General features: G+C 67.9%; 58 protein-coding genes and 1 tRNA gene (1 of these 59 cut by a window edge). 25 read left to right on the top strand and 34 right to left on the bottom strand.

The features are described from left to right. The 6 genes from ACW174_RS16945 to ACW174_RS16920 all read right to left on the bottom strand — a co-directional run. Window positions 1-2,276, bottom strand: the 5' portion of a protein-coding gene (locus tag ACW174_RS16945; protein ID WP_492015528.1) for a fimbria/pilus outer membrane usher protein. It extends 67 nt beyond the left edge of the window; 2,276 of the gene's 2,343 nt are visible here — the first part of the coding sequence; the start codon lies at window positions 2,274-2,276; its stop codon lies beyond the left edge, outside the window. Next, window positions 2,273-3,004, bottom strand: coding sequence for a fimbrial biogenesis chaperone (locus tag ACW174_RS16940; protein ID WP_492015527.1), 732 nt, complete (start codon window positions 3,002-3,004; stop codon window positions 2,273-2,275). The genes ACW174_RS16945 and ACW174_RS16940 overlap by 4 nt, the downstream gene beginning before the upstream one ends. Before the next feature lie 363 nt (window positions 3,005-3,367). Then, window positions 3,368-3,985 (bottom strand): DUF1190 domain-containing protein, encoded by a 618-nt coding sequence (locus ACW174_RS16935; protein ID WP_492015526.1) that lies wholly within the window; start codon window positions 3,983-3,985, stop codon window positions 3,368-3,370. Between the two features lie 8 nt (window positions 3,986-3,993). Then, window positions 3,994-4,404, bottom strand: a complete 411-nt coding sequence (locus ACW174_RS16930) for a DUF350 domain-containing protein (RefSeq protein ID WP_492015525.1) — start codon at window positions 4,402-4,404, stop codon at window positions 3,994-3,996. Window positions 4,405-4,428: 24 nt separating this feature from the next. Then, the gene (locus tag ACW174_RS16925) at window positions 4,429-5,076 is read right to left on the bottom strand and encodes a YjfK family protein (protein ID WP_492015524.1); all 648 of its coding nucleotides are present in this window, start codon (window positions 5,074-5,076) and stop codon (window positions 4,429-4,431) included. A gap of 8 nt (window positions 5,077-5,084) precedes the next feature. Beyond that, window positions 5,085-6,128 carry a potassium channel family protein gene (locus ACW174_RS16920; RefSeq protein ID WP_492015523.1) on the bottom strand — a complete coding sequence of 348 codons (1,044 nt, stop codon included), beginning with the start codon at window positions 6,126-6,128 and terminating at the stop codon, window positions 5,085-5,087. Window positions 6,129-6,459: 331 nt separating this feature from the next. Here ACW174_RS16920 and ACW174_RS16915 point away from each other — a divergent pair, with 331 nt between their 5' ends. The 3 genes from ACW174_RS16915 to ACW174_RS16905 are packed head-to-tail and all read left to right on the top strand — an operon-like array spanning window position 6,460 to window position 8,838. Continuing rightward, on the top strand, window positions 6,460-6,906 hold the full coding sequence (locus ACW174_RS16915) for a YjfI family protein (RefSeq protein ID WP_492015522.1): 447 nt from the start codon (window positions 6,460-6,462) through the stop codon (window positions 6,904-6,906). Between the two features lie 17 nt (window positions 6,907-6,923). Then, entirely contained in the window at window positions 6,924-7,667 is a 744-nt protein-coding gene (locus ACW174_RS16910; protein WP_492015521.1) for a PspA/IM30 family protein, read from the top strand. 7 nt (window positions 7,668-7,674) lie between these two features. Further along, entirely contained in the window at window positions 7,675-8,838 is a 1,164-nt protein-coding gene (locus ACW174_RS16905; protein WP_492015520.1) for a glutathionylspermidine synthase family protein, read from the top strand. Between the two features lie 50 nt (window positions 8,839-8,888). Here ACW174_RS16905 and ACW174_RS16900 read toward each other — a convergent pair whose 3' ends face one another. Together ACW174_RS16900 and ACW174_RS16895 are read right to left on the bottom strand one after the other, a co-directional pair. After that, entirely contained in the window at window positions 8,889-10,094 is a 1,206-nt protein-coding gene (locus ACW174_RS16900) for a DUF2252 family protein (RefSeq protein WP_492015519.1), read from the bottom strand. Then, a complete protein-coding gene (locus ACW174_RS16895; RefSeq protein WP_492015518.1) occupies window positions 10,091-13,417 on the bottom strand; it encodes a DEAD/DEAH box helicase in 3,327 nt (1,108 codons plus the stop codon). Before ACW174_RS16895 ends, ACW174_RS16900 begins: the two co-directional genes overlap by 4 nt. Window positions 13,418-13,782: 365 nt before the next feature. Between ACW174_RS16895 and ACW174_RS16890 the strand changes: the two genes are divergently transcribed. Next, window positions 13,783-14,322 (top strand): hypothetical protein, encoded by a 540-nt coding sequence (locus ACW174_RS16890; protein WP_492015517.1) that lies wholly within the window; start codon window positions 13,783-13,785, stop codon window positions 14,320-14,322. Window positions 14,323-14,328: 6 nt separating this feature from the next. Here ACW174_RS16890 and ACW174_RS16885 read toward each other — a convergent pair whose 3' ends face one another. The 4 genes from ACW174_RS16885 to queA are packed head-to-tail and all read right to left on the bottom strand — an operon-like array spanning window position 14,329 to window position 17,335. Further along, window positions 14,329-14,625, bottom strand: a complete 297-nt coding sequence (locus ACW174_RS16885) for a hypothetical protein (RefSeq protein WP_492015516.1) — start codon at window positions 14,623-14,625, stop codon at window positions 14,329-14,331. Between the two features lie 18 nt (window positions 14,626-14,643). Beyond that, window positions 14,644-15,759 carry a tRNA guanosine(34) transglycosylase Tgt gene (gene tgt / locus ACW174_RS16880; protein WP_492017309.1) on the bottom strand — a complete coding sequence of 372 codons (1,116 nt, stop codon included), beginning with the start codon at window positions 15,757-15,759 and terminating at the stop codon, window positions 14,644-14,646. Beyond that, a complete protein-coding gene (locus tag ACW174_RS16875; RefSeq protein WP_492015515.1) occupies window positions 15,756-16,229 on the bottom strand; it encodes a hypothetical protein in 474 nt (157 codons plus the stop codon). Before ACW174_RS16875 ends, tgt begins: the two co-directional genes overlap by 4 nt. Then, a complete protein-coding gene (gene queA / locus ACW174_RS16870) occupies window positions 16,226-17,335 on the bottom strand; it encodes a tRNA preQ1(34) S-adenosylmethionine ribosyltransferase-isomerase QueA (protein ID WP_492015514.1) in 1,110 nt (369 codons plus the stop codon). The genes ACW174_RS16875 and queA overlap by 4 nt, the downstream gene beginning before the upstream one ends. Before the next feature lie 103 nt (window positions 17,336-17,438). Between queA and ACW174_RS16865 the strand changes: the two genes are divergently transcribed. From ACW174_RS16865 to ACW174_RS16845, 5 genes are all read left to right on the top strand, one after another. Further along, a complete protein-coding gene (locus ACW174_RS16865) occupies window positions 17,439-17,855 on the top strand; it encodes a hypothetical protein (protein ID WP_492015513.1) in 417 nt (138 codons plus the stop codon). A 47-nt stretch (window positions 17,856-17,902) separates the two neighbouring features. Next, window positions 17,903-18,373: a hypothetical protein gene (locus ACW174_RS16860; RefSeq protein WP_492015512.1), complete on the top strand. Its 471-nt coding sequence runs from the start codon at window positions 17,903-17,905 to the stop codon at window positions 18,371-18,373. Window positions 18,374-18,423: 50 nt separating this feature from the next. Continuing rightward, a complete protein-coding gene (locus ACW174_RS16855; protein ID WP_492017308.1) occupies window positions 18,424-20,106 on the top strand; it encodes a lysine--tRNA ligase in 1,683 nt (560 codons plus the stop codon). Window positions 20,107-20,174: 68 nt separating this feature from the next. Next, window positions 20,175-20,549 carry a hypothetical protein gene (locus tag ACW174_RS16850; RefSeq protein WP_492015511.1) on the top strand — a complete coding sequence of 125 codons (375 nt, stop codon included), beginning with the start codon at window positions 20,175-20,177 and terminating at the stop codon, window positions 20,547-20,549. Between the two features lie 84 nt (window positions 20,550-20,633). Next, complete coding sequence (locus ACW174_RS16845; RefSeq protein ID WP_492015510.1) at window positions 20,634-21,110, top strand: SH3 domain-containing protein; 477 nt, start codon at window positions 20,634-20,636, stop codon at window positions 21,108-21,110. A 160-nt stretch (window positions 21,111-21,270) separates the two neighbouring features. Here the strand turns inward: ACW174_RS16845 and ACW174_RS16840 are convergent, their stop codons facing one another. From ACW174_RS16840 to ACW174_RS16815, 6 genes are all read right to left on the bottom strand, one after another. Further along, window positions 21,271-21,906 (bottom strand): S24 family peptidase, encoded by a 636-nt coding sequence (locus tag ACW174_RS16840; RefSeq protein ID WP_492015509.1) that lies wholly within the window; start codon window positions 21,904-21,906, stop codon window positions 21,271-21,273. A 35-nt stretch (window positions 21,907-21,941) separates the two neighbouring features. Further along, a complete protein-coding gene (locus ACW174_RS16835; RefSeq protein WP_492015508.1) occupies window positions 21,942-22,736 on the bottom strand; it encodes a phosphodiester glycosidase family protein in 795 nt (264 codons plus the stop codon). Window positions 22,737-22,770: 34 nt separating this feature from the next. Then, window positions 22,771-23,199 carry a hypothetical protein gene (locus ACW174_RS16830; RefSeq protein WP_492015507.1) on the bottom strand — a complete coding sequence of 143 codons (429 nt, stop codon included), beginning with the start codon at window positions 23,197-23,199 and terminating at the stop codon, window positions 22,771-22,773. A gap of 88 nt (window positions 23,200-23,287) precedes the next feature. Continuing rightward, entirely contained in the window at window positions 23,288-23,629 is a 342-nt protein-coding gene (locus ACW174_RS16825; protein ID WP_492015506.1) for a hypothetical protein, read from the bottom strand. Between the two features lie 338 nt (window positions 23,630-23,967). Next, a complete protein-coding gene (locus ACW174_RS16820; RefSeq protein WP_492015505.1) occupies window positions 23,968-24,366 on the bottom strand; it encodes a PaaI family thioesterase in 399 nt (132 codons plus the stop codon). Further along, window positions 24,363-24,839 carry a PaaI family thioesterase gene (locus ACW174_RS16815; protein WP_492015504.1) on the bottom strand — a complete coding sequence of 159 codons (477 nt, stop codon included), beginning with the start codon at window positions 24,837-24,839 and terminating at the stop codon, window positions 24,363-24,365. The genes ACW174_RS16820 and ACW174_RS16815 overlap by 4 nt, the downstream gene beginning before the upstream one ends. An 82-nt stretch (window positions 24,840-24,921) precedes the next feature. On the opposite strand from ACW174_RS16815, the gene ACW174_RS16810 reads away from it, so the two are divergent. Next, on the top strand, window positions 24,922-25,965 hold the full coding sequence (locus tag ACW174_RS16810; RefSeq protein ID WP_492015503.1) for a ligase-associated DNA damage response exonuclease: 1,044 nt from the start codon (window positions 24,922-24,924) through the stop codon (window positions 25,963-25,965). On the opposite strand, the gene ACW174_RS16805 is transcribed toward ACW174_RS16810, so the two are convergent. After that, a complete protein-coding gene (locus ACW174_RS16805; RefSeq protein WP_492015502.1) occupies window positions 25,954-27,558 on the bottom strand; it encodes a response regulator in 1,605 nt (534 codons plus the stop codon). The genes ACW174_RS16810 and ACW174_RS16805 overlap by 12 nt on opposite strands. A 203-nt stretch (window positions 27,559-27,761) precedes the next feature. Here ACW174_RS16805 and queC point away from each other — a divergent pair, with 203 nt between their 5' ends. The 3 genes from queC to ACW174_RS16790 are packed head-to-tail and all read left to right on the top strand — an operon-like array spanning window position 27,762 to window position 29,472. Further along, a complete protein-coding gene (queC, locus tag ACW174_RS16800; RefSeq protein WP_492017307.1) occupies window positions 27,762-28,472 on the top strand; it encodes a 7-cyano-7-deazaguanine synthase QueC in 711 nt (236 codons plus the stop codon). Next, a complete protein-coding gene (queE, locus tag ACW174_RS16795; RefSeq protein WP_492015501.1) occupies window positions 28,469-29,104 on the top strand; it encodes a 7-carboxy-7-deazaguanine synthase in 636 nt (211 codons plus the stop codon). The genes queC and queE overlap by 4 nt, the downstream gene beginning before the upstream one ends. Further along, window positions 29,104-29,472 carry a 6-pyruvoyl trahydropterin synthase family protein gene (locus tag ACW174_RS16790; protein WP_492015500.1) on the top strand — a complete coding sequence of 123 codons (369 nt, stop codon included), beginning with the start codon at window positions 29,104-29,106 and terminating at the stop codon, window positions 29,470-29,472. The genes queE and ACW174_RS16790 overlap by 1 nt, the downstream gene beginning before the upstream one ends. Before the next feature lie 3 nt (window positions 29,473-29,475). On the opposite strand, the gene ACW174_RS16785 is transcribed toward ACW174_RS16790, so the two are convergent. The 3 genes from ACW174_RS16785 to ACW174_RS16775 all read right to left on the bottom strand — a co-directional run bounded on the left by ACW174_RS16785 (window position 29,476) and on the right by ACW174_RS16775 (window position 33,297). After that, a complete protein-coding gene (locus ACW174_RS16785; RefSeq protein ID WP_492015499.1) occupies window positions 29,476-29,733 on the bottom strand; it encodes a hypothetical protein in 258 nt (85 codons plus the stop codon). Between the two features lie 85 nt (window positions 29,734-29,818). Further along, window positions 29,819-29,895, bottom strand: a tRNA-Val gene (locus tag ACW174_RS16780). A 102-nt stretch (window positions 29,896-29,997) separates the two neighbouring features. Continuing rightward, a complete protein-coding gene (locus tag ACW174_RS16775) occupies window positions 29,998-33,297 on the bottom strand; it encodes an autotransporter outer membrane beta-barrel domain-containing protein (RefSeq protein ID WP_492015498.1) in 3,300 nt (1,099 codons plus the stop codon). A 198-nt stretch (window positions 33,298-33,495) separates the two neighbouring features. Here ACW174_RS16775 and ACW174_RS16770 point away from each other — a divergent pair, with 198 nt between their 5' ends. The 4 genes from ACW174_RS16770 (at window position 33,496) to ACW174_RS16755 (ending at window position 36,537) form a co-directional block, all read left to right on the top strand. Continuing rightward, entirely contained in the window at window positions 33,496-34,389 is an 894-nt protein-coding gene (locus ACW174_RS16770) for an SPFH domain-containing protein (protein WP_492015497.1), read from the top strand. 32 nt (window positions 34,390-34,421) lie between these two features. Further along, window positions 34,422-34,577: a type II toxin-antitoxin system antitoxin gene (locus ACW174_RS16765; RefSeq protein WP_492015496.1), complete on the top strand. Its 156-nt coding sequence runs from the start codon at window positions 34,422-34,424 to the stop codon at window positions 34,575-34,577. A gap of 134 nt (window positions 34,578-34,711) precedes the next feature. Continuing rightward, entirely contained in the window at window positions 34,712-35,962 is a 1,251-nt protein-coding gene (locus ACW174_RS16760) for a glycosyltransferase (protein ID WP_492017306.1), read from the top strand. A gap of 53 nt (window positions 35,963-36,015) precedes the next feature. Continuing rightward, window positions 36,016-36,537, top strand: a complete 522-nt coding sequence (locus tag ACW174_RS16755) for a SixA phosphatase family protein (RefSeq protein ID WP_492015495.1) — start codon at window positions 36,016-36,018, stop codon at window positions 36,535-36,537. A gap of 60 nt (window positions 36,538-36,597) precedes the next feature. Here ACW174_RS16755 and parE read toward each other — a convergent pair whose 3' ends face one another. Continuing rightward, on the bottom strand, window positions 36,598-38,727 hold the full coding sequence (gene parE, locus ACW174_RS16750; protein ID WP_492015494.1) for a DNA topoisomerase IV subunit B: 2,130 nt from the start codon (window positions 38,725-38,727) through the stop codon (window positions 36,598-36,600). Beyond that, a complete protein-coding gene (locus tag ACW174_RS16745) occupies window positions 38,690-40,024 on the bottom strand; it encodes an O-antigen ligase family protein (RefSeq protein WP_492015493.1) in 1,335 nt (444 codons plus the stop codon). Before ACW174_RS16745 ends, parE begins: the two co-directional genes overlap by 38 nt. A 78-nt stretch (window positions 40,025-40,102) precedes the next feature. On the opposite strand from ACW174_RS16745, the gene ACW174_RS16740 reads away from it, so the two are divergent. After that, the gene (locus ACW174_RS16740; protein WP_492015492.1) at window positions 40,103-41,248 is read left to right on the top strand and encodes a low temperature requirement protein A; all 1,146 of its coding nucleotides are present in this window, start codon (window positions 40,103-40,105) and stop codon (window positions 41,246-41,248) included. A 27-nt stretch (window positions 41,249-41,275) separates the two neighbouring features. Then, entirely contained in the window at window positions 41,276-41,830 is a 555-nt protein-coding gene (locus tag ACW174_RS16735; RefSeq protein WP_492015491.1) for a DUF2059 domain-containing protein, read from the top strand. On the opposite strand, the gene ACW174_RS16730 is transcribed toward ACW174_RS16735, so the two are convergent. From ACW174_RS16730 to ACW174_RS16720, 3 genes are all read right to left on the bottom strand, one after another. Beyond that, on the bottom strand, window positions 41,827-43,137 hold the full coding sequence (locus tag ACW174_RS16730) for a glycoside hydrolase 5 family protein (RefSeq protein WP_492015490.1): 1,311 nt from the start codon (window positions 43,135-43,137) through the stop codon (window positions 41,827-41,829). The genes ACW174_RS16735 and ACW174_RS16730 overlap by 4 nt on opposite strands. 106 nt (window positions 43,138-43,243) lie before the next feature. Next, window positions 43,244-43,933, bottom strand: a complete 690-nt coding sequence (locus tag ACW174_RS16725) for a hypothetical protein (RefSeq protein ID WP_492015489.1) — start codon at window positions 43,931-43,933, stop codon at window positions 43,244-43,246. After that, entirely contained in the window at window positions 43,933-46,266 is a 2,334-nt protein-coding gene (locus tag ACW174_RS16720) for an ATP-dependent helicase (protein ID WP_492015488.1), read from the bottom strand. Before ACW174_RS16720 ends, ACW174_RS16725 begins: the two co-directional genes overlap by 1 nt. 126 nt (window positions 46,267-46,392) lie before the next feature. On the opposite strand from ACW174_RS16720, the gene ACW174_RS16715 reads away from it, so the two are divergent. Beyond that, window positions 46,393-46,578 carry a hypothetical protein gene (locus tag ACW174_RS16715; protein ID WP_492015487.1) on the top strand — a complete coding sequence of 62 codons (186 nt, stop codon included), beginning with the start codon at window positions 46,393-46,395 and terminating at the stop codon, window positions 46,576-46,578. Continuing rightward, complete coding sequence (locus ACW174_RS16710) at window positions 46,579-46,890, top strand: hypothetical protein (protein ID WP_492015486.1); 312 nt, start codon at window positions 46,579-46,581, stop codon at window positions 46,888-46,890. On the opposite strand, the gene ACW174_RS16705 is transcribed toward ACW174_RS16710, so the two are convergent. The 3 genes from ACW174_RS16705 to ACW174_RS16695 are packed head-to-tail and all read right to left on the bottom strand — an operon-like array spanning window position 46,891 to window position 48,352. Further along, window positions 46,891-47,613: an SIMPL domain-containing protein gene (locus tag ACW174_RS16705; RefSeq protein ID WP_492015485.1), complete on the bottom strand. Its 723-nt coding sequence runs from the start codon at window positions 47,611-47,613 to the stop codon at window positions 46,891-46,893. It abuts the gene before it with no gap. A 49-nt stretch (window positions 47,614-47,662) separates the two neighbouring features. After that, window positions 47,663-47,899, bottom strand: coding sequence for a ribbon-helix-helix domain-containing protein (locus ACW174_RS16700; RefSeq protein WP_492015484.1), 237 nt, complete (start codon window positions 47,897-47,899; stop codon window positions 47,663-47,665). Between the two features lie 18 nt (window positions 47,900-47,917). Continuing rightward, on the bottom strand, window positions 47,918-48,352 hold the full coding sequence (locus ACW174_RS16695; RefSeq protein WP_492015483.1) for a YbaY family lipoprotein: 435 nt from the start codon (window positions 48,350-48,352) through the stop codon (window positions 47,918-47,920). A 123-nt stretch (window positions 48,353-48,475) separates the two neighbouring features. Between ACW174_RS16695 and ACW174_RS16690 the strand changes: the two genes are divergently transcribed. Both ACW174_RS16690 and ACW174_RS16685 read left to right on the top strand, forming a co-directional pair. Further along, window positions 48,476-49,237 carry a Coq4 family protein gene (locus tag ACW174_RS16690; RefSeq protein ID WP_492015482.1) on the top strand — a complete coding sequence of 254 codons (762 nt, stop codon included), beginning with the start codon at window positions 48,476-48,478 and terminating at the stop codon, window positions 49,235-49,237. An 88-nt stretch (window positions 49,238-49,325) separates the two neighbouring features. Further along, complete coding sequence (locus ACW174_RS16685) at window positions 49,326-50,255, top strand: DMT family transporter (protein WP_492015481.1); 930 nt, start codon at window positions 49,326-49,328, stop codon at window positions 50,253-50,255. Here ACW174_RS16685 and ACW174_RS16680 read toward each other — a convergent pair. Further along, entirely contained in the window at window positions 50,252-50,428 is a 177-nt protein-coding gene (locus tag ACW174_RS16680) for a hypothetical protein (RefSeq protein WP_492015480.1), read from the bottom strand. The two genes, ACW174_RS16685 and ACW174_RS16680, sit on opposite strands and share 4 nt — an antisense overlap. Before the next feature lies 1 nt (window position 50,429). Further along, the gene (locus tag ACW174_RS16675) at window positions 50,430-50,606 is read right to left on the bottom strand and encodes a DUF4169 family protein (protein ID WP_492015479.1); all 177 of its coding nucleotides are present in this window, start codon (window positions 50,604-50,606) and stop codon (window positions 50,430-50,432) included. A 76-nt stretch (window positions 50,607-50,682) separates the two neighbouring features. On the opposite strand from ACW174_RS16675, the gene ACW174_RS16670 reads away from it, so the two are divergent. Beyond that, the gene (locus tag ACW174_RS16670; protein ID WP_492015478.1) at window positions 50,683-50,919 is read left to right on the top strand and encodes a DUF2171 domain-containing protein; all 237 of its coding nucleotides are present in this window, start codon (window positions 50,683-50,685) and stop codon (window positions 50,917-50,919) included. 75 nt (window positions 50,920-50,994) lie between these two features. Next, the gene (locus tag ACW174_RS16665; RefSeq protein ID WP_492015477.1) at window positions 50,995-51,384 is read left to right on the top strand and encodes a YccF domain-containing protein; all 390 of its coding nucleotides are present in this window, start codon (window positions 50,995-50,997) and stop codon (window positions 51,382-51,384) included. Here the strand turns inward: ACW174_RS16665 and ACW174_RS16660 are convergent. Continuing rightward, a complete protein-coding gene (locus ACW174_RS16660) occupies window positions 51,381-51,908 on the bottom strand; it encodes a hypothetical protein (protein WP_492015476.1) in 528 nt (175 codons plus the stop codon). The genes ACW174_RS16665 and ACW174_RS16660 overlap by 4 nt on opposite strands. A gap of 10 nt (window positions 51,909-51,918) precedes the next feature. Further along, window positions 51,919-53,310: a class II fumarate hydratase gene (fumC, locus tag ACW174_RS16655; RefSeq protein WP_492015475.1), complete on the bottom strand. Its 1,392-nt coding sequence runs from the start codon at window positions 53,308-53,310 to the stop codon at window positions 51,919-51,921. Window positions 53,311-53,367 lie beyond the last annotated feature (57 nt).

The following is a 53,367-nucleotide window of genomic DNA, read 5'->3' as shown; positions in this document are numbered from 1 at the left end:
ACACAGAGCGCGCCGTCCGGTCGCGTCACCTCCAGGCGATTGGCCGCCCGAAGGCCGGTGACATAGGCCTGACCGTCATAACCGACCGGCCGGTCCGGGGCGCCCTCTAGCCGGGCGATCGAGCCGATCGGAAGAGGGCTTCCCCGATCGTCAACGAGCGTAAGGACGGCCGCGCTCACCATCGCGACCTCGAAGTCGACGATCACTCCCGAGCGGTCGGGCGGGCGGATCAAGCGGAATGTCTGGCTGACCTCGACATCGGGCGGCAGTCCCGCGGAGTCGATGGCCAGTCTGTTGTTCTGGTAGGACAGAAGCGAAGGCACCAGCAGCAATCCCTGCGCGTTTGTGGTCCCCATGGGACGATTCTCGTAGAGCACGGGGACGTCGGCGATCCGACCGGTCCGCACCACGGCGAAACTGTCGTGAATCTGATCGCTGGCGAAAAACCCGCCGCCCATCCAGATCAGCGAACCGCGGGCGCCGGCGCGGGCGGCCAGACCCGCCGAAGACTGGTCGACGCCCGCCGTGACCTGACCCCAGCGTCCGAGAGAGACGCCGGTCGCGCTCAGACGCGTCGCGTCGCCTGCGCTGGCGAGGATCTGATAGCCGAACTCGCCCGGCTCGAAGGCGGGACGGGACGCGGAGACAAAGGCGCTGGAACGCCCGTTGTCGATGGAGACGCCGGCTGACGCGTAGGTCGAAGCGCCGAAGGTCATGCTGAGGCTGAGCCCCAATCCGTAGGTGTCGGCGCGGCGCAAATCCTTGAAACCGGACGCCCGCAGGGTGACCCGACCCGCGATCGGAACGCTGTAGCCCACCGTGACGAGTTCCGTCCGGACGCTCCGTCGCGCGTCGACCCCGACGCCGACAAGCGACGGTCCGTAAACCGCGGGACGCGCGTGCTGGGAGACATAGGCCACCCCCAGGCTTCCGTAGGATCCAAGCTGTCGACCGAAGCTGGCGTTCAACGTCGAATGCGGCGCGGGCGCGCCGCTGACGGCCGCCAGGTCTCGATATCCGTCGGAGGCGACTGAGCCCGAAAGGTTGAAGTTAAAGCCTCTGGATCGGCGCTGGAACCCGAGCGATGCGGATCCGCCGCCCGTGGCCTCGCCGGCCATGGCGTCCAGGCCCCCAAAGCCTGTACTGGCCGAGACGGAGGCGTTGACCACGCCCAGCGTCCTGACCCGCCAGGCGGCGCCGATGCCCGCCAGGGCCAGGCCCTCGGTCGCTTCCCCGTGCGCCTCGACCGTCAACTGATCGAACAGGCCGTAACGAACGGCGCCGTTGGCGGCCCAGCCGGAGTAGCGGTCGGTCGCCAGGCCGTAGTCGCGCCGGATCGATCCCAATTCGGCGGAGTAGCTGGCGAGCCCCGGCGTCAACAAGGTGGCGCTGGCATAGAACGGGAGGGTGATCAGCGTCTGACGACCGACGGCGTCCTCGACGGCGACCGCGACTTCGCCGGCCCCCGTCACAACGGGCAGGGTGCGGACCACGAAGGGGCCGGACTGAACCTGCTGGCTGAACTGGCGGACGCCGTCGACCAGGATGTTGACCGTCGACGGCACCGCGGCCGAGGAGCTGATCGTCGGCAGGGGATAGGTGATCAGGTCGGGCCGCAGATTGAAATCGCTGCTGATCTGAACCCCGCCAAGCCGCACGGCCCGGCTCCAGCCCAGGGCGCCGCTTACGACGTCGCCCGCCCGCCAGCGTCGCATCTTCCCGGGCTCCGAAAAGGTGTAGGTGGTGTCGAGCCGAACGAAGCCTCTTTGTCCGGCGTTGGGCGTGAAGTTGGCGAGGCCGGTGCTCTGGAGCACGCCATAGGCGCCGAAAACGCGGCCATCGATCAGGGCGCCGCCGTCGACACGTCCGTCCGTCAGGGTGGCGAGAACATCGTAGTTCAGCACGGCGCCGGCCTCGGAAGCCGTCAGCGGGGCGAGGGTTGTCGCTGTTCCGTTTCGAACCTCGGCCGGCTGCAGAGCCGAGTTTTCGGCGGCCATGATCAGTCTCTGGCCGGGCTGGTCGATCAGAACGCGAAGACCGGCGACCGTCGACAGGGCGATCGGCTCGTCGTTCAGCGTCGGCGACAGGACCAGGCCGAGGCCGTTCAGATCCGAGGGGCGGGCATACAGTGCGCCGTTTCGCTCATGGAATTCCGCCACGCGGCCCGTCGCGCGTCCGTTCAGGATCACCTCGAGAACGAGGGTGCGGTCGGCTAAAGCTTCGATGGAGGAGGGCGTCAGCCCGATCAGCGCCGCGGCGAGGTAGGTGAACGTCAAAACGTCAACGTCACATCGCTTGTACCGGCCTGGGTGGTGGTCCGCACCGACACCGGGGAATCGCGGGCGACGGCGGAGCCCTCGATAACCCAACGACGTCCGGCGCCCGGAAGCACATAGGGGCTTTTGCCCTGAGCCGTGAGGCGAGGGTGGCTGCCATCCGCCAGGGTCACCTGAAGATCGTTGACCCGGACATGGCCGCGACCCGTATTGGTCGCCGTCAGAACCACGTCGCCGTCGACGGAGCGCGCCGCCGTCCAGCCGAGAGTCGGCGCGGGTTGCGCGGAGCCGGCGAACACCGGCAACGACATCCGCAACGTCACCTGGACCTGTCCGGACCCCGCGCCGGCGGTCGGCACCTCGTCCAGCAGCAGCCGATAGCTGCGCTCCTGATCCGCGACGCTCCGGGCGTCGCCCCTGAGCATCAGCCGCACGGTTTGCACCCCGTTGGCGGGCACGGTGAAGATCGGCGGCGACAGAATGATTTCGGAGGTGGGCGTCAGGACATCATTGTCCAGCGCCTGGGACCAGTCGTAGGGGCGCGCCTGGATGGTCACCGGCGCGGCGCCCTGATTACGCACCTCGATCGTCGCCGAGACCTGGCCGGGATCAAGGTTGAGCACGACCGGCGCGATCTCGAGCTGGGACGCCGCCGATTGCGGGACCCCGGCCTCGCCGACGGCGGGGCCGACGACGAGGATCATGGTGATGAGGAGAAGGTATTGCATCAATGTTTCGCGCCATTCTCCACCCGGAGTCCGCGCGGCGGTGGGCCGGCGAAGGCGCTGCAGTCCAGATCGGGGCGTCGCTCAGCCTTCGACAGCGGGCGATCTGGCCCGCAGCGGGACGGCCCGGTAGACGGTGTCGATGTGGGTAAGCATGCGGCGGTCGTCCGGCCCTCTTGCCGGGCCGGATCTCGCGTCGGCGATGATCGCCGGGCAGCGATCAGCCGCCGCCCGTCCAATTCCGGCATCAGCCTGTGTGAGGCGGCGTCGTCCCGTCAGACCTTCAGCGTGCGGTTCCCGGCAAGCGTGACCGACAAGGTCGGGCGAGGACGCGGGCGCGCTCCGGCCTTGGTTGCGTCGTCCGCCCTAGCCGCCGTAACTCCGGCCGCCGCCGCCGAAGCCGCCCCTGGAGACGACGGTGGTGCGGCTCTGCACCCGGGTCGGGGCTTGGCGTGCGGTCGGGGTGTGCTCGCGCGCATTGGTGACGGTGCGTCCGGTGCGGTAGTCCCGCGACAGGTAGCCCCCACCGTAGCCGTTGGAATACTGGCCATCGCGATCGCGATACAGCGGTCCGCCGCCACGATAGCCGCCGCCGTTCAACATCTGGCCGATGATGAAGCCCGTGGCCAGGGGGCCGAAGAACGAGCCGCCGCCCGAGTTCAGTGGCCGGCACTGGTCGGGTCCCCACTGGCCTTCACATTCCGAACGGGTGGCGTAACGGGGGGCGGTTTCTTCGGCCTTCTGGCCGGCCACGTTGGACGCGACGACGCATTCCTCGTCCGGAATGTCGTTCGCCGCGCGGCAGTCGTCGAGCGAGGTATAGGCCAGCACCGGCTCCGCCGGCGCCTCCGGCACGGCGCGCGGAGGTGATCCGCAGGCCGCCATCGAGAAGCTGACCGTGGCCATCAGGCTGGTGACCTGAAGGGTCCGCGAGCGCTTGAGCCGGCGCAGGGTGGTGGTCTGGGCGAGGATTTCGTCGGTCATGATACGCCTCAGGCCGTCATGCAGGCGGCGTTAAGCAGGCCGACGCCGACGGAGATCGACGCCAGATAGACGCCGGCTGCGAGTTCGCCCGCCTCGATCCGGGCCGCGAGCGCGCGGTAGACCAGACGGCTGACGATGACGAAGGACACGATCTGGATCACGCCCGCGAGCAGCGCCCAGGCGGCGAACTCGGGCAGGCTGACCGTGTGGGACAGGGCTGAGGCGAGGGGCAGGACATAGCCCAGCAGGGCGCCGCCCAGCGCCACGGCCGCGGCGACATTGCCTTCCCGGATGAGGGCGCGCTCGTTGTAGGGCGTCGCCAGCTGGTACAGGAATTTGAAGGCGACGAAGAACGCCACCGCCGCGACGAAGGCGATGATAAAGGCCGTGGCCCCGTTCTGGAATGCAAACCAGTCCATGAGTGTCTTCCCCCTCGATTGCGCCTAGGCGCGAAATTCGGCCAGTTCCAGCGGAATGCCGATCATGATCTCGTGTGTGGTCTCGCCGCCGTCCGGCTGCATCTCGAGGGCCAGCATAAGCTCCCGGCCCCCCGCCAGATCGCGCGCGTACAGCATGCACGTCTGGAAGATGCGCGCATAGGGCGTGGTCGCCGCGCGGTCGTCGTAGACCGTCTCCCACAGCGTCACCGGGGCCTGGCGGACGTCGCTCTCGGCGAACCACAGTCGCGGGTAGGCGGGCAGGTCCTCGGGCGCGCCGTCGAAGGTCGGTTCGGACAGCCGGTCGGACCACAAACGACGCTCGCGCTCGCCGGGCGGGTAGGCCGAAGACCAGGGAATGAACAGGGTGAAGTCGTAGGCGGCCTGGCCCTCTGCGTCGTCGCTCATGGCCTGAAGCATGATGTGGTCATCGGTATAGAAGCGATGCACATACTGGCCGCCATCGAGGGTGATCACGCCCTGGGCGGTGATCTCCAGGGCGTCGCGGTCGAGGGTGAAGCGCGTCTCGTCGCCCAGCCGACGCCAGGCGAGGGGATCCAGCGACACCGTCCGACCCACGGTGATGTTGCGGACCTGAGCCAGCCCGGGGGCGGGCGGACCCTTGTCGACGGTACCGAACAGACGCTTGAACATGGCCTGTCTTAACCTGCCAGGCTCGCGGTATCGAGCCTTGTCGCGGCGACATAGAACAGGCGGTCGCCGGGCGCGATGAGCCGTTCGGCCCCCGGGTTGAAGGTCGGGGTGGTGTCGCTGCCCGGCTGAACGGCCAGCAGCGTCGCGCCGCGGTCCAGAAGGGTCTGCGCCAGATCGGCGAACGAGCGGGGGCGGCTGTCCGGCCACGCCAGGCTGAACAGGGTCGCGCCCTCGTCGAGGTGGCTGGTCAGGGCGCTGATCACCTGGCTGGCGCCGGGATCCTTGCAGGCGCGGGCGACCATCTGGGGGCCGGAGGACAGGATGACCTCGACCGCCGGGCAATGTTGATCGATCAGCCGGGCGTGGTCCTCGTCCTCGAAATGGCAGACGATATGGGCCGTTTCCGGGGCAAGGGCGGTTGCGGCCAGGGTGGCCGAGAGGGTGTCTGAATCGGAATCCGTGAAGACCAGCACCCGACTGGCGGTGGGAACGCCCGCGCGGAGCAGGGCGGCGGTCGAGGTCAGGCTCTCGGACTGGACGTAGCGGATCCGGGCGTCGAGGTCGGTCAGGGTCTGGCGGGTCAACAGCACCAGGGTCTGATCCGGGGACAGGTCCGCGCAAAGCTCGTCGATCATCTTGGGCGTGCGGGCGGGGTGGTAGCCGATCAGGACGATCGAGGCGGTCATTCTTGAATAGTCTCCCTTGCCGGCCCGGCGGACGCGCCAGACCTCGCCGATGGCGGCCAGAACCTTGGCGACGATGGTGGTGAAGGCGGCGATGGCGCCGGGAAAGACCCAGAGCGCGGTGATCAGGCGGCCGGCATCCGTCTGCGGGCTCAGATCGCCATAGCCGACGGTGTAGGCGGTGGTGGCATACCAGTAGAAGAAGGTGGCCGCCCCATGCAGCTTGGCTTCGTGAGCGATGGCCAGCATGATCCACGTCAGCAGGGCATGCATCGCGATCAGCGTGAACAGCACCGTCCAGTGGAGATCGGCCATGGCGTGAAAGGCCCGGTCGAACAGGCGCGCCAACTTCAATCTGGGCAACAGCATGAGGGCTCGCACACGCCGGGCGGCATGCCCGGACTGCGTCAAGGTTTCGCAGAGCCCTAGCGGATGTCAATCGTTCCTGTTACGCGTTACATGAAACATGCGTAATCCGACTTCAAATCCCTTGCCCTCGGCGAACGATCGTATACGTGCTTGGCGCAAGTCCCGGCGCGAGGCGGGCATGGTCAAGGTGGAGTTCTGGATTCCCGAGGCCGCGAAGGATGATGTGAAGGCGGCGGTCCACGCCATCGTCACCGAGTCGACACGCGGCCCTGTTCTTGTCCGGCGTTCGCGTCGCAGTTCTCTGCTCGATCCCTCAGGAGTGAAACATCCCATGGACGCCGTTATCGAAACCGCCTGGACAATCCCCGCCATCAAGGCCGCGCTTGAGGCCTCCGACCTGGTTCGCGAGGGTGAACTGACCCTTCGCGTGGTCGAGGGTGCGGAGCCGGTTCTGCTGGCCACCATGCATGAGTATGGCGATCTGCCGATCTATCTGAGCGTGGGCGCTTCGCAGATCGTGGCCTCGGTGCTGCTGTGGCCGGTGGCCGAGCAGGCCGACACGGCGCGGTTCAACGAGTTTCTGCTGAAAGCGCAGCGCATCGTGCCGTTGTCGAACTTCGCCATCACCACGGTGTCGGGCGAGGACGTCTATGAACTGATGGGCGAGCTGTCGTGCAAGACGACGCTGCAGACCATATTGATCGAGCTGCGCACCCTCGCCGAGAACGCCATCGACGCGACCGAACTGCGCGAAACCTTCGGCGCCGACGCCGCCTGATCCGGAAAGACAGACCCATGTCCATGCTCGCCAAACTGTCCGCCCTGTTCCGCGGCACCGCCCATGACGCCGGCCAGTCGGTCGTCGACGCCAACGCCCTGAAGATCCTGGATCAGGAAATCCGCGACGCCGACAATGCGCAGGGCAAGGCCCGCGACGACCTGGCGGGTCTGGTGGCGCGCCGCCGGATGGCCGAGACCGAGATCAAGAGCTTTGGCGACCAGATCGCCAAATACGAGAACTCCGCCCGCACGGCCCTGACCCAGGGCAAGACCGACCTGGCGCGCGAAGTCGCGCAGCGGATCGCCGAACTCGAAACCGAGATCGGCACGCGCGGCCCGCTGATCGAGAACATGAAGACCGCCGAGGCGCGCCTGCGCACCGCCATCGCCTCGACCGACCAGAAGATCGAGACCCTGCGGCGCGAGATCGACATCGTGAAGGTCAATGACTCGGTCCAGAAGGCCCAGACCTCCGTGGCCCTGCAGTCGGCCGGCGCGCAATCGCGCATCGGCTCGGCGGCCGACAGCCTGCAGCGCATCAAGCAGCGGCAGGCGGTCAACGAGGAGAAGCTGCGCGCCGGCCAGGAGCTGGAGGACAGGCGCACCGGAGCCGACCTCGACGCCAAGCTGAGGGATGCGGGCATTCTGCCCGGACAGGCCTCCGCCGATGACGTGCTGGCCCGGTTGACGGCGCAGGAGGTCAAGGTTGTGACGCCCATGATCGGGACCTCGGTCCCGGCGTCCAAGGACCCGGCGTAAGCCCACCATGGAACGCCTGACGCTGGATCCCCGACCGGACTGGGAAGCGCGCGCGGACGCCATGGGCTTCACCTGGCACCATACGTCCGGAGAGCGCTACTGGGACGAAAGCGCCGCCTACGCCTTTTCGATCGAGGAGATCGAGGACGGCCTCGAGGCGCCGACGGCCGAATTGCACCAGATGTGCCTGGATTTGGTGCAGGAGACGGTGAAGTCCGAGCGGTTGATGACGCTGCTGGAAATCCCCGAGGCGTCGCGCGACTATGTCGCCGACAGCTGGGCGCGGGGCGAGCCGTCGCTGTATGGCCGCTTTGACTTCGCCTATGACGGCGCGGGGCCGGCCAAACTGTATGAATACAACGCCGACACCCCGACCAGCATCTTCGAGACCGCCGTCTTCCAGTGGCTGTGGCTGGAGGACCGCATCGCGGATGGGACGCTTCCGCCCGGAGCCGATCAGTTCAACAGCCTGCACGAGAAGCTGGTCGAGCGGTTCCGGGCCATCTTCCCGGACGGCGGCTTCGTGCATTTCTCGTCGGACGCAGACTTTGTCGAGGACCGCCAGACGGTGCGGTTCCTCGAGGATCTGGCGCGGCAGGCGGGCCTGGACCCGAAATTCGTCGCCCTGGAGCAGATCGGGCTGAACGCCGACGGCCGCTTCGTGGACGATGAGAACTGGCTGATCCAGGCCATGTTCAAGCTGTATCCGTGGGAGCAGATGCTGCGCGACGACTATGCGGAGCCTCTGCCCGATGCGCAGGTGACCGTGCTGGAGCCGGCATGGAAGGCCCTGCTGTCCAACAAGGGGCTGTTGCCGTTGCTGTGGGAACGCCATGCGGGCCACCCCAATCTGCTGGCGTCCTTCTTCGAGAGCGACCCGGCCCACACCACGCTGGGCGACGCCTATGTGCGCAAGCCGCTGTTCTCGCGCGAGGGCGCCAACGTCACGATCGTCGAGGGCGCGACCCGTGAGGACGGTCTGGACGGGGGCTATGGCGAAGGTCGACAGATCCGCCAGGCGCTGCACGCTCCGCCCCGCTTCGACGGCCAGCATGTGATCGTCGGCTCATGGGTCGTCGGCGACGCGCCCGCCGGCATTTCGCTGCGTGAGGATCCGGGACGAATCACCCGCAACACCTCGCGCTTCGTCCCGCATTTCATTCGCGACTGACCGGTTCCCTGCGCGGCCTGCAGGGTCGGCACGGGGCCGAAGTCCCGCGTTCAGGCCGCTTCCGCCAGGGCGTACTGCCGACAGTGTTCGAGGTAGGCGGCCTCGTGCAGCGAGACCAGTTCGACCACGCTGCGCCACAGCCATGACGGCGCGTCCAGCGCGCCGCTGTGGCTGCGTGAGAGGTCCCGGCCCCAGCCGGTGCGAACCTCGGCCTCCATCTGCCGTCCATGGGCACGGCCGAGCACGCCGCCGAGATAGCGGGCCATGGCTTCCGCCTCGCGTTGCGTCGTGCGCGCCATTTCCAGCTTGAGGTCCTGCGGCGCCAGTTCGCGCAGGACGACAGCACGGTCCATGAGCCGCCCGGCGACCATGCGGTCGCCGAGGTGAGGGGACAGGGCCTTGGCCCCGGTCAGGACCCGGATCCCGTTGTCGCGTGGCATGGTGATCAGGGCCGAGCGCGGCGCGGCGGCCTTGTCGGCTTCCTTGACGTCGATCAGGCCGAGCCGCGTGCGCTTGCCGTCGCGCAGGCCAACCAGCACGGCATACCGCACCCGGCCAAGCGAGCTGCAGCCCTTCATCCAGTAGGCGGCGTCGACGAGTCGGACGGGCGCTTCGGACAGGCCGTCCGCGCCGGCGATCAGTCCGCGAAGATCGACGCCGCGCAGCAGCGCCGTCAGACCCTCCCGCTCTTCCGGCTCCAGCGACCAGAACCGCTTGCCGCGCGGCAGTCGGGGTCGGTCCCGGTCCAGCCGTTCGGCCGCGAGTTCGGGCCAGCGGCGTCGAACCGAGCGCGCCAGCAGGCCCTGAATCAGCTCCGGCCGGTTCGAGCGGTCGCTCTTGCGGTCAAAATCACCGGCCAGCCCGGCCTGATAGCCGGCCATCAGACCCTCCAGCATCCGGGCCGTCGTGACGCCGGGAAGGTCCGAACCGCGCGCCGCCGATGCGAAGGACAGACCCAGTCGGATGATGTCATGAACCGGATTGCCGATCACGGTCTGGTCCAGGTCCCGGATCTGGATCGCCACCCGGCCCTTGCCGTCCGCCAGAGGGCCGAGGTTGCCGAGGTGGCAGTCGCCGCAGATCCAGATCGGCGGTCCTTCGGGCAGGTCTGCGGGCGAGTTCTCCAGCCAGGCGTAGAACTGCCGTGTGCTGCCGCGGACATAGGCGTGGGCCGAGCGCGCCATCTTCAGGCGGCGCGTCTGCGTCAGGATGCGCTGACGGTCCGCCGGCGGCATGGACGAGCGGTCCGCGCTCATGCCGCCGCCAGTTCGCCCAGAACCGCCTCCATGAATTCCTGGTCGTGAGGCGTGGCGTCATTGGCCTCGACGATCAGCCGGTCGCCGGACCAGCGCCGGTCGTCAGCGGGCGCCATGCGGCCGGACAACCGTTCGGCCTGGCGCGCGCCGAAGCTGAAGGCGGTGGCCTTCGGTCCCGACACGACTTCGGTTACGCCTGCCGCCAGCGCGAGGGCCGTCAGGCGGCTGGCCGCCATCAGGGCCACCGCAGGATCCGGCAGGGGGCCGAAGCGGTCCTCGATTTCCTCGTGCAGGGCGTCGATCTCCTCGGCGGAGGTCAGTTGGGCGAGGCGAGCGTAGAGGTTGATGCGCACCGCGGCGTCCGGGACGTAGTCCGCCGGGATGCCGCCCCCCAGCGGCAGGTTCAGTTTGGGCCGGACGGGGTCGGCATCGGCTTCGCCCCGCGCGGCGCGCAAGGCGCGGCCCAGGACACGCTGGTACAGGCTGGCGCCGATCAGGCGGATGTGCCCGGCCTGCTCATCGCCGACCAGATCGCCCCCGCCCCTGAGGTCGAGATCGCGGGCGCTGATCGCGAAGCCGGCGCCCAAGCGATCGAGCGCTTCCAGCGTCTGCAGCCGCGTTCGGGTGCTGTCGGCGATCGGTGTGTCCGGGTCACCCAGCAGATAGGCGAACCCTTGCCGCCGGCCGCGCCCGACCCGGCCGCGGAGTTGATGAAGCTGTGCCAGGCCGAAGCGGTCCGGCCGCCAGACCAGCATGGTGTTCGCGCGCGGCACGTCCAGCCCGTTCTCGATGATGTTGGTGGCCAGAAGCACATCGCCCCGGCCATCCGCGAAGCCGGTCATCACCGCATCCATCTCGTCCGCCGACAGCTTGCCGTGGGCGACCGCCACCTCAAGCTCCGGAACCAGAACGGCCAGTCGACGGGTCAAGGGTTCGATGTCCTCGATCCGGGGCGCGACAACAAAGCTCTGTCCTCCGCGGGCCTTCTCGCGCAGCAGCACGGTCCGGACCGAACCGCCGTCGAAGTCGGTCAGGAAGGTGCGGATGGGGCGCCGCCGCGCCGGGGGGCTGGCGATGATGCTGACGTCCTGGATGCCGACCATGGCGCCTTGCAGGGTGCGGGGGATGGGGGTCGCCGACATGGAGAGCAGATGCGGCGCCCGGGCCGACAGGTCAGCCTTCAGCCTGGCGCCGAAGCGGTGCTCCTCGTCGATGATCACCAGCGCCAGGTCGGCGAAGAGCAGCCGGTCGTCGGCCAGGGCCTGGGTGCCCACCACGACGCGGACCGAGCCGTCGGCAAGTCCGGCGCGCACGGCTTTCGCCTCGGCTCCGTCCACCAGCCGGGACAGATGGGCGACTCCGACGTCCGTGCCCTCGAAGCGGCGGCGGAAGGTTTCATAATGCTGACGGGCGAGCACGGTGGTCGGCGCCGCCAGCAAAACCTGTCGACCGGACAGGGCCACCGCAGCGGCGGCGCGCAGGGCCACCTCCGTCTTGCCGAAGCCGACGTCGCCACAGACCAGACGGTTCATCGGCCGTCCCGCCGACAGATTGGCCAGCACGGCGTCGATGGCCGCCAGTTGATCCACGGACTCCGGAAAGGGGAAGCGGGCCGTAAACCGGGCGTAGGCGGCTTTCGGCGGTGAGACGGGCGGGGTGGTCGCCGCCTCCCGCGCCCTGGCCATGTCCACCATCCGCGCCGCGGTCGCGTCGATCTGGGCGCTGACCTCGGCCCGGCGCTTGTGCCAGCCCTGGGTGTTCAGTCGATCAAGGCTGACCGCGGACGGCTCGGACCCGTAGCGCCAGATGCGACCGAACTCCTCGACGGGCGCCAGCACGGTGGCGCCGCCGTGATACTCCAGCCGCAGCACGTCGCGTCTTTCGCCGTCGGCCTCGATCTCCTCCAGCGCCTGCAGGACGCCCAGTCCGTGGTCCTCGTGGATCACCACGTCGCCGGGCCGGATTTCGGTTTCGCCGAAGGGATTGCCCGCCGTTCCGGACGCGCGGGCCAGACGGCCGCCGGTGATGTCGGTCGGGGTCAGCACGGTTCGCCCGGCGGGATGATCTTCATAGCCGCCATCGAGATCGGCGATGACCGCGAGGAGGCCGCCCGGCGCGACCGCCGCAATATCCTGCCAGGCCTCGACCCGCGTCGGCGCCTCGACGCCGTTCCGCTTCAGCAGCCGCGCGATGACCCGGTGTTCGTGCGCCAGACCGGCGATGACGACCGTTCGCCCCTCCGCCCGCTGGGCCTGGACATAGCGTTTCAGGGCCGCGCCGGGGAACCGTTCCCGGGCGAACGCCGGCGCGGGGGCAACGCCCTCGACGTCGACGTCGACGGCTCGGGCGTGGGCCAAGGCGGCCGAGACGTCTTCAGCGGTGAGATAGATCCGCTCGGGCGGAAGCGGCCGCGGTCCGTCCGCCTCGCCGAAGCTCCGGCGCGCCTCGAAGGCTTCCGTGATCTGGGCCGCGACGCGGTCGACCCGCTCCGGAACGCCCGTGTCCAGACAGAGGTCGGCATCGGGCAGGGCCTCGAACAGGTTGCCCAGCGCAGCGTCATAATGATCGGACAGGCGATGCGCGTCGGCGGCGGGCGTGAGGCTATCGGCCTCGGCGTCCTCGCCGATCTGTTCGGATGCGGCGGTCAGGGACAGGGCTGGGATCGCGTCCTGGGAGCGTTGGCTGACGGGATCGAAGGCCTTGATCTCCATCACAGCGCCACCCTCGTCGGTGAGGATGCGGAAGGGCGAGGCGGCCGCGGGCGGGTAGACGTCGATGACCTCGCCCAAAATGGCGATCTCGCCCGGCTCGTCGATCCGCTCGTCATGGACGTAGCCGGTCCGTTGGACGAACCGGCTCAGCGCCTCGCGGTCCAGCGGGTCGCCCACGGCGATGTCGAACCGGACGTCAGCGACCCCGGCGGGCGGTGTCCGTTGCATCACGGCTTCCGGGGACGTGATCACGAGCCGTCCCCTGACGGCCGTCGCGCCGAGATTGGCCAGCACCGCCATGCGGCGGCCCATGCTTTCGCGGGACGGCGGCGCACGGTCGTAGGGCAGGCAGTCCCACGGCGGAAACACCAGAACGGTCGGGCCGTCAGCCGCGGCCATGGCGTCCAGCGCGCGCGCCACCTCGTCCGCACGGCGCTCGCTCGCGGCCACAAAGATCAGGTCTCGTCCTTCGCCGGCGCTCCAGGCCTGCATCAGCCGCGCGGCCATGGCGGCGGGCGGCGTCCGACGCGCGGGTGTCCAGACCTCGCCCTGCGGCGCGGGGCCGTCAACCAGTGCGAGGGGGCCGGAAACCGGCGTGGTGGCGTCTGTCATTCTGATAAGGTCCGGCTCCCGATCCACAGCAACACAACCGGAGCCTTCGGGTTCTGTCGGTCAGCCGACGCAGCGGTGCGAAAAGGCCCCGCATGGGAGTTGCGGCGGGCGACCGCGGGCGTCGGCGACCGTGAAAATCCTTCAGACCGCCTGGACGTCGCCTCCGACAGACGGCGCGCCTGTGGGACGGACAGACTGCATTTGGGACGCAGGTGCATTCCGCTGTCCCTCATTCAGACGCATCCTGACGCGGGCACGTGAGTTTGCGCGTCCGGGCGCGGTGATCCTTTCCGAACCTTCATTGGCTCCGGGGGGGATTGCCGCCTCCGCCTTTCGTCCGCCGCGCAGGCGTGATTGATAGGGGCATGCGCGCCCTGTTCCTGCTTCCCGCCGTCTTCCTTGTCGCCGCCTGCGGAGCGGGTCAGGCCGCGCGCGATTTCGGCGCGGGACTGGGCGCGGCGGCGACGGCGCCGCTGGACGACTTCAACCTGCGCCGCGAGTATATCCCCACCGTGCTGCTGCAAGCCGAGGCCAATCCCTACGACCTGCGCAATCTGAACCAGTGCACCACCATCGGCGCCGAGATCGCGCGGCTGAACGAGGCGCTGGGGCCGGACACGGACGAGCCGCCGACGCCGGATAATCCGCATCTGAGCGAGCGGGCGGCGGATGCGGCGTCGAAGGCGGCGCTGGACGCGATCCGGGACGCCACCACCGACTTCATCCCCGGACGGGCCTGGGTCCGCCGTCTGAGCGGCGCCGAGCGGCACCGTCTGCACGTCCAGTCGGCGGTGCAGGCGGGGCGGATGCGCCGTGCCTTCCTGAAGGGGATCGGGATGCAGCGGAACTGTGCGCCGCCCGCGGCCCCGAGCTGGTTCCGGCCGCGGGGCGGGAGCCGGCGTTAGGCGCGGTCAGCGGCGGAATTTGTCGCTGCGGTCGCCCCGGATTTCGACCCGGCCATCCCTGGTGAAGGCCTCGAAGGTCGACTTGTCGATGTTCCTGAACTCGCCGGTCCGGTCCCAGTCCCAGTCGAAGGAGATCAGCTCGCCCTTGTGCGCGAACTTGCCGGACCAGTGGGCGAAGAACGAATATTTGTCGCCGCCGATGATGATCACATGGCGATGCAGCGCGCGTTCATTGCCCTCAGGGCGGGGCGGCTCTTCCAGATAGGTGTTGTAGGCGTGGAAGCCTGACTTCTCGATCCGCATGACGCGCACTCCTGCGGGCTAGTTCGAGGTATGCCGAGCGTGGAAGTCCGCGCGGAATTGGTCGAAGCGACCCTCGCTGATGGCCGCGCGCATGGCGGCGGTCAGGGCCTGGAAGAAGGCGATGTTGTGCCAGCTGAGCAGAATCTTGCCGAGGATTTCGTCGGTCCGGATCAGGTGGTGCAGGTAGGCTTTTGAATAGTCCTGCGAGGCGGGGCAGGGGACCTCGGGGTCCAGCGGGTCCTGATCCTCGGCGAAGCGGGCGTTCTTCAGGTTGATCGGCCCGTTCCAGGTCCAGGCCTGACCATGGCGACCGGCGCGCGTGGGCAGGACGCAGTCGAACATGTCGACGCCGCGCCACACCGCCTCGACCAGATCGACCGGCTTGCCCACGCCCATCAGATAGCGGGGGCGGTCGGCGGGCAGCATGTCGGGGGCGTAGTCCAGCACCTCGCACATGGCCTCATGCCCCTCGCCGACCGCCAGACCGCCGATGGCGTAGCCGTCGAAGCCGATCTCCTGCAGGCGCTCGGACGACTCCTTGCGCAGGGTCTGGAAGGTCGAGCCCTGCTGGATGCCGAACAGGGCCTGCGTGTCGCGCGTGCCGAAGGCGGTCTTCGAGCGCTGAGCCCAGCGGGCCGACAGCTCCATCCCCTCGCGGGCGCGCTTCTCCTCGGCGGGCCAGGCGACGCATTCGTCCAGCTGCATGACGATGTCGGAGCCGATGCGGTCGGCCTGGATCTCGATCGACCGCTCGGGCGTCAGGACGTGTTTCGAGCCGTCGATATGGCTGGAGAAGGTCACCGCCTCCTCGGTCAGCTTCGAAATGCCCGACAGGGACATGACCTGGAAGCCGCCGCTGTCGGTCAGGATCGGCTTGTCCCAGTGCATGAATTTGTGAAGCCCACCGAGCCGCTCCATCCGCTCCGGCCCGGGGCGCAGCATCAGATGGTAGGTGTTGCCCAGCAGGATGTCGGCGCCGGTCTGCTTCACCTGATCCACGGTCAGGGCCTTGACCGTGGCGGCGGTGCCGACGGGCATGAAGGCGGGCGTCCGGATGTCGCCGCGCGGGGTTTTCAGCACGCCGGTGCGGGCGCGGCCATCGGTCTTCGAGATTTCAAACGGGAAGGTCATCAGTCAGTCAGCTTGTCCAGCGCCTCGGCGCGCTGCAGGTCCTTGGGGCGTCCGAAGCGGCGCGCCATCTGCGCCTGCTCGGGGGTTCGGGCGGTGGGGATGTGGCGGTCCTGCACCAGACGGTCAACTCGGGTCCGGAAGGAGACCGGCGTCCAGCCATCTTCGGTCTTCACCTCGAGCCCGACCATGATTTCGATCGGGACCGGCGTGTCGTCGATCCGGGCCAGCAGGCGCGAGCGGAACCGGTCCTGCGTCGCGGGCGTGATGATCCGCCCGCCGAAAGCGTCGATCAGGTCTTCGGCGGTTTCTTCGGAGGCCAGCACGTCAATGTCTGGCACGGGCCAGTCGGGCAGGCCGGACAGCGCCATGGCCGCTCCGCCGAAGACAAGCCAGTCATCGCGAAGCTCGAGCGCTTCCGCGGTCGCGGCAAGCATCTCAAGGCTCTGGATCAGGGGGCGGGGAAGGGGGCTCATGCCGCGGGGCTCCGGAACAGCAGGCTGCCGTCCCCGTAGGAATAGAAGCGATAGCCGTCCGCGATGGCATGGGCGTAGGCGGCGCGCATCGTGTCCAGCCCCGCGAAGGCGCTGACCAGCATGAACAGGGTCGACTTCGGCAGATGGAAATTGGTCATCAGCACGTCCACGGCGCGGAAGCGGTAGCCGGGTGTGATGAAGATGGCCGTGTCGCCGTGGAAGGGTTTGATCACCCCGTCCTCGTCCGTCGCGCTTTCCAGCAGGCGCAGGGAGGTGGTGCCGACGCAGACGATGCGGCCGCCCGCGGCGTGGACGGCGTTCAGGGCGTCCGCGATGTCGGCGGAAACCTCACCCCACTCGCTGTGCATCCTGTGGTCGGCGGTGTCGTCCGCCTTGACCGGCAGGAAGGTGCCGGCGCCGACGTGCAGGGTGACGGCGTGGGTCGAGACGCCCTTGGCCTTCAGCGCTTCCAGAAGGGCCGGGGTGAAATGCAGGCCCGCTGTCGGCGCGGCGACCGAGCCGTCATGCTGGGCGAAGACGGTCTGATAGTCGGACCGGTCGCGGTCGTCCTCGGCGCGCTTGGCGGCGATGTAGGGCGGCAGGGGCATGACCCCGACCTCGCGGATGGCGTCGTCCAGCGCCGGGCCGGACAGGTCGAATGTCAGCGTGACCAGGCCGTCGTCGCCCTTGCCGGTGACGGTGGCGTCCAGCAGGCCTGACGCGCAAGCGCCGTCGGTCCTCGCGCCGAAGCGGATGCGATCGCCGTCCTTGATCCGCTTGCCGGGCTTCATGAAGGCCGACCAGACATCGGGCGCGTCACGGTGGTGCAGGGTGGCTTCGACCGCGACGGTCAGGGTTTCGCCCTCGGGGCCCCCGATTACGGGATTTGGGCGCTGACGCACGCCGGACAGGCGGGCCGGGATCACGCGGGTGTCGTTGAACACCAGGGCGTCGCCCGGACGCAGGAAGTCCGGCAGGTCGCGGATGATCCGGTCCTCCAGCCCGTCCTGACGCACGACCAGCAGGCGCGCGGAATCGCGCGGCTCCGCGGGGCGCAGGGCGATGTTGTCGTCGGGCAGGTCGAAGTCGAAATCAGCGGTCTTCATCAGGCGGCGCAAAGGCCATGCGTCTGCGGCGCGGTCAAGGCGGGGCGGCGGTGAGACCTTGTGTCAGCCTGACGGCGCGGCGGCGTTCGGGCAGGGTGGCGATATGAAACTGATCCCGATCCTCGCCGTCTCCGCCCTGTTCGGCCTCGTCGCCGGCTGTGACGAGGCCGTCTCCACCCTGCAGGAGATCGAGGACACCGCCGCCAAGGCCTCCGCCACCGCGGCCGAGATCAACACCCGGTCCGACCAGATCCAGCAGGCCGTCAACGACCCCGTCGGCGCCTTGCGCGGCGTGGTGTCGGCCAATCTGACGAAGACGCCGACGGACCAGCCGGGCATCTATGTGCTGACCGACCTGCAGACCGGCTGCCAGTTCCTGGCGACCTATGCGGCGGACGGCACGACCGTCAGCTCCGTCGCACCCCGCGTGGAGGCCACCGCCGACGGCGGGACGCGCCAACGCTGTATCGCCGTTCCAGGAGGCGGCGCGGGAGAGGCGCAGGCCGAGGTCGAGGGCTGATCGTCTCCCGGGATTGAACCCTCGTCCGCCCCGGCGGTTGGGCGGGTATGAAAGCCATTGAACTCCTCCCCTCCGCCCTAATCGGCGCCGTCGCCAGCGCCCGCTCGATGACCCCCATGGCCGCGCTGGCGAGCGCGCATCTGGCCCACCGGGAGACGCCCGGACGCCTTCGCCTGCTGACCCATCCCCTGTTCACGGCGGGGGCCCTGTTCATGGGCGTGGGGGAGTTGTTCGGCGACAAGATGAAGTCCGCGCCGGACCGCACCGTCTTCCTGGGCCTGCTGGCCCGGATCATGAGCGCGGGCATCGCCGGCTCCGCCCTGGCGCCCAGGGGGCGGGAACGCGTCGGCGGACTGGTCGCCATCGCGACGGCCGTGCCCCTGGCCTATCTGACGCTGGCGGACCGCAAAAAGGCGATGCGCAAGATCGGCCAGACGAAGAGCGGCCTGATCGAGGACCTGCTGATCGTGGCGTCCGGCGCGGCTGTGGTTGCCGGGACGGTGCGGCGACGTCGGTGATCCTGCTCGCAGCCGTTGACCCCGCGTCCCTGAGGCTGCAAACCCCGCCCATGCTGCAGAACATCGAACTCCTCGCGCGCGACGCCAGGTCGTGGCCGTTTGAACAGGCCCGCAATCTTCTGAACCATGTTCTGAAGAAGCGGCTGGGCGATGCGGATCGCGCGGCGGCGAAACTGCTGATCGATGCGGGCAAGGCCGACGAGGCGCTGGCGACCTTCGAGGCGTTGCAGCGATCGGTGGTGCTGGAGACGGGCTACGGTCCGTCGGGCCTGCCGCACATGGGCACCTTCGGCGAGGTGGCGCGCACGACCATGGTGCGCAACGCCTTCCGCGCCCTGACCGGCGACCACTGGCCGACGCGGCTGATCGCCTTCAGCGACGACATGGACGGCCTGCGTAAGGTGCCGGAGGGCATCCCCAATCCGGAGATGCTGCGCGAGGACCTGCACAAGCCCCTGACGGTGGTGCGCGATCCGTTCGGCACCCACGACAGCTTCGGCGCGCACAACAACGCCCGCCTGCGCGCCTTCCTGGACAGCTTCGACTTCGAGTACGAGTTCCTGTCGTCGACCGAACAGTACCGGTCGGGTCGCTTCGATACGGTGCTGCTGCGCCTGCTGGAGCGGTTCGATGCGGTCATGGCCATCATGCTGCCGACGCTGGGCGAAGAACGCCGGGCCACCTATTCGCCCTTCCTGCCGGTCAGCCCGATCACGGGGCATGTGCTGCAGGTGCCGACGCTGGCGCGCGATGTCGAAAAGGGGACCATCACCTTCGAGGACCCGGCGGGCGAGCCCGGCAACCGCACCGAGGTCCCGGTCACCGGCGGCCATGTGAAGCTGCAGTGGAAGCCCGACTGGGCCATGCGCTGGGTCGCCCTGGACGTCGACTACGAGATGGCCGGCAAGGACCTGATCGAGAGCGTGCGCGAGAGCGGCAAGATCTGTCGCGCCCTGGGCGGCGTCCCGCCCGAGGGCTTCAATTTCGAGCTCTTCCTCGACATCGAGGGCAAGAAGATCTCCAAGTCCAAGGGCAATGGCCTGACGATGGACGAGTGGCTGCGCTACGGCACGCCCGAGAGCCTCAGCTGGTACATGTTCGGGTCGCCGAAGTCGGCCAAAAGCCTGCACTTCAACGTCATTCCGCGCGCCATCGACGACTATCTGGGCTTCATCGACCAGTACCAGACCCAGGAGCCGGGAAAGCAGATCGACAACGCCGTCTGGTCGATCCACGCGGGCGCGCCGCCGAAGGTCGCCAGCCCTGTGTCCTTCAGCCTGCTGCTGAACCTTGTGGGCGTGGCCAACGCCTCATCCAAGGCGCAGCTCTGGGCCTATTTCGCCCGGTATTTGCCGGACGCCACGCCGGAGAATGAGCCGACGCTCGACCGGCTGATGGGCCATGCGCTGAACTACTACGAGGATTTCGTGAAGCCGACGAAGTCCTATCGCCTGCCGACGGAGCAGGAGAAGGCGGCGCTGCTGGACCTCGCGGACCGGTTGAAGGCCCTGCCTGCGGAGACGACCGACGGCGAGATCATCCAGAACGAGGTCTATGCAGTCGGCAAGGCGCACGCCTTCGAGCCGCTGCGGGCCTGGTTCGGAGCGCTGTATGAGGTTCTGCTGGGCGCCTCGCAGGGGCCGCGCTTCGGTTCCTTCGCCGCCATCTACGGTCTGCCGCAGACGATCGCGCTGATCGAAGCGGGCGCGAACGGCCAACTGACTGAGGGATAACCCTTATTCCGGGAAACGAGAGTCCTTAAGGCGCGAGCGGTAACCTGTGCGCGTCTGAGGAGGCTTGCGTGCAACACCGGTTCTATGCCGACGAACGGATCCTGCATCTGGATTTGAACAACGGCGTCACGGCGCAACGGGCGCTCGCGCATTTGGTCCCGCTGCTGGAAGACCGGCCGGACTTGTGGGGGTGGGACTGGGTCGTCGATGCGCAGGCGGTGCCCGCCGACGCTTCGGTCGAGCAGATCGCCCGATTGGCCGAGATGTTCCGCAGACCGGAAACACCGGTCGTCACCGCCTTCGCCACCGACGACCGTTTCATGCACCTCTGGGCGCGGGTGATGGATTTCCAGTTTCCGGGCCGCCAGCATCTGGTCGTGGCCAGTGCAGTGGCGGGTATTCGTCTCATCAACACCCGCCGCGCGGCAACGAAGATGAACTGAATATAACGGCGGAGCTCCGGGAGCCTTCAGGTGAGATGGGGCATTGTGCATGACATCGACCAACTCGATGACAGGAGCAGAGCCATGTCGAACAAGAAATTCACCGTCGCTATCGCCGCCGCCGCCATGCTGGGTGGTCTGGCCCCGATGGCCCTCCCGACCGTCGCCTCGGCCCAGGCCAATGGCGTGACCAACTGTGACGCCCCCGGCGGCCGTCAACGCGCCGGCGCCCTGATCGGCGCCGTAGTGGGTGGTCTGGCCGGCAGCCAGATTTCCAGCAACGAGCGCACGCTCGGCGCTGTCGGCGGCGCCGCCGCCGGTGCGGCCGCGGGCTCGTACATCGGCTGTAACCAGCAGCGCGCCCGTGCCGAGTCCGCCCAGAGCGGCGCCCAGTACCGCGCCACCTCGAACCTGAACATCCGTTCGGGTCCGGGCACCGGCTACCGCAGCGTGGGTCGCCTGTCGGCGGGCCAGCCGTTCTCGGCCACCGGCTCGCAAGGTGAGTGGGTGCAGATCGCCGGCGGCGGCTGGGTCAACGCCCGCTACGTCACCACCAACTAACTTCATCTCCTTCGCGGATGAAGATGAGAGCCGTCCCGAAAGGGCGGCTCTTTTCTCTTGGGGCGCTAACGCTCGCCGCCTGAGCGTTCATCGGTCCCGGGGCCCGGCGCTTGCGACGCGGTCGCTTGCGGGGTGAGCGCGGGAATACGGTTGTCGAGAGTTACTGGCTGACCCAGAGGATGCGGCCCATCCAGAGGATGTCGCTGCGGGGGATGGTGCGCGGTGGATAGGCCGGATTGACCGAGGCCAGCGTCACCGCCCTCGCCGTCAGGCTCGCGACCTCCTTCGCGAGGGTCTCGCCCCCGGCGGTGCGGACCACGACGCGGTCGCCCCGTCGCACGTCCGACGCTTCACGGTCGACGATAACCTTGTCGCCTTGCCGGTACAGCGGCGCCATGGAGTCGCCCGTGATACGCAGGCTGAGCAGGCTGTCGGAGGGGCGCGGCAGTTCGGTCTGCTCCCAGCCCTCGGCAAGGGGCAGGCCGGCGTCATCAAAGAAGCCGTCCAGACCGGCCTGGGCCATGCCGAGCAGGGGAATGGTCCGGCTCCGCTCCCCTGCATCCTGGGCCAGGGCGGCAAAGTCGCCGAGCGACACGCCTGTGGCTTCGAGAATGCGCGTCAGGCTTTCCGTTGAGGGCCAGCGCGGACGGGGCGGTTCGCCGGGGCCGAACCGTTTGGACGGGTTGAAACTGGTCGCATCCAGTCCCGCCCTCCGCGCCAAGGCTGAGGCGGTCAGCCCTTCGCGTCGCGCAAGGCGATCGATGGCGGTCCAGATCTGGGCGTGCGACAGGGGCAAGACGGCTCCGAAGACGAGACCATAGGAATGTCTGCCTATTCGCCTTTGCGGTCAACGACGATGACGGAGCCGGCCGCGAAGGGGCCGCCGACGATCGACCCCTTCGGCCCCGCGAGCGCGGACACCGCGCCGTCCAGGAACAGGGCGTCGGGACAGGCGAGAGCATCCCGGAACAGCCGGGCGAAGGCCCCGAAGCTGACCCGGCGGCGGGAAATGGCCAGCACGACGGCGCCGTCCGTCCGCACCCCGACGCCGTTGCGGCGATAGCGGGAGACGCCGTCAGGCTCGAACGCCGGATGCAGGGCGCCGCCGATGACCAGCAAGGGGCCGGACTGGGTGGCGAAGGCTGTTTTAGGGGGCGTGGTCCAGGCGGCGCTGTCGACAACGCGGGCGCGACCGGACCGATCGACGGCAAAGACACCGTTCGGCTTCAGATGGAAGTTTCCCGGCCCGTCCCGCAGGTTCAGCGGTTTCAACTCGCGGCCGTTCTCGATCAGCAGGCCGATGGCGTTCAGGTCGACGTCGTACATCCCGCCGTTCATCGCCAGGACGGGCGGGCGGCCGGCGGCCACGCGGGCGCGGACGAGGTCCGTCACCTTGGCGGCGGCGTCCGCCTGGCTGTCGGTATGCGCCAGCGAGATCGCATAGCGGTCCGTCGGCAGGACGCAGACGACGTAGGCGTCGCCCTCGAACACCTGCTCGCGGCACGGCTCGGGGAGGGCGGGCGTCACCTGTGGGAGCGGCGGAACGGGACGTCCGTCCCACACCACAGCGCCGATGCCGAGAGCCAGCGCCGCGCCGATCAGCAGCAGGCCGGCGCGCCGGGTCACAGGCGGACGCGGGGCCGAGCCCACGAGGCGTCGCTTACTCGAGTCCGGCGGCGCGCCGCTCTTGCCAGGCCCAGAAGGTGCCGACGGCGATGGCGACCAGCACGCCGTAGCTGGCGATATTGATGACGGCGAAGAAGGCCGCCATGGACGGACGCAGATCGACGAGGGTCAGCAGGTGGCTCATCACGATGAGGGACTGCAGGGCGCAGACCCAGACCGGCCATGTCCGACGGCTCTTCCAGGCCAGCCCGATGCAGACCGCCAGGAAGACCGCGTCGATCGCCATCAGCCCCCACTGGGTGCCGTGGAGCGCGGTCTTATCCTGAACCAGTTGCGAGGCGAACAGACCCAGCATGTAGGCGCCGGCGCCCACACGTTCGGGTTCGTCCCCCTTGAGAAACGCAAACGCCGTCACCAGCACCGCGATTGCGAAGCCGATCTGCGATGCGAGGGTGTCAAACATGAAATCGCCCCCATGCCATTCGGCATGGAGGCGACTTTGCATCGAGTCTGCGCAAACCGGAATGACCGGCGGCGGACATTACATCGAATTAAACCGCGCGGAGACGGCCCACGGGGCGCTGCGACGGACCCGTTTCAGCGGGCTTGTCCAGAACGCCGATGGCGTAGGTGCCCCAACCGAGGCGGCGGTGGTCCTTGGCGAGTTCCTCGTGCGCGGCGACGATGGCCGTGCGCGCGGCGCTGAGGGCGGCGATGGCCTCCATGGCCTTCGCTTGCGACTCGGCGCCGGTCACCGGGGAAAGGCTGAGCGTGGTGCGCGCACCGATCATCGCCTGGACCAGGGTGGTCGCTTGAGCGATGGCGGCGTCAACCGCCTGTTCGGTTGCGTTGAGGTCGCCGGCGACGCTGGCGATTACTTCAGCCTTATCCATAAAACCCTCCAGAACAAAAACGTGGTAACCGAAGTCTTAACACGGAACGGTAGTGCTTGGTAGTATTTTGTTTGCCTTGTTTGTCAGTGCTTTGTTTACTTTTGAAGCAACGCCGGTGCGGATTCCGGAGGCTCCGGTGATCGGCGGCTGCGCTCCGGGCTCGTCGCGCGGACCGGCCGGAGCGTGTCCAAGCCGAGGGTGGGGGCGCGAACCGCTAGGGCGGTGTGGGTTTGCAGGGCATGACAGGGCGCCTCGCCGACGCCTTGTCCGGACAGGATGAGTCGCCCCGGGACCAGGCGTCACGAGGGTCATCCATCACAGGCTGTAAAGCTGACCGGCTAGGAGTCGTCTTCGGCGACCAGGAAGTGGGCGCTCAGGCTGGCGATAGGCTGGGCGGGGTCGTCCTGCCACGCTTCAGCCTGAACGTGTGCGACCCGGCGCCCGGCCTTGCTGATCCGCGCGCGGGCATGGACGTCCTGCGGTCGGCCCGAGCGCAGGTAGGTCACGGTCACATTGATCGGCCGGGGCAGTTTGAGCCGCGGATACAACAGGGCCACCTGCGCGACGGCCGTCAGCTCCAGCATGGCGGCGGTGGATCCGCCGTGAAGGGCGGGCAGGACGGGATTGCCGATCAGCTTGTCCGCGAACGGCATGGTCACGGTCAGAAGGTCCTCATCCTGACGGCTGATCAGCCCCAGGAAGCGGGCGTAGGGCAGGCTGCCGAGAGGGTCGCTCATGCGCCGGCCTCCCGACGGGGCTTGAGGTTGGCGCCCACGCCCCGGGCATCCTTGGCGTTCAGGATATAGGCCGCCTGGGCCGCGGCCACCGGGTCCTCCGGATCCTCCTCGAACGCCCAGGCGCGGACGAAGGCGATGGAGTGGGTCAGGCGATAGCAGCGCGCCTCGGCGATCAGGCCGGTGCGGGCGCGGGCGGCGCGCATATAGTCGACGCGCAGGTCGAGGGTGGCGATCGGCTCGAACCGGTCCAGCGCGACCCAGACGGCCATGCCGCCCGCATGATCCAGCAGGGCCGTGACCAGTCCGCCGGCCAGGACCTCGGTGTCCGGGTCTCCCACCAGATCCTCGCGCCAGGGAACCTTGAGACGGACACGGTCGCCGACCACGCCGTCGTAGGCGAAGCCGAGCGCGTGGGTGTGGGCGGAGGCCGAGGCGAGCTGCGGCAGGATGGCGGCGAGGGGCGAAGCGGACATGACCCTGTTGTCCGCTGCGTTCGCGGTTGAGCGCAAGCGCGCCTCGTGCGTTCTGGTGTCATCGGGAGGGCGAAAACGCCGAATGATCCGCTTTGAAGACCTGCTGAAGCCGACGCCGGCCGGGCTGTACTGTCCGCCTGGGGATTTCTACGTGGACCCGGTGCAGCCGGTGGACCGGGCGGTGGTCACCCACGGCCACTCCGACCACGCCCGATCAGGCCACGGTGCCGTGCTGGCGACGCACCAGACCCTGGCCATCATGGCCGAACGCTATGGCGAGGAATTCACCGCGCGGCGAGACGGTGTCGCCTATGGCGAAACGGCCTCGCAGAACGGGGTGGAGATCACCCTGGTCCCGGCGGGGCATGTGCTGGGTTCGGCGCAGGCCGTGATCCGCTGGAAGGGTGTGACCATGGTGGTGTCGGGCGACTACAAGCGCCGCCGCGACCCGACCTGCGCCCTGTTCGAGCCCGTGCCGTGCCATGTGTTCATCTCGGAGGCGACCTTCGGCCTGCCGGTCTTCGTGCACCCGCCCGATGCCGACGAGATCGGGCGGCTGGTGCGCTCCTTGCACCAGTTTCCTGAACGCACCCACCTGATCGGCGCCTATGCCCTGGGCAAGGCGCAGCGGCTGATCCGGCTGCTGCGCGAAGCGGGATGGGACCGGACGATCCATGTCCACGGGGCGCTCGACCGGCTGAACCGGTTGTATCAGCGCGAGGGCGTTGATCTGGGGCCGCTGGCGCTGGTCGAGGCGGGCAAGGCGCGCAATGTCCTGCCGGGCGAGGTGGTGATCGCCCCGCCGTCAGCGACGCAGGACCGCTGGTCCCGCCGGTTCGCCGATCCGGTGCTGGCGTTCGCGTCAGGCTGGATGCTGGTGAAGGCGCGCGCGCGCCAGCGGGGCGTCGAGCTGCCGCTGGTGTTGTCAGACCACGCTGACTGGCCCGAATTGATCACCACCTTCACGGAGCTGAAGCCGGAGGAGATCTGGATCACGCACGGGCGTGAGGAAGGCCTGCTGCGCTGGTGCGAGCTCAACGGCCAGAAGGCGCGGGCATTGCGGCTGGTCGGCTATGAGGAAGAGGACGACGAGGCAGACCCGGTCGCCGCCGGATTAGGCGACTGAGCGTTCGCCGTCGGCCATGTTCGCGGCATCGGCCATCGCGGCCTGTTCCAGCGCGGCGTTCATCGCCATGCGAAGACGCTCGGGCTTGATCGGCTTCTCGACCACGGCGGCCATGCCGATCGACAGGTAGCGACGCGCGTCTTCCGGATCGGCGTTGGCCGTCAGGGCCACGATCGGAATGTTGCGGACATCGCCGGGCAGGGCGCGAATGGCCTGCGTGGCCTGGACGCCGTCCATGCGCGGCATCTTGATGTCCATCAGGATCATGTCGAAGCGGCGTTCCTGCACGGCCTCGACGGCCTCGACGCCGTCCTCGGCGGTTTCTGAGGTGCAGCCGAACATCTCGCACAGGGCCTGGGCGACGACCCGGTTGGTGGCGTTATCGTCGACGATCAGGATGTGCGGATTGTCCTGCAGATCCAGGTCCGGCAGGCTTTCGACGTTTGAGGTCTGGGCGGATTCCATCTCGGCCCGCTCGACGTTCAGGTCGAAGGCGAAGGTGGCGCCGCGACCCGGGTTGTTCTCGGCCCAGATACGGCCGTCCATGCGATCGACGATCTGGCGGCAGATCGAAAGGCCCAGACCCGCGCCGTCGGGGCCGGAGCCATGCACGAAGGGCTCGAAGATCACATCGACGCGGTCAGCCTCCACACCCGGACCATCGTCGCGGACGCGGGCTTCCAGACGAATGCGGTCGCCCTGGGCCACAGCCTTCAACCCGGCCTCGACCATGCCGTTGCGGGCGAATTTCAGGGCGTTGCCGATCAGGTTGTTGAACACCTGCTTGACCCGGATCGCATCGATCATGGCGGCCAGTTCGGTGTCGCCCTCATAGCTGACCATAAGGGTGACGTTGTCCTGCGAGGCGCGCGGCGCCCACATGGCCTCGACGTCGTCCATCAGGGCGCGCAGGGGGGTCGGTTCGGCGTTCAGTTCCAGCTCGCCCGCCTCGGCGCGCGACAGGTCCAGAGCGTCCTGCAGAATGCGCAGCAGGGTTTCGGACGACTCGACGATGGTCGCGACGTGCGCCTGGGCCTGCACGTTCAGGGGCTGGCGGCGCAGCAACTCGGCCACGGCCAGCACGCCGTTCATCGGGGTGCGCAGTTCATGGCTCATGATGGCGAGGAACTGGCTCTTCGCCCGTGCGGCGGCCAAGGCCTGGGTGCGTGTGTCGCTGAGTTCGATATTCTGGAGCCGCTGACGTTCATTGACCGCCTGCAGCAGGGATACGGCCGTGCCGACCCCGTGATACTTGCCGTTTCGCGTGACGATGAACCCGCGCATCAGCGCGCCGGGGCCGCCTTGCAGAAGGATGTCGCAGAAGGCGTCTATGCCGACCCCGGCCTCAACCACGGCGGGCTCATTGTCCATCACGTGAACCACGGGGCGGCCGGCGTAAAGCGCGTGACCGAAGGCGCCAGCGATCTTCAGAAGGAAGGCGTTGCGCTCGATCAGACCGACGGGGCGGTCTCCATCGACGACCGGGATGACAAGCGTGTCCGGTTCGCGCTCGAAACGCGCAAACACATCACTGCCCGACGTCTCGGGCGTAACCGCCTCGGCGCGTTCGGTAAGGGTTTCGATTGTCGGCATACTGGCCGGCACTCCACTGGGACCGGTAGACATTGCCCCGAAACGGTTTGCAGAAGGGTTAAGACGGTGAAGGCGCCGCTTTCCGGCCACTTTTGCCCCCGCCCGGGGGGTGGTGTAGAAGGCTCGTCCGCCGGTTTTCAGGCCCCCATCCCTTTTTGCATGCGCGCGGCCGATCGGCCGACCGCAGGTTTGTCATGAGCGAATTGTCCCCGAACACCCGAAAATCGGCCCTCGTTCTCTTCTCCGGCGGGCAGGACAGCGCGACCTGCCTGGCCTGGGCGCTGGAGCGATTTGACCGGGTCGAAACCGTCGGTTTCGACTACGGCCAACGGCATGCGGTCGAGATGGAGGCGCGCCTCAATGTCCGCGAGGGCATGGTGAAGGTGCTGCCGCAATGGGCCGGGCGTCTGGGGCCGGATCATGTCGTGGACCTGACCGGCTACGGCAAGATCGCCGACAGCGCCCTGACCGCCGAACGGGCGATCGAGATGGACGCCCGCGGCCTGCCGACCACCTTCGTGCCCGGGCGCAATCTGGTCTTCCTGACCTGCGCTGCGGCGCTGGCGGACCGGCGCGGGCTGGACGTGCTGGTCGGCGGCATGTGCGAGACCGATTTCTCGGGCTACCCCGACTGCCGCCGCGACACGATCGAGGCCATGGCGCGGGCGCTGAGCCTCGGACTGGACAAGCCGGTGGTGATCGACACCCCGCTGATGGCCCTGACCAAGGCCCGGACCTGGGAATTGGCCGACCGCATCGGCGGCGCGGCGCTGGTCGAGCTGATCGTCGAGGCGTCGCACACCTGCTACCGCGGAGACCGCGAGCATCGTCACGCCTGGGGCTATGGCTGTGACGACTGCCCCGCCTGCGAACTGCGCGCGGCGGGCCATGCGGAGTGGGTCGCGGGCCGATGAGCTATACGGCCAAGGAAATCTTCCTGACGGTGCAGGGGGAGGGCGGCCAGGCCGGCCGACCGGCCGTCTTCCTGCGCTTCGCCGGCTGCAATCTGTGGAACGGGCTGGAGCGGGACCGCGCCACCGCCGTCTGCACCTTCTGCGACACAGATTTCGTGGGGACGGACGGCGACGGCGGCGGCAAGTTCGCGACCGCCGATCTTCTGGCCGCCCACGTCGACGGAATGTGGCGGGGACGGGCGGGAGATCCGAAGCTGGTGGTCTGCACGGGCGGCGAGCCCCTGCTGCAACTGGATGCGCCCCTGATCGAGGCTCTGCACGCGCGCGGCTTTGAAATCGCCATCGAGAGCAACGGCACGCTGCCCGCGCCCGACGGCATCGACTGGATCTGCATCAGTCCCAAGGCGGACGCCGGGGTGGTCCAGATCAGGGGGCAGGAGCTGAAGCTGGTCTATCCGCAGGCCAAGGCCATGCCGGAGCGGTTCGAGGGTCTCGATTTCGAGCGCTTCTGGCTGCAGCCCATGGACGGCCCGGATCAGGCGGCCAATACCGCCGCCGCCATCGAATACTGCCTGACCCACCCGCAGTGGCGCCTGAGCGTCCAGACCCACAAATACATCGGCGTCCGCTAATGCCCGTCTTCGAGATCACCAAACAGGCCACCTTCGACGCGGCCCACCACTTCCCGAACGAACCCGAGGGCAGCATCTATCGTCGCGTCCACGGCCATTCGTTCACGGTCGAGGCGACCGTCCGGTCGGAAGTGCTTGATGCGGAACACGGCTGGGTCGCCGACCTCGGCGCGCTGGACCGCGCCCTGAAATCCGCCGCCGAAAGGCTGGATCACGGCATGCTGAACGAGCATCCGGGGCTTGAGCTGCCGTCGCTGGAGAACCTGTGCCTTTGGTTCGTCGGTCAGTTGAAGCCCGACTGGCCGGGCCTGTGCCGCATCCAGGTGGCGCGCCCGACGATCAACGAGCGCTGCGTTCTGAGCCTGTAGGGCCTAGCAGTCCTTGCCCTGACGCTGGCGTCGCTCGCAGCGGCGCTGCTCACGCTCCCATTCGCGCTGTTCGCGCTCGCGTTTGGCCCGACTTTCCTCGTCGGACGTGGTGACGGCGTCCACGCCCGCGCCGACGACAGCGGCTCCGGCGCCGACGACCGCCGCGCCGGCGCCGACAGCCGCCCCGACCAGGCAGCCCTGAAGCATCAGCGAGCCGGCGAGAAGGGCAGACAGGGCGGCGACGCGTTTGACGATATGCATGGTGATTTCTCCCGACCGGACAGGGTTAACCCGAAAGGGGTGAACACAGTCTGACAGCGCGCGGGGGCGAGGCGCGCCGGGAAGGTGGTGGGCGGCGAGGGGTTCGAACCCCCGACCCCCTCGGTGTAAACGAGGTGCTCTGACCAGCTGAGCTAGCCGCCCGATCGCGCAAGGCGAGGTGCGCCTTCTAGGCCGGACCGCGGAAAAGAAAAAGGCCCGCCGGTGATCCCGGCGGGCCTTTTGTTGCGTGTCGTCCGACCGGTCCTAGAACCGGAAGCTGGCCCGCAGGAACAGCATGTAGCGGACGTAGTTGTCGAGCATCTCGGCGTCGGCGCTGACCGACAGCATGCCCAGTTCGTTGCCGACGTTCAGGCGGAAGCCGACGATCGGACCGCCGCCCTCGATGGTGTCGGGCGACAGGGCGAAGTCCGGACCGCCCGAGCTGAAGCGGGCAATGGTCTCGCCCGGATCGACCGAGATGTTCTGACGCCAGCCGAGGCGCAGTTCCGGCTTGAGCCAGCTGTTCTGGCCCATGGACATGCCGAGGTTGACCGCGGCGGTGGCCGAGAACAGGTGGCCCTGACGGTCGTCGATATCCAGATCGAAGCCGTCGCCGCCGCCCTCTTCGGTGTGGCCGTCCTCGTTCAGCGAGAAATACTCGGCATAGACTTCGGGGCGGATGCTGAAGCGACCGAAGTTGCGCTCGTACGACGCGCCGCCGGCGGCCGACAGCGTCAGGCCGTTCCACTTCGAACTGTTGCTGAGGTTCAGGCCGGCGCCGACGAAGCGGCGTTCCGATTCGAAGGTGGCGTAACCGGCGGCCGCACGGGCCCAGGTCGTCCAGTACTGGCCCTGGGCGCGCCAGTAGAGACCCAGCTCCAGAAGGTTGGCGGACAGGACTTCTTCCGCCTCGGCTTCCGGGTCGGTCAGGTCCGAGGAGGTGAAGGCGACGGACAGACCCACGGCGCCGAGGCCCGTGCCCCGCTCCACGCCGCCGGCGACGCCGAAGCCTTCCGAGCGGAAGCCGTAGGAGTCGGTCTTTTCCTTGTCGGCGTAGAAGTTGATCTCCTGCACCCAGGCGCTGGTCTCGCCCGGCGCGGCCGAGGCGTTACGGCCGGTCAGGGCGCGGGTCACGGCATCGACGCCCGAGGACAGCGACAACAGCGGACCACCCGAGTGATCGGGCAGCAGTTGTTCGTACAGGTTGATGAACTCGTCGCGACCCAGCTGCGACAGGAAGGCCGCACGCATGTCGGCGTCGCGGCTGAGCGAGCTGTAGAAGGCGTCGTACATCGACGCCTCGACCGAGATCAGGCCGGCTTCCTGCGTCGTGCGCTGGCGCACGTCGGCGTAGACCGTGTTGTTCGCCGCATCGATACCGCCGTTGACGACGTAGAGGTAGGGCGAGCTCGCCTGGAAGTCCGTGTTCAACGTCCCGGCGTTCAGCGTGCCGGCGGTGATCAGGTCAAAGCGGGCAGGGGCGTCGAGCAGAGAGTTGAAGCGCACGCCGAGCTGGGCGCCGGTCGCCAGATTGGCGGCCCCGGAGACGTTGATGACGCCCGAGCTGTCGGCGACCGGATCGACCGTGATGACCAGCCGACCGGCGGCGCCGACGTCAAGGCTGGTGGCGTTCAGGGCGGTGTTCTGGCGGGTTTCCAGAAGCCCGTTGGCGACGTTGATGGCCAGATTGCCGTCGCTGTCCGACAGGGCGCCGCGCACCTCCGCCCCGCCGGTGATGCTCAGGGTGTCGGCGCCGGCGCCGAACGCGATGGCGCCCTGCACGAGACCATTGCGGATATCCAGCGTATCGGCGCCGGACCCCAGGCGAATGTCGCCGACGATCGTCGGCTCGCGCGAATCAAGGACGCCGTCGCCGTCCGTATCGGGATCGGTCGCGGTCGCGGTGCCGGCGACGCCGGTCTGGAGCACGGTCACGCCGGTGGTGTTGGCGCTGACGTCGATGGCCGTGGTCGTGCCGGTGATCGCGTCACCGTCCGCGTTCGGCGACAGGCTGGCCTGGATCGACCGGGTGTTATTGATGGTGGTCAGCGTACCGCTGAGGTCCTGGATCGCGACCAGGTCGGCGACGCCGCCCCCGGCCGAGGCCAGGATGGTGCCGCTGTTGGTCAGCGTCGTCAGGGACGCGCCCGCGTCGATCCGGATGGCAGTGACGTCCACCTCGACATCCGAGGATGCTGCGGCCGTGATCCCGCCGGTGTTCAGCAGTTCCGTGCCGATGGCGCCCTGGCCGAAGCGCACGGCCGTGGCGTTGCCATCAATGGCGAGGGCGGCGATGGTGCCGTCGTTGCGCAGACCGCCACCGATGTTGGCGGTCTGGCCGGCGTTGCCGCCGATCACCACGGCGTTCGCGTCGACTTCTTTATAGATTCCCTGGCCCGTGATCGCCCCGCGATTGATCAGGCCGTAGGCCTCGGCGCCCGTGCCGGCATTGGCGACCGTGATCGACTGGGTCGCCGAACCGACCGCCAAGGCCGCGGCTGAACCGTAGCTGTTGATCGTCGAATTGCCTTCGCTGGTATCCAGCAGTCCATCGCCGTCCCGGTCAGTGTCGTCGCGGTTCTTGATGCCGTCGCCGTCGTCGTCCTCGTCGCCGTTCTTGATGCTGTCGCCGTCGGTATCGCCTTCGATGCCGTCGGCGTAGGCCGGCGCGACGTCCAGCACGATGCCGCCGCTGATGTTGCCGGCGATCTGGACGGTGGGGCCACCTTGCAGCAGGTCGCTCGCGTCCAGTTCGTCGAGGAAGATGACCGAAGCGTCGTTCTCCGTCGTTTCGACATACCCCTCGGGGCGCGTGCCCGGCGACTGGGTATAGCGATATCCCGTGCTCGTGATGGCGCCGGAAAGGGTCAGGCGACCGCCGACGTCGCCGGCGACGGAGACGGCGCTGCTGTTTTCGCCGCGGACCGTGATGTTGCCGGTGACCTGAACCGTGCCGGTCACGTCGCCGGTCGTGCGGATGCCGTAGCTGTTGTTGCCGATCACCGTGATGTTGGCCTGGGAAACAAGCTTCCCGTTCAGTCCGGCGCCGAGAAGGATGCCGTAGGACTCGTTGCCGTCAACGGAGACCGAGGCCGTATCCTGCAGAATGATGTTTCCGGTCAGAGGCGTGGCGCCGACCAGACGAATGCCCGCACGATCCGTGCCGTTTGCGAACGGTCCGTCGGCGGTGCCGTCATTATCGGTGTCGAGATCGTCCTCCGGATCGATGTCGTCGCTGGCTGTTATCGAGCCGGCGAGGGTGATGTTGGAGGTGTTGCCGCCCTGGATCAGCAGCGCCGTCGAGCCGCTGGCCGATTCACTCATGGTGATGCCCGCGCCGACGGTCGACTCGAAATTGTGGCTGGAGTTCACGGTGACGGCGGCGCCGCTGGTGACGACAACGCCCCCGCCATTGGCCAGGCGGATGGAGTCCGGACCCGTGCCTGTCGCATTCGCGGTTGTAATCGGGGTGGTGCGGGCCGTGCTGATGACGACCTCGGCCATCGCGCCGGAAGCGGCCATCAGGGGAGCGATCGCCACCGCGGTCGCAAGCAGAATACGCATTCGAGAAAAACCCCTGTGGACGAGACGCCATAGACGCCGGTGGTCCTCTAACAGGGACCGTACCAGACTGCCTCAAGTTTCTCGAATTTGAGGCGAATGCAAGGCCGAAGGCGGTCCGGTTTCCCGACAGGGAAGCGTGGCTATTGCCAAATCCGACATCAAAGTGATATCACTTTCGTATCGACAACGGAGGGGCTCATGACCGACACCACTCATTCGAAATCCACTGAACGCCCGGCGGCCACGGCCAACGGGGTCCTGGTCCTGCTGATCGGCCTGCTTCTGGTCATCGGCGGTCCCGTTCTTATCGCGCAAGATCCCGAAAACCTTGTCTTCCTGATCAGCGGAATCACTTTGGCGACATTCGGCCTGCTGCTGATGTGCGGCCTCTATTCGCTGCAGCCCAACGAAGGGTCGGCCATCCTGCTGTTCGGCGACTACCGCGGCACCGACCGCAAGACGGGACTTCGCTGGGTCCTGCCCTGGTACAGCCGCAAGAAGATCAGCCTGCGCGTCCGCAATCTGACCAGTGACAAGCTGAAGGTGAACGACAAGCGCGGGAGCCCGATCGAGATCGCCGCCAACGTGGTCTGGCGCGTCGAGGACTCGGCCCAGGCCCTGTTCGACGTCGACGACTACCAGGCCTTTGTGAACATCCAGGTGGACACCGCCCTGCGCGACATCACCTCCCACTACGCCTATGACCATGGCGAAGAAGACGCCGCGCCGGAGATGACGCTGCGTTCGGACGCCGAGGACGTGGCCGCCCGCCTGCGGGACGAGCTGGTCGGGCGGGTCAAGGTGGCGGGGGTCGCCATCGACGAGGCGCGTCTGGCCCACCTGGCCTATGCGCCGGAAATCGCCGGCGCGATGCTGAAGCGCCAGCAGGCCGAGGCGGTTCTGGCCGCTCGCCGCCTGATTGTGAAAGGCGCCGTGGGCATGGTCGAGGCGGCCCTGACCGACCTGGGCGAGCGCGGCGTGGTCGATCTGGATGAAGACCGCAAGGCGGCCATGGTCTCCAACCTGCTGGTCGTGCTCTGCGCCGACCGCGAGGCCCAGCCGGTCGTGAACACCGGAACCCTGTACGGCTGATCATGGCGGGCAAACCCCGGAAACCCTTCCTGATGCGTGCGTCCCCGGGCGTGATGGCGGCGGTCGAGAAATTGGCCGCCGCCGAGCTGCGTTCGGTCAATGCCGAGCTCGAGATTCTGCTGCGGGAGGCGCTGAGCCGCCGGGGTGTTCCGATCCCGGACAATCCCCGGCCCGCAGAGGACGCTTGAGCTTCACCGCGAGCAGGTCTACGGGCCGAACCATGGTGAAGTCGCATATGTCCCGGGTTCGCAAAGCCCGTCGCATCCAGAAACGGGTCCAGCGCGTTGGCAATGCCAACATAAGCGCCACGGAGCGGGAACTGATGAATCTGGCGGGGCTGGAAGTCCAGGAAGGCGAACTGCGCCTGATCCCGGGCTGGGACGAGGAAGTCTCCGACACGCTGAAGGCGACCAAGCGCGCGGGCGAGGACGGACGGCCCCGTCTGGTCGACACCACCATGCTCTATGCGCCCAAGTCGGGCGGGGTGAAGCGGTACCTGCTGTCCAAGAAGGCGTGGCTTGAGGAGAACCGCCCGGGCGTCGCGCATTCCCTGGTCGTGCCGGGGGCGCACCACAAGGCGGGCGATGACGGGATCATCCAGCTTCACGCCACCAAGCTTCCGTTCGGCGACGGCTATCGCTGGCCGACCTCGGTGCGCCGCTGGGCGGCCTGGGTCGCGTCCTTGAACCCGTCCATCATTGAGGCGGGCGACCCTTATACACCGGGGCAGGGCGCCCTGGAGGCCGGGCAGCGCGCCGGCTGTCCGGTCGTCGGCTTCTGCCACTCGGATCCCGCGGGTCTGGCGGCGCTGCATTTCGGCGAATGGGCCAAGAAGCCGGTCGAGAAACGCTGGGCCCGCCTGTTCGGCCAGTTCGACCGCGTGGTCTCGCCCAGCCGCTATATCGCCCGCCGTCTCGAAGAGGCGGGCATCAAGGATATCGTCATCCAGCCGCTGGGCGTGGAGATCAACACCTTCCGCCCGGATCGCCGCGATCGCGACTGGCTGCTGAAGAAGCTGAACCTGCCCGCGTCCGCGCGCCTCTTGTGCTTCGCGGGGCGTCCGGCGCGCGAGAAGAACATCGATGTGCTAATCGAGGCCGTCCAGAAGCTGGGCGACCCGTATCATCTGGTGCTGGTCGGAGCCGGGCAGGGGCTGCCCGCCGAGGATCGGGTGATCTCGCTGCCCTATGAGGCCAACCCCAAGGCCGTGGCCAAGATCATCGCCTCCTGCGACGCCTTCGTGCACGCCAACGACAAGGAGCCTTTCGGCCTGATCGTGCTGGAGGCCATGGCCTGCGGCCGTCCGGTGGTCGGCGTCGATGCCGGCGGCGTCAAGGAGACGGTCGACCACTCCGTCGGTCAGCTGGCGACCGCGGCCGAGCCCGGCGTCTATGCCGAGGCCATCGAGGCCCTGTTCGCGCGTGACATCGAAGCCCTGGGCGCCGCCGCGCGCCAGAGGGCCGTCGAGCGCTTCGCGTGGAACCGGGTGTTCGAGGATCTGTGCATGACCTACGCCGACGTCAGCGGCGAACGCGCCTTCGTCGAGCCTTCAGGCGACTGGGCCGAGCACTAGCGCTCGACAGGCCGGGCGGGCGCGAGCATTCTTCCCGGACACGGGGAAACACCATGAAACGCCTGCTGCTCGCGATCACGATGATCGCTGTCTTCACCGCGACCGCTGCTACGGCGCAGACAGTGATTCTGGTGCGTCATGCCGAAAAGGCGGAAGGCGGCGGGTCGGATCCCACGCTGTCGGAAGCCGGACGCCAGAGGGCGACAATGCTGATGCTGGCCGTCGCCAATGCGAGGCCACGCTACATCATCACCACGCCGCTGCGCCGGACGCACGAAACCGCAGAGCCGTTGGCGCAATATGCCGCGCTGACGCCGGAAGTCATCGGGTTTGATGACGGCGTTGCAGCGCATGTGGAGGCTGTCGTCGCCCGCATCCGCGCGCTGCCCCGTAGCGCCGTCGTGCTGGTGGTCGGTCACAGCAATACCGTGCCTCTGATCGCGAGGGCCTTGGGCTATGCCGAGGCGGCGGATATGCCGGACTGCGAGTTCGACCGGCTGACCGCGCTCCAGATTACCAGACGCGGCGTGCGAGGCATGGTCGATCACTATGGCGCACCGTCAGTCTGTCCGTAACAGATCCCGGGGCGACCGCCTCGATGGCCTTGCCCCGGGTCATGTCGGGACCGGTCGCGGTCAGACGTCCAGGTCGGCCACCGCGAAGCGGGCGTTGTCCTGGATGAACTGGTAGCGGGCCTCGGCCTTCTTGCCCATCAGGCGCTCGACCAGATCCTCGATCTCGGTTTCGTCCTCGGGCAGTTCGACCCGCGCCAGCGTGCGCTTCTTCGGATCCATGGTGGTCTCCTTGAGCTGGGAGGCCATCATCTCGCCCAACCCCTTGAACCGGCCGATCTCGGTCTTCTTGCCCTTGAACACGGTGGCCAGAAGCTCGTCGCGGTGGGCGTCGTCCCGGGCGTATTCCGACAGGGGGCCGGCCGAGATCCGGTAGAGCGGCGGCAGGGCCATGAACAGGCGGCCCTGACGGATCGCGTCAGGCATCGAACGATAGAAGAAGGTGATCAGCAGGGCCGCGATGTGGGCGCCGTCCACGTCGGCGTCGGTCATGATGACGATCCGCTCGTAGCGCAGGTCATCAATGTTGAACCGGTTGCCCGGCTGCACGCCCAGCGCCAGAGCCAGATCGGACAGTTCGACGTTGGCCCGCAGCTTGTCGGCGGTGGCCGAGGCGACGTTCAGGATCTTGCCGCGCAGGGGCAGGATGGCCTGGGTCGTGCGGTCGCGCGCCTGTTTGGCCGAGCCGCCGGCCGAGTCGCCCTCGACGATGAACAGCTCGGTGCCCTGCGCCGACTGGCGGCTGCAGTCGCTGAGCTTGCCCGGCAGGCGCAGCTTGCGGGTCGCGGCGGCGCGCTGGACTTCCTTGTCCTTGCGGCGCTTCAGCCGGTCCTCGGCCCGCTCGATGACGAAGCCGAGCAGGGTGTTGGCCTGTTTGGGACTTTCGGTCAGCCAGTGGTCCAGCGGGTCACGCAGCAGTTGCTCGACCAGTCGCGCGCCTTCCGGGGACGACAGGCGGTCCTTGGTCTGGCCCTGGAACTCGGGGTTGCGGATGAAGACCGAAATCATGGCGCCGGCGTTGGCGATGACGTCTTCCGCCGTGATAAGGCCCGCGCGCTTCTCGTTCGTCAGCTCGCCATAGGCCTTCAGGCCCTTGACCAGAGCCGCGCGGAAGCCCGCTTCGTGCGTGCCGCCGTCGGGCGTGGAGACGGTGTTGCAGTAGGAACTGACAAAGCCGTCGGCCTCCCCGAAGCCGATGGGGGACCAGGTCACGGCCCATTCGACCGCGCCGGCCTCGCCCTTGCGCTCGACACGGCCGGCGAAGGCCGGGGTGACGGTGTCCAGTTCGCCGATCCGTTCGGCCAGCGCATCCGCCAGACCGCCGGGGAAGTGCAGGAGGGCGCTGGTCGGGGTGGCGTCGGTGATCCGCTCCGCCGCACAGGTCCATTTGATCTCGACGCCGCGGAACAGATAGGCCTTGGACCGGGCCATCCGGAACAGGCGGGCGGGCTTGAAGGCTGCGCCGACGCCGAAGATTTCCTCGTCCGGGTGGAAGCGGATCAGGGTGCCGCGCTTCTTCGACGGCTGCACCTGCTGGATCGGACCCAGCACCAGCCCCTTGGAGAAGGACTGCTTCCACTCGAAGCCGTCGCGCCAGACAGTGACGTCCAGATGGTCGGACAGGGCGTTGACGACCGAGACGCCGACGCCGTGGAGGCCGCCCGAGGTCTCATAGGCCTTGCCCGAGAATTTGCCGCCGGAGTGCAGCACGGTCATGACGACTTCCAGCGCCGACTTGCCCGGGTGTTTGGGGTGCGGATCGACCGGGATGCCCCGACCGTCGTCGTAGACCGACAGGAAGCCGTCGGCGTCCAGGTCGACCTTGATGATCTTGGCGTGGCGGGCCACGGCCTCGTCCATCGCGTTATCGAGGACTTCGGCGAACAGATGGTGCAGCGCCCGCTCGTCGGTGCCGCCGATATACATGCCAGGGCGTTTGCGGACGGGCTCCAGCCCCTCAAGCACCTCGATGGACGAGGCGGAGTAGCCGGTGGCGGCGGCGGACACGGCGGCCGGCGAGGGCACATCGGCGGGTCTGGGCGCCGGCGTGGGCGCAGGCTCCGGCGGCGTCACGGGCGTGACGGCCGCGGGTGTCGGGGCGGGTTCGACGGCGGGCACGGCGACGGGTTCGGCCGGACGCGGCAGCGTCGGCTCGTCATCGAACAGCGAAAGGAGGTCGGCGGAGTTGGCCATTCAACGATTGTGCGGCGATTCGGGAGCCGGTCTGGTAGGCCCGACGGGGCTTTGGAGCAAGCGGGACCGCCTGCGCTGTGGACGACGGCAGGAAGGCGCGCGTGATCACGGCCATGAACAGGACGAACGGCAGGCTCTGATGAGTCAGCAGGATCGATTCCGACAGGCTGAGCATGAAGAAGCTGGCGAGGAAGCCCAGCGCCCACCAACCCTCGCGCAGGCCCGCGCCCCCGCTACGGAACAGGGTGATGACGAAGGTCAGGGCCAACTGGCCGCCGACCAGAATCGCGCCCGGCCAGCCCAGTTGCACCAGCAGGTCGATCCAGCCGTTGTGCGCCGACGGCACGATCCAGCCGGTTTCCTTGCGCACCCAGTCGGCGGGCGGGCTCTCGCCGATCCGGCCCCAGAAAGCGCCGTAGCCGTAGCCGGTCCAAGGGCGCTCGGCCACGCGGCGCATGAGACTGGCCCAGATGTCGGTCCGGCCGGTCAGCGAGGGATCCTTGCCCAACGCCTCCAGAACCTCGACCGAATGCGTCTCCCAGATCCAGAGCCCCAGGCCCGCCACGACGACGGCGGTCCAGATCGCCACCACGGCGAAGGCCGCACCGCCTTTGCGCAGGGCCCAGAAGCCGCCGACCACGCCGACGCCCAGCACAAGGCAGAGCAGGGAGGTCTTGGACTGGGTCGCCAGCACCAGGCCGCTGGACAGGGCAAGGGAAATCGCGGGCAACAGGCGGCGTGGATCGGGGGAGGCGAGACAGGCCGCGGCGGCCGTCGCCCCGATGACCATCACCGCCCCCATCTGGTTCTTCTCGTACCAGAGGCCGCGCCACAGGCCCGCGTTGACGTCATGGTGGACGCCGATAGACGGGAAGGCGAACACCATCACCAGACTGCCGACCGCCATGATCAGGCTGGAGATCATCAGCAGGCGCGGCAGATGTGCCCCCCGAAAGGCCGCGCCGAGGTAAAGGGCGAAGACCCCGCTGATCGCCAGCGCGATCACCCGGCGACTGGTGGTGTGATAGTCCAGCGACCAGTATTTCGAGGCGAAGCACAGCCCGACCAGCATCGCCACCAGAAGGGCCGCCGGCCAGGCGCGCCACACCCGGTCCATCCGGTAGATCAGCAGGCCCGCGATCACCGCATAGGCGGGCAGCCAGACCAGACGCAGCAGCGGCGTCTCCTGCTGCAGGGGCGCGAACACCGGCCCGATCAGGGCGCCCGTCAGCATGGCGATCAGGCCGACGCAAAGCGCCGTCTCCCACCAGGCAGGAGACGGGTCGGTCGCAGGCATGGCTGGACGGGACTCGCGCACGGATACAGGGTCGGCGTTCAGGCTTAACGAAGGGTTGGGAAAATGGTCGGCGCGCTGATGAGACGGCGGGACGGGCATCATGCGCGGGTGGGCTTCGTTGAACTGTTCTTCGACCTCGTCTTCGTCTTCGCCATCACCCAGATCAGCCATAGCCTGCTGGTCCACCTCAGCTGGCTAGGCGCGCTGCAGGCGGCGATCCTGCTGGGCGCGGTGTGGTGGGCGTGGATCGACACCAGCTGGATCACCAACTGGCTTGACCCGGAACGCCCCCTGGTGCGGATCATGCTGTTCGGCCTGATGGGGGCCGGACTGGTGCTGTCGACCTCCCTGCCGGACGCTTTCGGTGAGAAGGGCCTGGTCTTCGCCGTCGCCTTCGCGGTGCTTCAGGTGGGGCGCGGCCTGTTCACCCTGCGCGCCGTCCGGGGCGATCCGGTCCTGAAGCTGAATTTCCAGCGCATCGTCGTCTGGGCGACCGTCGGGGGCGCGATCTGGATCTGGGGTGGACTGGCGGACGGCCAGACGCGCCTGCTGATCTGGGCCCTGGCGCTGACGCTGGAGTTCCTCGGACCCATCAGCACCTTCTGGGTGCCGGGCCTCGGCAACGGCAGCACCCGCGACTGGGATGTCGAGGGCGCCCACATCGCCGAACGGGTCGGCCTGTTCGTCATCATCTGTCTGGGCGAGTCGATCATCATCACCGGCGCGACCTTCGCCGAACTGGCCTGGACCCCGACCACGGTCGGCGCCTTCATCAGCGCCTTCCTCGGGACCATCGCCATGTGGTGGCTGTTCTTCAGCGCCAAGCACGAGGCGGCGTCAGAGGTGATCGCCGGCGCGGGGAACGCCGGAGCCCTCGCGCGCGCCGCCTATACCTATGCGCCCATTCCGGTGGTGGCCGGGATCGTCGTCACCGCCGTCGGAGACGAGATGGTGCTGGTCCATCCCGCCGGTCACATCGGGGCGGCGGCGGGCTGGGTTTTGCTGGGCGGGCCGGCCCTGTTTCTGGCGGGCACGGCGGTGGCGGCGTTCGCGGTCTGGGGCAGTTGGCCCCGGTCGCGCGTCGTCGGACTGGCGGCGCTCGGCGGTCTGGCCGTCTTCTCGCCCCTGCTGACGCCGCTGCTGCTCGCCGCCGGATCAACCGGGGTGCTGATGGCGGTCGGCGCATGGGAGACGCTTGTTCCGTCGCGCGAACAAGCCGGTTAGGAAGAGGGATCAAACGGGGGACATACGATGGTCAGGTTCATTTTCGCCGGTGCGGCTGCGGCGATCATTCTCGCCGGTGGGGCGCCTGCCGCCGCGGTGACCGTTTCCCCGCCCGTCGCCGCAGTTCAGGATTCGGACATGGCCGCCCGGGAGGCTCTGGTCCGTCGCTTCTTCGAAATCAGTCAGATGGAGAAGCTCATGAACACCATGATGGAGTCGATGGTCGCTCCCATGCTGAACGACAGCCGGATCCCGCCGGACAAGATCCCGATCGTTCGCGAAGCGGTGCTGGAAGGCTTCGGCAATGTGATGCCGCAGATGATGGAGGCCTATGTCGAGCAGTACGCCGCCGCGTTCACGCTTGAAGAGCTCGAGCACCTCGTCGCCTTCTACGACAGCCCGCTCGGGCGCTCGGTCATGGCCAAGACCGTGACGCTCAGCCGACAGTCAGGCGAGATGGTGGAGCGGTTCAACCCGATCATGGAGGCTGAGATGAGGCGTCAGCTCTGCTCCCGGATCGAGTGTCCCGCGCCGCCGCCGGTCGTGGTCGTTCCTTCGACCGGCGCGAGGGCGAAACCCTAGATCGCCGCCAGCGCCGCCGCCCGCGACCGGATCACCGCCCGGGTCGAGGCGTCCGCATCGAACACGCCGTACCAGCCCTGCGGCTCGTGCGGCGGATCGCCGACGAAGGCCGTGTCGCCCGACCTGAACCGGAAGTCCTCGTGCTGGGCCCGGCCTTCGCCGTTCCACGCCCAGAAGTTTGAGCCGACCAGCGGACCGCCTTCGCGGGCGCTGGTGATCACGGCGTCCTGGATCGTGGCGTACAGCTCGTCCCGCATGGATGTGGGGGCGTTCAGACTGTAGACGTCGCCGTTGCGGGGATAGCCGAACTCCTCGACCACCAGCGGCTTGCCTGCCTGTTTCGCCAGATCGACGTGTTGCTGCACATACTCGGCCGACAGAGCCAGGGCGCGGGCGTGGGTGCCGGCCATGTCGGCGCGGTCCAGCCAGCTCCAGTTGCCGGGCCAGACGTGGGCGGTGTGGTAGTCGATGGCGTCGTCCGCCTGGGACGACAGCACCAGTTCCGGCCGCTCCATCGAGCCCTTCAGCCCTTCACCGCCGGTCGACACCAGATGGTTCGGCGCGATGGATTTGATCAGGCGCGCGGTGGAGGCGATCCAGCCATGGAACTCCGGCAGGGTGCGGTCCACGACCGGCACAGTGCCGCCCGGGCGCGGTTCATTCGCCAGCTGCCAGGCCATGATGGCGGGGTCTTCGGCATAGGGTTTGCCGGTCACGGTGTTCACCCGGCCGACGATGCGGCGAACGTGGGCGTGATAGCGTTCGATGGCCGAAGGGCTGCGGTAGAAGCCGGAGACGAAGTCCGGGAACTCGGGCCAGGGATGGGCCGGATCGCCCATGTCGATGTAGTGGCCGCCGTTGGTCCACAGCAGGTATGTGGCCATGCCGCCCGACCATTCCCAGAAATTGGTCAGATACAGCACCGCCTTCATGCCGCGCTTGCCGATCTCGGCCATGGCGTGATCCAGCCCGGTCAGCAGGGCTTCATTGTATTCGTCCGCCTGGTCGTGGAAGGCCGGGCGCACCGAGTTCTTCAGCGGCGAATGCTCGGCCGAGGCGGCGATGCGCAGGTTGGTGACGCCGTCAGCCGCCAAGGCGTCCAGCTCACGCCCCAGCCGCGCCTCATGCCCGATCCAGGCCGCATACCAGAGGTTCGAGCCTACGAACCGGTACGGCTTTCCGTCCAGAACCAGCGCCGTCCCCTCGCGCCGCACGAAGCCCGCAGGGCTGCTGCGCGCCAGGACGGGCAGCGCGGGCAGGGCCGCAAGGGCGACGGAGGCGGCGAGGAGGGAGCGGCGGTTCATCATCGGCGGGTCATCCGGATTGACAGGCGACGCCTGTTCTCGCCGGTAAATCGCCGAGCGGCCAGTCGCCATGCGCGCAATCGGCGATGATCGCGATCACGATTGACGACTAGGGCTCCGACCAGCCGTCCATGGCCTGGTCCAGCCGCGCCTGTGCTTCCGGGGCTCCTTCGAAACGCGCTCGCTCGAAGGCGGCGTCCTTGGCCAAAGTATCGCAGCGCAGCTCGGTCAGGGCTTGCTCGATGTCGGCGCGGCGCGCGTCGTCATAGGGCTCCTCGCCCGCGAAATGGACGCAGCCTTCGGCGCGCTCGACCAGTTCGTTGAGCCCCGGCGCCAGCGCGAGAATCTGACCGAGGCTCAGTTCAGCAGGGTAGGCCTGCAGCGCCAGCGGAACCGAGTTCAGCTCCAGCGAATGGCCACAGTTGCTGACGGCGCGCTCGATGCGGGGCGGCTCGGCGAAGCCCACGCCGTATGGCGGTCCCACGAAAACCAGATACCAACCCGTGACCGCCATCGGGAAGCGGCCGGTGCTGTTCTCGCTATAGAGCAGCAGGTCCGAGGGCGGCTCCCCCTTGAAGACCTTCAGCGGCCGGACGGTGTACTCGACACCGTCAAAACCTTCGGGATCCGCGGGCGTCCGGTCCATCCGTCCCGCCGTCACCTCCGCGACGAAGACATAGTCCGCCGCGGCAAACTCCTCGGCGACCGTGGGATAGCGCTCGCACGCGGCCGCGGCCGCCGAGGCGAAGAAGAGCAGGCCGGCGAAGGTCAGGAGGAACGCCGGCAGACCCGCGCGCATCAAGCCTTCTCCACAAACGTATCAATCACCTTCTTCTCGCCCGCCTTCTCGAAGGCGACGACCAGCTTGTTGCCTTCAATCGCTTTCACGGCGCCGTAGCCGAACTTCTGGTGGAAGACGCGGTCGCCCTTCGACCAGCCTGATCCGGCCTTCGGGTCAGCGGTGGCGACCAGACGGCCTTCGCCCTCGATGATCGTATGGCGTGCGGGACGGGCCGCCGGCGTCTTCGAGGCCGTGAAGGTCTGGGCGCGTTTCCAGCCCGGGGAGGAGTAGCCGCTGCCGAAGCTGGGCATCTCATCCCAGCGGGACTTCGCTTCCTTCATGCCGGACGAGACGCCGTAGTAGCCGGTGTCGGACTCGGCCTCGACGTGGTCGATCGGCAGCTCATCGACGAAGCGGCTCGGCAGTTGCGAGGTCCAGCGGCCATAGACCAGCCGGTTGGCGGCGAAGGAGATGCGCACATCCGCCTTGCCCCGCGTGACGCCGACGTAGGCCAGCCGGCGCTCCTCCTCGAGACCCTTCTCGCCCTTCTCGTCGATGCTGCGCTGGCTGGGGAAGACGCCTTCCTCCCAGCCGGGCAGGAAGACCAGCGGGAACTCCAGCCCCTTGGCCCCGTGCAGGGTCATGATCTGCACCGACTCCGCGCTCTCGCCCCGGTCCAGATCCATCACCAGCGAGACGTGCTCCAGATAGGCCGTCAGGGTGTCGAACTGCTGCATCGATTGCGTCAGCTCTTTCAGGTTGTCGAGCCGGGTCTGGCCGGTCGCCCGGTCCGCCTTCTGCATGTCGGTGTAGCCGCTCTCTTCCAGAACGGCCTCGGTCAGCTCCCAGTGGGTCGTGGTCTGGGCCAGGGCGCGCCAGCGGTCGATGTCGCGGACGAAGTTGGAGAAGGCCGTACGCGTCCGGGCCTGAAGCTCGTCCGTGCCGATCAGGTGGCGCACCGCCGCCATGGCCGGGACGCCGTTTTCCCGCGCGATCTGCAGCACCTTCTGCACGCTGGTGTCACCCAGGCCGCGCTTGGGCACATTGACGATCCGCTCGAAGGCCAGATCGTCCTCTTCGGACAGGATCAGGCGCAGATAGGCATGGGCGTCGCGGATTTCGGCCCGCTCGAAGAAGCGCGGCCCGCCGATGACGGTGTAGGGCACGGCCAACATGACGAACCGTTCCTCGAACGCCCGCATCTGGAACGAGGCGCGCACCAGCACCGCCATGTCCTTGTAGGAGACGCCGGCCTTGCGGGCGGTTTCGATCTCGTCGGCGATCAGCCGGGCCTCGGCCTCGCCGTCCCAGACACCCCGCACGCGAACCTTGTCGCCGGTCTTGTCCTCGGTCCACAGCGTCTTGCCCAGACGGCTGCGGTTGGCGGCGATCAGGCCCGACGCGGCGCCCAGGATGTGGCTGGTCGAGCGGTAGTTGCGCTCCAGCTTGACGATCTTGGCCCCGGGGAAGTCCTTCTCGAAGCGCAGGATGTTGTCCACCTCGGCCCCACGCCAGCCATAGATCGACTGGTCGTCGTCGCCCACGCAGCAGACATTGCCGGTCGAGGCGGTCAGCAGGCGCAGCCACAGATACTGGGCCACGTTCGTATCCTGATACTCATCGACCAGAATGTAACGGAAGCGACGGCGATATTCCTCAGCGATATCCACATGCTGGGACAGGATCGTCAGGTTGTGCAGCAGCAGGTCGCCGAAGTCGCAGGCGTTCAGACTGGCCAGTCGCGCCTGATAGGCGGCGTAGAGGGCATGGCCCTTGCCGTTGGCGAAGTCCTCGCTGGGCGGCAGCTTGTCGGGTGTCCAGCCGCGGTTCTTCCAGTGGTCGATCAGATTGTTCAGCGACTTCGGCGTCCAGCGCTTCGTGTCGAGCCCTGCGGCCTCCAGCAATTGCTTGCACACCCGCTCCTGGTCGTCGGTGTCCAGGATGCTGAAGCTCGACTTCAGCCCGACCAGCTCCGCATGTCGGCGCAGGATTTGCGCCGCCACCGAGTGGAAGGTGCCCAGCCAGCGCAATCCTTCTGACGACGGGCCGATCAGATGGGTGATGCGTTCGCGCATCTCGCGCGCGGCCTTGTTGGTGAAGGTGACGACCAGCAGTTCCCAGGGCTTGGCGCGGCCTGTCGCCAGAATGTGCGCCAGCCGGGTGGTCAGCACACGCGTTTTCCCCGTGCCGGCGCCCGCCAGCACAAGCACCGGGCCTTCGGTGGTTTCCACAGCCTCACGCTGCTCGGGGTTCAGGCCGGACAGATAATCGGTCGCGCCAGAGGGCGCGATGCCGCCGGGGCCGCGCGAGCGGGCGAGATCGGAAATGCGGGGAGGGGCTGAATCAGTCATGGACCGGGGAGAACATAAGGAGACCGGAGGAATTTGTCAGCCTCGACGCGACACCTGTCCGGAACCCTTACGGCAACGCCTCCGTTCCTTGCCCCGGGACAGGGTCCATAACAGGAGGGTCAGAACATGGCCGAGAACACCAACAGCAGCGGCGGCGGCAATTCGGGCCTCGCATTCATTGTCGGCGGCCTGCTGGTCGTCGTGGTCGTCATCGCCTTCTTCGTCTTCCGTGGCGGCATGCCCGGCGGCGACACCAAGAAGGTAGATGTCGACATCAGCGTGCCCGAGGTTTCGGCGCCGGCGGCCAACTAGATGACCGATCCGAACGTACCGCCGCCGGAACGGCCGGGTGACCGGCCGGAAGTCGTGCATCACACGACGATCAACAACCCTCCGCAACGCAGCGGGGGCGGCGGCTTCCTGGGCTTCCTGATCGGCGGTCTGGTCGTGGTGGTGATCATCATCGCCGCAGTCCTGCTGATGCGGGGCGGACCGATCGAGACGCCTAAGGCGACCGACGTCGATATCGACGTCAATCTGCCGGACGCGCCCAGGATGCCGGATCTGCCGACGCCTCCGCCGGTCGAGCCGCCCGCCTTGCCCGGTGGGCAGCCCGCGGGCTGATCAGCGCAACTGGTAGGTGACCGTCGCCACCACGCGGACGCGCTTGTTCAGCGAGGTGGATTCCGTGTCGATGTCCTCGCGTGCGAGAATTTCGAAGGAGCCTTGGGTCGCCTGCCGGATGGGGCCGAGCGGTGCGCCAGAATCCTTGGCGAACTGCTCGGCGCCCGACCGCGCCGAGGCGGTGGCTTCCGCGATCATGGACGGGCGGACGTCATTCAGTTTGGTGAAGACGTAGTTCGGCGCCGCAAAATCCAGTTGCACGCCCTGACGCACCAGATTGTTCAGCGACCGCTCCGTGGTCGCGACGCGCTGTACGTCATTTGTTCGGACGACCACGCTCTGGCTGACGATGTAGCGGATGGTGTTGTCGGATGAGCCATACTCCCGCGCCTTGGTGTCGGTCACCTGCATCCGCCCTATAGAGACGGTGGCGTCGGGATAGCCTTGCTGGCGCAGAAAGCTGCGCACGATCGCCAGATCGCGATCAATCTGCGCCTGAGCGGTCGGCAGGTCATCGTTCGCGGCCTTGAAGCTGAGCGTCAGGACGGCCAGGTCGGCGACGACGTTGCGCTCGGCCACGCCGCGCACCGTCACCTGCCGGTTGCCCACCTGGGCATTGACGACGCCGGACCCGATCAGCGCGCCCCCGCCGATCATGCCGATGGCGATCAGGCCGCCGAAAACGGCGGCGGGAAGCAGGGATTTGTCAAAGGTGACGGCCACGGCGGGGCTCCATGAAGAGACCCTGACCATGCGCTCGCCATTTCGACTGTCAATCCGTCGAACCCTGATCCGCGAAGCTGTGATCGCCCCCCGCCCAGGCCAGGGCCAGCAGGCGGCAGGCCGAGGCCAGCGGGGTGCGCCCGCGCGTCTGGTCGATCCGCTTCATCAGCCCCGCATGCGAAAGGCCCATTTCCGCGCCGACCCCGTCCAGAACGGCCCAGAATTCAGCCTCTAGCGCCACCGAGGTGGCGTGCCCGGACAGGGAGACGGAGCGCTTCTTCAGCATCCTGCCTTCGTAGGCTGATCAGCGACCGGCGACCAGAACGATGTCAGCGCCGGCCGGGGCGCCGTTGGTCAGGACCGTGTGGCGCGTGTCGGTGGTGAAGCGCAGCGCGCCGGACGGATCATGGATCTCGCCCCGGACGATATAGGTGTGGCGTTGATCGATCAGGCTGGACGGGAAGCCCACCGTCGCCCGGTAAGGTGGCGCGCGCCCGTCGAGGGTCTCCCTGTGCTCGCCCAGAATCAGCGCAGGCGCATCGGCCCGGGTGACGTCTTCGACGGTCACCGTCAGCACATGGCCGGGCGTCAGCCGGATCCGCTCTCGATAGGTCACGGTCGCGGTCACCACGGTCATGCCGTGTCCCATCTGCGTGGGCTCCCCGGGGGCGGGCGATGGCGTGGGCGCGCAGGCCGCGAGGGCCAGCGGCAGCAGGGACAACAGGATGGCGCGGCGCATGGGACGGTCTCCGAACAACTCAGCCACCCCTAACGCCTCGCGGCGCGACAGGCTGCGGCGCTGTCGCCATTCCTGAGCGGATCAGTTCGCGATAAGATGTGTGCGTCGTCCAGGGGATCGCCCATGACTGTCGCCACTTCCGGCGAGTTCGCGGAATTCGTGCCGCTGAAGCCGCAACGCCTCGAGCCGTTAAGCGCCCTTCGCGCTTTTCGCCGGCTGGTGAAAAACAAGGAAGACACCGCGCAGGTGTTCGAGATCATGCGCGCCCTGTCCGGCCGCTCTCTCGGCAAGGGCTATAACCGGATGCTCCAGAGCATGGAGGGCGGTCGTCAGGCCTTTTTGCGCGACGAGCTGGCGCACCGGCTGGACGATCCGGAGTGGCTGGGCCGGTTTGGTCCCGGGACGGTGGGCGCCGCCTACCGCGAGTTCCGGGAGAGCCGCGGCTTCACCGCCGAAGGCCTGGCCGACGAGGCGCGCAAGGTGGCGCCGCTGGCCGACGCCGAACACCCGATCATCTGGTATTCACGGCGCCTGCGGGACGTGCACGACGTCTGGCATGTGCTGACCGGCTACGAGACGGACGCCTTGGGCGAAGCCTGTGTGGTCGCCTTCTCCTATGCCCAGACCCGCAATATCGGCTTCGCCTTCATCGGCTGGGGCGCCGCGCGTGAAATCCGGCGCGAGAACCGCGCCGTCCCGGCCCGCAAGGCGGTGTGGCAGGCCTACCGGAACGGCAAGGCTGCGCGTTGGCTGCCGGGACTGGATTACGAGGCCCTGTTCGCCCGGCCTCTCGATGAGGCCCGTGCGCGCCTGAAAATCCGTCCGGCCGGGACCTATCACGCGATTCCCCACGAGGTCCGGCAGGGGCTGAAACTGCGCGCCTGAGGCGGTTTCCGGACGTATAAGGCCGCCTTGTGCGGGATGCGGGACAACCGCGCTTGTGCGCTTCACCGGGCACGGGCATTCCCGCGGGATGACCACCCCCACAGAAGCGCCCGTCGCCCGTCCGCGCCTGTCCCGCACGACCCTGCTGGGCATCGGCGGGGTGATCGTCTGCGCGATGATCTGGGGGACGACCTGGTACGCGATCACCCTGCAACTCGGGACCGTGCCCGCCCTGGCGTCCATCGTGTGGCGCTTCGGCCTGGCCGCCATCGTGCTGTTTCTGGGCTGCCTGATCGCGCGCCTGCCCCTGAAGCTGACCCGCGCCCAGCATCTGGCCGCGCTGGGGCAGGGGGTGTTCGCCTTCTCGATCAGCTACAGCTTCACCTATGCGGCGGAAGGCCATGTCGCCTCGGCCATCGTCGCCGTGACCTTCGCCTCCCTGACCTTCATCAACCTGGTCCTGTTCCGCCTGATGGGCGGGCAGAAGGCCGCCGCGGCCTCGTGGGGGGGCGCGCTGCTGGGGATCGCCGGGGTCGCCGTCCTGTCAGGCGGCGAGGTTCTGGGCGCGGGCTTTGACCAGCGCGCCGCCATCGGCGTCGGTCTGGCCCTGATCGCCACCACGGCGTCGGCCTTCGGCAATTTCTTTGCCTGGAAGGGCCAGCAGAAGGGCTCGGCCGCCATCCCTTCGACCGCCTGGGCCATGGCCTACGGGACGGCGCTGCTGGCGATCTACGGGCTGGCGACCGGGGTGGAGTTCAGCCTCGCCCCGACCCCGGCCTACATCGGCTCACTGCTCTATCTGTCGCTGTTCGGATCGGTGATCGCCTTCGGGCTCTACTTCACCATCGCCCGCACCATCGGCTATGCGATGGCCAGCTATATCTCGGCCCTGACGCCGCCGATCGCCATGTTGGTGTCTGTCCTGTTCGAGGGCGCGCGCTTCGGCTGGCTGGCTCTCGTCGGCCTGCTGCTGGTGCTGTCGGGGCAGGCCCTGCTGATCCGGGCGCCGAAAGCCTAGCGCCGGAACCAGCCGGTCTTCTTCTGCTTGCGATCCGCCTCGACCAGGGCTTCCGCATCGGCCGGCGTGCTGGCCGCCGCCAGTTTCGCACGTCGCATCGACTCGGCCTTGATCCGGCGCATGGCGATCAGGGCGATCAACCCTTGCCGTGTGTGAGGGGCATAGCCGCCCATCTCAGTCCTCCAGCTTCGATCCATCCAGAAGCTTTTCGGCGTGCGCGCGTTCCTTGGCCGTTTTGGTCTTTTCGGCCTTGCTGCGCCCGTGGGTGACGCGGTTCGCGGTCGCCGCGTCCTTCGCCTCGACCTTGGCCCGATCCTTCCGGAACCGGTTCAGGTTCACGACCTCGCCCATGACGACCTCCGTGATGCAACCCGACGCGTGCCGGGCGGTTGGCTTTCCACACCCCCCAAAGCCTGAGGAGATTCCCATGGTAGACGCCTCGCAAATCCGCGAACACCTCGAAGTCGTCGGTTCGGACGGCGAACATGTCGGCCGCGTCGATCACGTCGTCGGCGACCAGATCGAACTGGCCAAGCTCGACCTGGCCGGCGGGTTCAAGCACCACATGATCCCGGTCAGCTGGGTCGAACGCGTCGATGAGCACGTCCATCTGAACATCACCAAGGACGAAGCCAAGTCGCGCTGGACCGAAAAGCCGCACTAGGCGGCCGCTCTCGCCTGTCCGCGAATTCATGAAGGCCCCGCTTACACAGGCGGGGCCTTTGCCTATGTTGAGGACATGATCCGTCTCATTCTCAACGTCCTGTGGTTCTTCTTCGGCGGCTGGATTTCCGGCCTGCTCTGGCTGCTGGGCGGGGCGATCCTGGCCCTGACCGTCGTCGGCCTGCCGTGGACCTTCGCGGCCTGGCGCATGGCCAGCTACAGCTTCTGGCCGTTCGGCCGCGAAGTGGTCTGGCAGGACGATCTGAACCCCGTCACGGGCGGGGTCGGCGTCATTCTGAACGTGATCTGGTTCGTCTTCGCGGGCTGGTACATCGCCCTGTCGCACCTGGTCATCGCCGTGGCCGAGTTCGTGACCATCATCGGCATCCCCTTCGCCCTGAAGGATCTGGAGCTGGCCAAGCTGGCGCTGGCCCCGGTCGGGCGAACGATCCGCGACAAGCGCTAGGCGTCGTCCCGCATCGCCACGGCCACCTTCCTGTACCAGGCTTCCGCCAGCGCGGCCTGCTGGCGCAGGTAGAGGTTCTGCGGGTCCAGTCCCTGTTTGCCGCCATTGGCGAACAGGATGACGTGGTCGCCCGGCTCCGGCGCGTCCACCGTGATCCGCAGACCCAGCGAGCGGATCATATGCGGCGGCAGGGCTTCGGGATCGGCGGGCGGAGGCGGGACGCCGTCACGGGCCGTGCGGACCATGACCGCGCCGTCCCTGAGCCCCTCGACCGCCCGAATGGCCGCGAAGGGCAGGCGCTGCGGCGTCTCGACCCGGCCGACCAGCAACTCCCGCTTCGCCATGGACAGACCGACGAAGCTGTCGTCGTCGCCGGAGACATAGGCCTCGTCCAGCCCATAGGTCTCGATCAGCCTGTCCCGCACCCCCTTCGCCGCCGCCGCCGTCGTCCGCTCACGGCGAAACCAGAACCCGATCAGGCAGATCAGGCAGCCGAGGGAGATGGCGAAGACGATGGGGCCCATACGGTTGCGATCAGCCCGGTGAGATCATGTTTTCGGGACGGACATACTGGTCGAACTCCTCGTTCGTCAGATAGCCGCCGCCGACCGCTTCCTCGCGCAGGGTGGTGCCGTTTTTGTGCGCGGTCTTGGCGATCTTGGCGCAGGCGTCATAGCCGAGCTTGCCGTTCAGGGCCGTCACCAGCATCAGCGAGTTGTCCAGGCCGCGCTTGATGTTGTCCTCGCGCGGCTCGATGCCGACGACGCAGTTGTCGGTGAAGCTGATCGCCGCGTCGGCGACCAGACGGACCGACTGCAGGAAGTTGTAGGCCATGACCGGGTTGAAGACGTTCAGCTCGAAATGCCCCTGCGAGCCGGCGAAGGTGATCGCCGCGTGGTTGCCGAACACCTGGACGCAGACCTGGGTCAGGGCCTCGGACTGGGTGGGGTTGACCTTGCCTGGCATGATCGAGGAGCCCGGCTCGTTCTCCGGCAGGGCCAGCTCGCCGAGGCCCGAACGCGGGCCGGAGCCGAGGAAGCGGATATCGTTGGCGATCTTGAACAGCGAGGCGGCGACCGTGTTGATCGCGCCGTGGCTGAAGACCATGGCGTCGTGGGCGGCCAGGGCCTCGAACTTGTTCGGGGCGGTGGTGAAGGGCAGGCCGGTGATGCCGGCGATCTGCGCCGCGACCTTTTCGGCGAAACCGACGGGGGCGTTCAGGCCGGTGCCGACGGCGGTGCCGCCTTGGGCCAGTTCCATCAGCTTGGGCAGGGTCTGTTCGATCCGCTCGATGCCGTTGGCGACCTGCTGGGCATAGCCGCCGAACTCCTGACCGAGGGTCAGGGGCGTGGCGTCCTGCGTATGGGTGCGGCCGATCTTGATGATGTGGGCCCAGGCCTCCGACTTGGCCTTCAGCGCCGTATGCAGGTGCTTCAGCGCGGGCAGCAGGTCGTTGACCACCTGTTCGGCGCAGGCGACGTGCATGGCCGTCGGATAGGTGTCGTTGGACGACTGGCTCATGTTGACGTGGTCGTTGGGATGGACCGGCTTTTTCGACCCCATCTCGCCGCCCATCATCTCGATAGCGCGGTTCGAGATGACCTCGTTGGCGTTCATGTTCGACTGGGTGCCGGACCCGGTCTGCCAGACGACCAGCGGGAAGTGGTCGTTGAGCTTGCCTTCGATGACTTCATTGGCGGCGGCGATGATGGCGTCGGCCAGGTCCGGCGACAGCTTGCCGAGGTCGCGGTTGGTCTCGGCGGCGGCGCGCTTGACGATGCCCAGCGCCCGCACGATCGGCAGCGGCTGCTTCTCCCAGCCGATTTTGAAATTGCCCAGCGACCGCTGCGCCTGTGCGCCCCAGTAGCGGTCCGAGGCGACCTCGATGGGGCCGAAGGTGTCGGTTTCGGTGCGGACGGTGCTCATCGCGGTCGGCTCTCTCAGGCGTGGCGGGAAGATGCGCGGCGGTGTAGCACGGGCAGG

The sequence above is a fragment of the Brevundimonas sp. AVps31 genome (genome assembly GCF_058681355.1).
The sequence above is the reverse complement of the archived record's forward strand: the minus strand, read 5'-3'. Positions and strand labels throughout refer to the sequence as shown.

What these genes read in the sequence shown, in the direction of transcription:
- ACW174_RS16790 (WP_492015500.1), top strand. Translation starts at nt 29,104, where the DNA reads ATGCCCGTCTTCGAGATCACCAAACAGGCCACCTTCGACGCGGCCCAC.
- ACW174_RS16905 (WP_492015520.1), top strand. Translation starts at nt 7,675, where the DNA reads ATGGAACGCCTGACGCTGGATCCCCGACCGGACTGGGAAGCGCGCGCG.
- ACW174_RS16725 (WP_492015489.1), bottom strand. Translation starts at nt 43,933, where the DNA reads ATGCGCGCGGGTCTGCCGGCGTTCCTCCTGACCTTCGCCGGCCTGCTC.
- ACW174_RS16770 (WP_492015497.1), top strand. Translation starts at nt 33,496, where the DNA reads ATGACCGACACCACTCATTCGAAATCCACTGAACGCCCGGCGGCCACG.
- ACW174_RS16660 (WP_492015476.1), bottom strand. Translation starts at nt 51,908, where the DNA reads ATGGGCCCCATCGTCTTCGCCATCTCCCTCGGCTGCCTGATCTGCCTG.
- ACW174_RS16680 (WP_492015480.1), bottom strand. Translation starts at nt 50,428, where the DNA reads ATGGGCGGCTATGCCCCTCACACACGGCAAGGGTTGATCGCCCTGATC.
- ACW174_RS16935 (WP_492015526.1), bottom strand. Translation starts at nt 3,985, where the DNA reads ATGACCGACGAAATCCTCGCCCAGACCACCACCCTGCGCCGGCTCAAG.
- ACW174_RS16765 (WP_492015496.1), top strand. Translation starts at nt 34,422, where the DNA reads ATGCGTGCGTCCCCGGGCGTGATGGCGGCGGTCGAGAAATTGGCCGCC.
- ACW174_RS16760 (WP_492017306.1), top strand. Translation starts at nt 34,712, where the DNA reads ATGAATCTGGCGGGGCTGGAAGTCCAGGAAGGCGAACTGCGCCTGATC.
- ACW174_RS16810 (WP_492015503.1), top strand. Translation starts at nt 24,922, where the DNA reads ATGATCCGCTTTGAAGACCTGCTGAAGCCGACGCCGGCCGGGCTGTAC.
- parE (WP_492015494.1), bottom strand. Translation starts at nt 38,727, where the DNA reads ATGGCCAACTCCGCCGACCTCCTTTCGCTGTTCGATGACGAGCCGACG.
- ACW174_RS16730 (WP_492015490.1), bottom strand. Translation starts at nt 43,137, where the DNA reads ATGATGAACCGCCGCTCCCTCCTCGCCGCCTCCGTCGCCCTTGCGGCC.
- ACW174_RS16890 (WP_492015517.1), top strand. Translation starts at nt 13,783, where the DNA reads ATGCGCGCCCTGTTCCTGCTTCCCGCCGTCTTCCTTGTCGCCGCCTGC.
- ACW174_RS16925 (WP_492015524.1), bottom strand. Translation starts at nt 5,076, where the DNA reads ATGTTCAAGCGTCTGTTCGGTACCGTCGACAAGGGTCCGCCCGCCCCC.
- ACW174_RS16745 (WP_492015493.1), bottom strand. Translation starts at nt 40,024, where the DNA reads ATGCCTGCGACCGACCCGTCTCCTGCCTGGTGGGAGACGGCGCTTTGC.
- ACW174_RS16740 (WP_492015492.1), top strand. Translation starts at nt 40,103, where the DNA reads ATGAGACGGCGGGACGGGCATCATGCGCGGGTGGGCTTCGTTGAACTG.
- ACW174_RS16695 (WP_492015483.1), bottom strand. Translation starts at nt 48,352, where the DNA reads ATGCGCCGCGCCATCCTGTTGTCCCTGCTGCCGCTGGCCCTCGCGGCC.
- ACW174_RS16665 (WP_492015477.1), top strand. Translation starts at nt 50,995, where the DNA reads ATGATCCGTCTCATTCTCAACGTCCTGTGGTTCTTCTTCGGCGGCTGG.
- ACW174_RS16875 (WP_492015515.1), bottom strand. Translation starts at nt 16,229, where the DNA reads ATGAGCCCCCTTCCCCGCCCCCTGATCCAGAGCCTTGAGATGCTTGCC.
- ACW174_RS16815 (WP_492015504.1), bottom strand. Translation starts at nt 24,839, where the DNA reads ATGTCCGCTTCGCCCCTCGCCGCCATCCTGCCGCAGCTCGCCTCGGCC.
- ACW174_RS16885 (WP_492015516.1), bottom strand. Translation starts at nt 14,625, where the DNA reads ATGCGGATCGAGAAGTCAGGCTTCCACGCCTACAACACCTATCTGGAA.
- ACW174_RS16675 (WP_492015479.1), bottom strand. Translation starts at nt 50,606, where the DNA reads ATGGGCGAGGTCGTGAACCTGAACCGGTTCCGGAAGGATCGGGCCAAG.
- ACW174_RS16900 (WP_492015519.1), bottom strand. Translation starts at nt 10,094, where the DNA reads ATGAGCGCGGACCGCTCGTCCATGCCGCCGGCGGACCGTCAGCGCATC.
- ACW174_RS16930 (WP_492015525.1), bottom strand. Translation starts at nt 4,404, where the DNA reads ATGGACTGGTTTGCATTCCAGAACGGGGCCACGGCCTTTATCATCGCC.
- ACW174_RS16715 (WP_492015487.1), top strand. Translation starts at nt 46,393, where the DNA reads ATGGCCGAGAACACCAACAGCAGCGGCGGCGGCAATTCGGGCCTCGCA.
- ACW174_RS16865 (WP_492015513.1), top strand. Translation starts at nt 17,439, where the DNA reads ATGAAACTGATCCCGATCCTCGCCGTCTCCGCCCTGTTCGGCCTCGTC.
- ACW174_RS16755 (WP_492015495.1), top strand. Translation starts at nt 36,016, where the DNA reads ATGAAACGCCTGCTGCTCGCGATCACGATGATCGCTGTCTTCACCGCG.
- ACW174_RS16805 (WP_492015502.1), bottom strand. Translation starts at nt 27,558, where the DNA reads ATGCCGACAATCGAAACCCTTACCGAACGCGCCGAGGCGGTTACGCCC.
- ACW174_RS16845 (WP_492015510.1), top strand. Translation starts at nt 20,634, where the DNA reads ATGTCGAACAAGAAATTCACCGTCGCTATCGCCGCCGCCGCCATGCTG.
- ACW174_RS16670 (WP_492015478.1), top strand. Translation starts at nt 50,683, where the DNA reads ATGGTAGACGCCTCGCAAATCCGCGAACACCTCGAAGTCGTCGGTTCG.
- ACW174_RS16860 (WP_492015512.1), top strand. Translation starts at nt 17,903, where the DNA reads ATGAAAGCCATTGAACTCCTCCCCTCCGCCCTAATCGGCGCCGTCGCC.
- ACW174_RS16710 (WP_492015486.1), top strand. Translation starts at nt 46,579, where the DNA reads ATGACCGATCCGAACGTACCGCCGCCGGAACGGCCGGGTGACCGGCCG.
- ACW174_RS16825 (WP_492015506.1), bottom strand. Translation starts at nt 23,629, where the DNA reads ATGGATAAGGCTGAAGTAATCGCCAGCGTCGCCGGCGACCTCAACGCA.
- ACW174_RS16920 (WP_492015523.1), bottom strand. Translation starts at nt 6,128, where the DNA reads ATGCTGTTGCCCAGATTGAAGTTGGCGCGCCTGTTCGACCGGGCCTTT.
- ACW174_RS16830 (WP_492015507.1), bottom strand. Translation starts at nt 23,199, where the DNA reads ATGTTTGACACCCTCGCATCGCAGATCGGCTTCGCAATCGCGGTGCTG.
- queE (WP_492015501.1), top strand. Translation starts at nt 28,469, where the DNA reads ATGAGCTATACGGCCAAGGAAATCTTCCTGACGGTGCAGGGGGAGGGC.
- ACW174_RS16915 (WP_492015522.1), top strand. Translation starts at nt 6,460, where the DNA reads ATGGACGCCGTTATCGAAACCGCCTGGACAATCCCCGCCATCAAGGCC.
- ACW174_RS16820 (WP_492015505.1), bottom strand. Translation starts at nt 24,366, where the DNA reads ATGAGCGACCCTCTCGGCAGCCTGCCCTACGCCCGCTTCCTGGGGCTG.
- ACW174_RS16785 (WP_492015499.1), bottom strand. Translation starts at nt 29,733, where the DNA reads ATGCATATCGTCAAACGCGTCGCCGCCCTGTCTGCCCTTCTCGCCGGC.
- ACW174_RS16700 (WP_492015484.1), bottom strand. Translation starts at nt 47,899, where the DNA reads ATGCTGAAGAAGCGCTCCGTCTCCCTGTCCGGGCACGCCACCTCGGTG.
- ACW174_RS16735 (WP_492015491.1), top strand. Translation starts at nt 41,276, where the DNA reads ATGGTCAGGTTCATTTTCGCCGGTGCGGCTGCGGCGATCATTCTCGCC.
- ACW174_RS16775 (WP_492015498.1), bottom strand. Translation starts at nt 33,297, where the DNA reads ATGCGTATTCTGCTTGCGACCGCGGTGGCGATCGCTCCCCTGATGGCC.
- ACW174_RS16895 (WP_492015518.1), bottom strand. Translation starts at nt 13,417, where the DNA reads ATGACAGACGCCACCACGCCGGTTTCCGGCCCCCTCGCACTGGTTGAC.
- ACW174_RS16940 (WP_492015527.1), bottom strand. Translation starts at nt 3,004, where the DNA reads ATGCAATACCTTCTCCTCATCACCATGATCCTCGTCGTCGGCCCCGCC.
- ACW174_RS16690 (WP_492015482.1), top strand. Translation starts at nt 48,476, where the DNA reads ATGACTGTCGCCACTTCCGGCGAGTTCGCGGAATTCGTGCCGCTGAAG.
- ACW174_RS16910 (WP_492015521.1), top strand. Translation starts at nt 6,924, where the DNA reads ATGTCCATGCTCGCCAAACTGTCCGCCCTGTTCCGCGGCACCGCCCAT.
- ACW174_RS16855 (WP_492017308.1), top strand. Translation starts at nt 18,424, where the DNA reads ATGCTGCAGAACATCGAACTCCTCGCGCGCGACGCCAGGTCGTGGCCG.
- fumC (WP_492015475.1), bottom strand. Translation starts at nt 53,310, where the DNA reads ATGAGCACCGTCCGCACCGAAACCGACACCTTCGGCCCCATCGAGGTC.
- ACW174_RS16720 (WP_492015488.1), bottom strand. Translation starts at nt 46,266, where the DNA reads ATGACTGATTCAGCCCCTCCCCGCATTTCCGATCTCGCCCGCTCGCGC.
- ACW174_RS16685 (WP_492015481.1), top strand. Translation starts at nt 49,326, where the DNA reads ATGACCACCCCCACAGAAGCGCCCGTCGCCCGTCCGCGCCTGTCCCGC.
- queA (WP_492015514.1), bottom strand. Translation starts at nt 17,335, where the DNA reads ATGAAGACCGCTGATTTCGACTTCGACCTGCCCGACGACAACATCGCC.